Source organism: Vibrio paucivorans (assembly GCF_054053395.1).
The window spans coordinates 804,867-862,221 of the sequence record NZ_CM133230.1; the positions used below are offsets into that span (position 1 = coordinate 804,867).

At 44.4% G+C, this 57,355-nt stretch carries 58 protein-coding genes (2 of these 58 only partly in view); 25 read left to right on the forward strand and 33 right to left on the reverse strand.

Translation table 11 applies throughout. The features are described from left to right. Positions 1–263 carry the end of a DUF2057 family protein gene (locus tag ACXABW_RS03850; protein WP_457524089.1) on the forward strand. Its footprint begins 565 nt before the window's first position, so the window shows 263 of its 828 coding nt (coding positions 566–828); the start codon falls outside the window, past its left edge; its stop codon occupies positions 261–263. Positions 264–306: 43 nt separating this feature from the next. Here the strand turns inward: ACXABW_RS03850 and ACXABW_RS03855 are convergent, their stop codons facing one another. The 6 genes from ACXABW_RS03855 to ACXABW_RS03880 all read right to left on the reverse strand — a co-directional run bounded on the left by ACXABW_RS03855 (position 307) and on the right by ACXABW_RS03880 (position 5,331). After that, complete coding sequence (locus tag ACXABW_RS03855) at positions 307–483, reverse strand: hypothetical protein (protein WP_252029802.1); 177 nt, start codon at positions 481–483, stop codon at positions 307–309. 288 nt (positions 484–771) lie between these two features. Beyond that, entirely contained in the window at positions 772–1,224 is a 453-nt protein-coding gene (locus ACXABW_RS03860; RefSeq protein WP_457524091.1) for an NfeD family protein, read from the reverse strand. A gap of 8 nt (positions 1,225–1,232) precedes the next feature. After that, positions 1,233–2,156 (reverse strand): SPFH domain-containing protein, encoded by a 924-nt coding sequence (locus ACXABW_RS03865; protein ID WP_265686401.1) that lies wholly within the window; start codon positions 2,154–2,156, stop codon positions 1,233–1,235. Between the two features lie 181 nt (positions 2,157–2,337). Further along, entirely contained in the window at positions 2,338–3,192 is an 855-nt protein-coding gene (locus ACXABW_RS03870; protein ID WP_457524093.1) for a co-chaperone YbbN, read from the reverse strand. A 383-nt stretch (positions 3,193–3,575) separates the two neighbouring features. Next, the gene (locus tag ACXABW_RS03875; RefSeq protein ID WP_252029811.1) at positions 3,576–4,403 is read right to left on the reverse strand and encodes an SDR family oxidoreductase; all 828 of its coding nucleotides are present in this window, start codon (positions 4,401–4,403) and stop codon (positions 3,576–3,578) included. Positions 4,404–4,416: 13 nt separating this feature from the next. After that, a complete protein-coding gene (locus tag ACXABW_RS03880) occupies positions 4,417–5,331 on the reverse strand; it encodes a TIGR01777 family oxidoreductase (protein WP_457524095.1) in 915 nt (304 codons plus the stop codon). 218 nt (positions 5,332–5,549) lie between these two features. Here ACXABW_RS03880 and ACXABW_RS03885 point away from each other — a divergent pair, with 218 nt between their 5' ends. From ACXABW_RS03885 to yfcE, 5 genes are read left to right on the forward strand one after another with little or no spacing between them, the layout of a single operon-like run. Next, positions 5,550–6,284 carry a DUF1538 domain-containing protein gene (locus tag ACXABW_RS03885; protein WP_265686406.1) on the forward strand — a complete coding sequence of 245 codons (735 nt, stop codon included), beginning with the start codon at positions 5,550–5,552 and terminating at the stop codon, positions 6,282–6,284. Next, a complete protein-coding gene (locus ACXABW_RS03890) occupies positions 6,281–7,075 on the forward strand; it encodes a DUF1538 domain-containing protein (protein ID WP_457524096.1) in 795 nt (264 codons plus the stop codon). The genes ACXABW_RS03885 and ACXABW_RS03890 overlap by 4 nt, the downstream gene beginning before the upstream one ends. Then, positions 7,065–7,415: a P-II family nitrogen regulator gene (locus ACXABW_RS03895; RefSeq protein ID WP_252029819.1), complete on the forward strand. Its 351-nt coding sequence runs from the start codon at positions 7,065–7,067 to the stop codon at positions 7,413–7,415. Before ACXABW_RS03890 ends, ACXABW_RS03895 begins: the two co-directional genes overlap by 11 nt. Then, complete coding sequence (locus ACXABW_RS03900) at positions 7,412–7,819, forward strand: CBS domain-containing protein (protein WP_252029821.1); 408 nt, start codon at positions 7,412–7,414, stop codon at positions 7,817–7,819. Before ACXABW_RS03895 ends, ACXABW_RS03900 begins: the two co-directional genes overlap by 4 nt. A 47-nt stretch (positions 7,820–7,866) precedes the next feature. Continuing rightward, positions 7,867–8,412 (forward strand): phosphodiesterase, encoded by a 546-nt coding sequence (yfcE, locus tag ACXABW_RS03905; protein WP_457524099.1) that lies wholly within the window; start codon positions 7,867–7,869, stop codon positions 8,410–8,412. A gap of 283 nt (positions 8,413–8,695) precedes the next feature. Here yfcE and ACXABW_RS03910 read toward each other — a convergent pair whose 3' ends face one another. The 4 genes from ACXABW_RS03910 to ACXABW_RS03925 form a co-directional block, all read right to left on the reverse strand. Next, entirely contained in the window at positions 8,696–8,974 is a 279-nt protein-coding gene (locus tag ACXABW_RS03910; RefSeq protein ID WP_457524100.1) for a SelT/SelW/SelH family protein, read from the reverse strand. Between the two features lie 18 nt (positions 8,975–8,992). Next, a complete protein-coding gene (locus tag ACXABW_RS03915; RefSeq protein WP_457524102.1) occupies positions 8,993–9,748 on the reverse strand; it encodes a sulfite exporter TauE/SafE family protein in 756 nt (251 codons plus the stop codon). A 72-nt stretch (positions 9,749–9,820) separates the two neighbouring features. After that, positions 9,821–10,336, reverse strand: coding sequence for a regulatory protein ToxS (locus ACXABW_RS03920; RefSeq protein WP_252029829.1), 516 nt, complete (start codon positions 10,334–10,336; stop codon positions 9,821–9,823). 11 nt (positions 10,337–10,347) lie between these two features. Continuing rightward, positions 10,348–11,196, reverse strand: coding sequence for a winged helix-turn-helix domain-containing protein (locus tag ACXABW_RS03925; protein ID WP_457524104.1), 849 nt, complete (start codon positions 11,194–11,196; stop codon positions 10,348–10,350). A 263-nt stretch (positions 11,197–11,459) separates the two neighbouring features. Here ACXABW_RS03925 and htpG point away from each other — a divergent pair, with 263 nt between their 5' ends. The 3 genes from htpG (at position 11,460) to hemH (ending at position 15,474) form a co-directional block, all read left to right on the forward strand. After that, positions 11,460–13,364 carry a molecular chaperone HtpG gene (gene htpG, locus ACXABW_RS03930; protein WP_457524106.1) on the forward strand — a complete coding sequence of 635 codons (1,905 nt, stop codon included), beginning with the start codon at positions 11,460–11,462 and terminating at the stop codon, positions 13,362–13,364. A gap of 341 nt (positions 13,365–13,705) precedes the next feature. Continuing rightward, on the forward strand, positions 13,706–14,350 hold the full coding sequence (gene adk / locus ACXABW_RS03935) for an adenylate kinase (protein WP_252029835.1): 645 nt from the start codon (positions 13,706–13,708) through the stop codon (positions 14,348–14,350). Between the two features lie 167 nt (positions 14,351–14,517). Continuing rightward, positions 14,518–15,474 (forward strand): ferrochelatase, encoded by a 957-nt coding sequence (gene hemH / locus ACXABW_RS03940; protein WP_457524108.1) that lies wholly within the window; start codon positions 14,518–14,520, stop codon positions 15,472–15,474. 67 nt (positions 15,475–15,541) lie between these two features. Here the strand turns inward: hemH and ACXABW_RS03945 are convergent, their stop codons facing one another. Next, positions 15,542–16,930 (reverse strand): peptide MFS transporter, encoded by a 1,389-nt coding sequence (locus ACXABW_RS03945; protein WP_457524110.1) that lies wholly within the window; start codon positions 16,928–16,930, stop codon positions 15,542–15,544. A gap of 295 nt (positions 16,931–17,225) precedes the next feature. Here ACXABW_RS03945 and rfaH point away from each other — a divergent pair, with 295 nt between their 5' ends. Continuing rightward, on the forward strand, positions 17,226–17,723 hold the full coding sequence (gene rfaH / locus ACXABW_RS03950; protein WP_252029841.1) for a transcription/translation regulatory transformer protein RfaH: 498 nt from the start codon (positions 17,226–17,228) through the stop codon (positions 17,721–17,723). A 38-nt stretch (positions 17,724–17,761) separates the two neighbouring features. On the opposite strand, the gene asnB is transcribed toward rfaH, so the two are convergent. The 4 genes from asnB to nagA all read right to left on the reverse strand — a co-directional run bounded on the left by asnB (position 17,762) and on the right by nagA (position 23,716). Next, positions 17,762–19,426, reverse strand: a complete 1,665-nt coding sequence (asnB, locus tag ACXABW_RS03955; RefSeq protein ID WP_457524112.1) for an asparagine synthase B — start codon at positions 19,424–19,426, stop codon at positions 17,762–17,764. Positions 19,427–19,691: 265 nt separating this feature from the next. Beyond that, the gene (locus ACXABW_RS03960) at positions 19,692–21,281 is read right to left on the reverse strand and encodes a cation:proton antiporter domain-containing protein (protein WP_457524114.1); all 1,590 of its coding nucleotides are present in this window, start codon (positions 21,279–21,281) and stop codon (positions 19,692–19,694) included. Between the two features lie 81 nt (positions 21,282–21,362). Then, positions 21,363–22,577 carry a DNA-binding transcriptional regulator NagC gene (nagC, locus tag ACXABW_RS03965; RefSeq protein WP_457524115.1) on the reverse strand — a complete coding sequence of 405 codons (1,215 nt, stop codon included), beginning with the start codon at positions 22,575–22,577 and terminating at the stop codon, positions 21,363–21,365. Positions 22,578–22,579: 2 nt separating this feature from the next. Beyond that, a complete protein-coding gene (gene nagA / locus ACXABW_RS03970) occupies positions 22,580–23,716 on the reverse strand; it encodes an N-acetylglucosamine-6-phosphate deacetylase (RefSeq protein WP_457524116.1) in 1,137 nt (378 codons plus the stop codon). Between the two features lie 478 nt (positions 23,717–24,194). On the opposite strand from nagA, the gene nagE reads away from it, so the two are divergent. Both nagE and glnS read left to right on the forward strand, forming a co-directional pair. After that, entirely contained in the window at positions 24,195–25,772 is a 1,578-nt protein-coding gene (nagE, locus tag ACXABW_RS03975) for an N-acetylglucosamine-specific PTS transporter subunit IIBC (RefSeq protein ID WP_457524117.1), read from the forward strand. Between the two features lie 205 nt (positions 25,773–25,977). Then, positions 25,978–27,648, forward strand: coding sequence for a glutamine--tRNA ligase (gene glnS / locus ACXABW_RS03980; RefSeq protein WP_457524119.1), 1,671 nt, complete (start codon positions 25,978–25,980; stop codon positions 27,646–27,648). Between the two features lie 59 nt (positions 27,649–27,707). Here glnS and ACXABW_RS03985 read toward each other — a convergent pair whose 3' ends face one another. Next, entirely contained in the window at positions 27,708–28,307 is a 600-nt protein-coding gene (locus tag ACXABW_RS03985) for a prepilin-type N-terminal cleavage/methylation domain-containing protein (protein WP_457524121.1), read from the reverse strand. Positions 28,308–28,366: 59 nt separating this feature from the next. Next, entirely contained in the window at positions 28,367–28,816 is a 450-nt protein-coding gene (gene fcrX / locus ACXABW_RS03990; RefSeq protein ID WP_457524123.1) for a ferric iron uptake transcriptional regulator FcrX, read from the reverse strand. Positions 28,817–29,022: 206 nt separating this feature from the next. On the opposite strand from fcrX, the gene ACXABW_RS03995 reads away from it, so the two are divergent. Then, positions 29,023–29,520 carry a DUF4442 domain-containing protein gene (locus ACXABW_RS03995; protein ID WP_457524948.1) on the forward strand — a complete coding sequence of 166 codons (498 nt, stop codon included), beginning with the start codon at positions 29,023–29,025 and terminating at the stop codon, positions 29,518–29,520. A gap of 51 nt (positions 29,521–29,571) precedes the next feature. On the opposite strand, the gene fldA is transcribed toward ACXABW_RS03995, so the two are convergent. The 3 genes from fldA to ACXABW_RS04010 form a co-directional block, all read right to left on the reverse strand. Continuing rightward, positions 29,572–30,105: a flavodoxin FldA gene (gene fldA, locus ACXABW_RS04000; protein ID WP_457524125.1), complete on the reverse strand. Its 534-nt coding sequence runs from the start codon at positions 30,103–30,105 to the stop codon at positions 29,572–29,574. Positions 30,106–30,155: 50 nt separating this feature from the next. Beyond that, positions 30,156–30,377 carry a DUF2788 domain-containing protein gene (locus tag ACXABW_RS04005; protein ID WP_252029860.1) on the reverse strand — a complete coding sequence of 74 codons (222 nt, stop codon included), beginning with the start codon at positions 30,375–30,377 and terminating at the stop codon, positions 30,156–30,158. A gap of 104 nt (positions 30,378–30,481) precedes the next feature. Continuing rightward, positions 30,482–31,246, reverse strand: a complete 765-nt coding sequence (locus ACXABW_RS04010; RefSeq protein ID WP_457524127.1) for an alpha/beta fold hydrolase — start codon at positions 31,244–31,246, stop codon at positions 30,482–30,484. Between the two features lie 92 nt (positions 31,247–31,338). On the opposite strand from ACXABW_RS04010, the gene seqA reads away from it, so the two are divergent. Both seqA and pgm read left to right on the forward strand, forming a co-directional pair. Further along, positions 31,339–31,881: a replication initiation negative regulator SeqA gene (seqA, locus tag ACXABW_RS04015; protein WP_252029865.1), complete on the forward strand. Its 543-nt coding sequence runs from the start codon at positions 31,339–31,341 to the stop codon at positions 31,879–31,881. Positions 31,882–31,984: 103 nt separating this feature from the next. After that, on the forward strand, positions 31,985–33,631 hold the full coding sequence (pgm, locus tag ACXABW_RS04020; protein ID WP_457524129.1) for a phosphoglucomutase (alpha-D-glucose-1,6-bisphosphate-dependent): 1,647 nt from the start codon (positions 31,985–31,987) through the stop codon (positions 33,629–33,631). A gap of 86 nt (positions 33,632–33,717) precedes the next feature. Here the strand turns inward: pgm and ACXABW_RS04025 are convergent, their stop codons facing one another. Next, positions 33,718–34,470 carry a DUF1853 family protein gene (locus ACXABW_RS04025; protein ID WP_457524131.1) on the reverse strand — a complete coding sequence of 251 codons (753 nt, stop codon included), beginning with the start codon at positions 34,468–34,470 and terminating at the stop codon, positions 33,718–33,720. 119 nt (positions 34,471–34,589) lie between these two features. Between ACXABW_RS04025 and ACXABW_RS04030 the strand changes: the two genes are divergently transcribed. Further along, on the forward strand, positions 34,590–35,348 hold the full coding sequence (locus ACXABW_RS04030; protein WP_457524132.1) for a Nif3-like dinuclear metal center hexameric protein: 759 nt from the start codon (positions 34,590–34,592) through the stop codon (positions 35,346–35,348). An 85-nt stretch (positions 35,349–35,433) separates the two neighbouring features. Here ACXABW_RS04030 and ACXABW_RS04035 read toward each other — a convergent pair whose 3' ends face one another. Beyond that, entirely contained in the window at positions 35,434–36,723 is a 1,290-nt protein-coding gene (locus ACXABW_RS04035) for a citrate synthase (RefSeq protein WP_252029873.1), read from the reverse strand. A 394-nt stretch (positions 36,724–37,117) separates the two neighbouring features. Between ACXABW_RS04035 and sdhC the strand changes: the two genes are divergently transcribed. The 8 genes from sdhC to sucD all read left to right on the forward strand — a co-directional run bounded on the left by sdhC (position 37,118) and on the right by sucD (position 46,752). Then, positions 37,118–37,510 carry a succinate dehydrogenase cytochrome b556 subunit gene (gene sdhC, locus ACXABW_RS04040; RefSeq protein WP_252029875.1) on the forward strand — a complete coding sequence of 131 codons (393 nt, stop codon included), beginning with the start codon at positions 37,118–37,120 and terminating at the stop codon, positions 37,508–37,510. Beyond that, entirely contained in the window at positions 37,504–37,851 is a 348-nt protein-coding gene (gene sdhD / locus ACXABW_RS04045; RefSeq protein ID WP_457524135.1) for a succinate dehydrogenase, hydrophobic membrane anchor protein, read from the forward strand. Before sdhC ends, sdhD begins: the two co-directional genes overlap by 7 nt. Continuing rightward, entirely contained in the window at positions 37,852–39,618 is a 1,767-nt protein-coding gene (gene sdhA, locus ACXABW_RS04050) for a succinate dehydrogenase flavoprotein subunit (protein WP_252029879.1), read from the forward strand. Positions 39,619–39,633: 15 nt separating this feature from the next. Further along, a complete protein-coding gene (locus ACXABW_RS04055; protein ID WP_252029880.1) occupies positions 39,634–40,347 on the forward strand; it encodes a succinate dehydrogenase iron-sulfur subunit in 714 nt (237 codons plus the stop codon). Between the two features lie 100 nt (positions 40,348–40,447). Then, positions 40,448–43,273: a 2-oxoglutarate dehydrogenase E1 component gene (sucA, locus tag ACXABW_RS04060; protein ID WP_457524137.1), complete on the forward strand. Its 2,826-nt coding sequence runs from the start codon at positions 40,448–40,450 to the stop codon at positions 43,271–43,273. 28 nt (positions 43,274–43,301) lie between these two features. Next, positions 43,302–44,507 (forward strand): 2-oxoglutarate dehydrogenase complex dihydrolipoyllysine-residue succinyltransferase, encoded by a 1,206-nt coding sequence (odhB, locus tag ACXABW_RS04065; RefSeq protein WP_457524139.1) that lies wholly within the window; start codon positions 43,302–43,304, stop codon positions 44,505–44,507. 206 nt (positions 44,508–44,713) lie between these two features. Then, positions 44,714–45,880 carry an ADP-forming succinate--CoA ligase subunit beta gene (gene sucC, locus ACXABW_RS04070; protein ID WP_252029886.1) on the forward strand — a complete coding sequence of 389 codons (1,167 nt, stop codon included), beginning with the start codon at positions 44,714–44,716 and terminating at the stop codon, positions 45,878–45,880. Next, positions 45,880–46,752 (forward strand): succinate--CoA ligase subunit alpha, encoded by an 873-nt coding sequence (gene sucD, locus ACXABW_RS04075; RefSeq protein ID WP_005476019.1) that lies wholly within the window; start codon positions 45,880–45,882, stop codon positions 46,750–46,752. Before sucC ends, sucD begins: the two co-directional genes overlap by 1 nt. A gap of 150 nt (positions 46,753–46,902) precedes the next feature. Here the strand turns inward: sucD and ACXABW_RS04080 are convergent, their stop codons facing one another. Next, positions 46,903–48,228, reverse strand: a complete 1,326-nt coding sequence (locus tag ACXABW_RS04080; RefSeq protein WP_252029888.1) for a Na+/H+ antiporter family protein — start codon at positions 48,226–48,228, stop codon at positions 46,903–46,905. An 18-nt stretch (positions 48,229–48,246) separates the two neighbouring features. Next, the gene (gene rnt / locus ACXABW_RS04085) at positions 48,247–48,906 is read right to left on the reverse strand and encodes a ribonuclease T (RefSeq protein ID WP_252029891.1); all 660 of its coding nucleotides are present in this window, start codon (positions 48,904–48,906) and stop codon (positions 48,247–48,249) included. Positions 48,907–49,085: 179 nt separating this feature from the next. Between rnt and motY the strand changes: the two genes are divergently transcribed. After that, on the forward strand, positions 49,086–49,967 hold the full coding sequence (gene motY, locus ACXABW_RS04090) for a flagellar protein MotY (protein ID WP_265686477.1): 882 nt from the start codon (positions 49,086–49,088) through the stop codon (positions 49,965–49,967). On the opposite strand, the gene ACXABW_RS04095 is transcribed toward motY, so the two are convergent. The 9 genes from ACXABW_RS04095 to rsxA all read right to left on the reverse strand — a co-directional run. Next, entirely contained in the window at positions 49,964–50,398 is a 435-nt protein-coding gene (locus tag ACXABW_RS04095; RefSeq protein ID WP_252029895.1) for a DUF2753 domain-containing protein, read from the reverse strand. The two genes, motY and ACXABW_RS04095, sit on opposite strands and share 4 nt — an antisense overlap. 105 nt (positions 50,399–50,503) lie before the next feature. Further along, the gene (gene gloA, locus ACXABW_RS04100; protein WP_457524141.1) at positions 50,504–50,920 is read right to left on the reverse strand and encodes a lactoylglutathione lyase; all 417 of its coding nucleotides are present in this window, start codon (positions 50,918–50,920) and stop codon (positions 50,504–50,506) included. A gap of 44 nt (positions 50,921–50,964) precedes the next feature. Next, positions 50,965–51,600: an endonuclease III gene (nth, locus tag ACXABW_RS04105; RefSeq protein WP_252029899.1), complete on the reverse strand. Its 636-nt coding sequence runs from the start codon at positions 51,598–51,600 to the stop codon at positions 50,965–50,967. A gap of 24 nt (positions 51,601–51,624) precedes the next feature. Further along, a complete protein-coding gene (locus ACXABW_RS04110; RefSeq protein ID WP_457524143.1) occupies positions 51,625–52,317 on the reverse strand; it encodes an electron transport complex subunit E in 693 nt (230 codons plus the stop codon). Beyond that, positions 52,310–52,945, reverse strand: a complete 636-nt coding sequence (gene rsxG / locus ACXABW_RS04115) for an electron transport complex subunit RsxG (protein ID WP_265686480.1) — start codon at positions 52,943–52,945, stop codon at positions 52,310–52,312. The genes ACXABW_RS04110 and rsxG overlap by 8 nt, the downstream gene beginning before the upstream one ends. A 3-nt stretch (positions 52,946–52,948) precedes the next feature. Next, positions 52,949–53,995: an electron transport complex subunit RsxD gene (gene rsxD / locus ACXABW_RS04120; RefSeq protein ID WP_457524145.1), complete on the reverse strand. Its 1,047-nt coding sequence runs from the start codon at positions 53,993–53,995 to the stop codon at positions 52,949–52,951. Continuing rightward, positions 53,995–56,589, reverse strand: a complete 2,595-nt coding sequence (gene rsxC / locus ACXABW_RS04125; RefSeq protein ID WP_457524147.1) for an electron transport complex subunit RsxC — start codon at positions 56,587–56,589, stop codon at positions 53,995–53,997. The genes rsxD and rsxC overlap by 1 nt, the downstream gene beginning before the upstream one ends. Positions 56,590–56,597: 8 nt before the next feature. Further along, positions 56,598–57,188 (reverse strand): electron transport complex subunit RsxB, encoded by a 591-nt coding sequence (gene rsxB / locus ACXABW_RS04130; protein WP_265686486.1) that lies wholly within the window; start codon positions 57,186–57,188, stop codon positions 56,598–56,600. Continuing rightward, positions 57,188–57,355: the final stretch of an electron transport complex subunit RsxA gene (gene rsxA / locus ACXABW_RS04135; protein WP_265686488.1), read on the reverse strand. It continues 414 nt past the right edge of the window; the window shows 168 of its 582 coding nt (coding positions 415–582); the start codon falls outside the window, past its right edge; its stop codon occupies positions 57,188–57,190. Before rsxA ends, rsxB begins: the two co-directional genes overlap by 1 nt.

The following is a 57,355-nucleotide window of genomic DNA, read 5'->3' on the forward strand; positions in this document are numbered from 1 at the left end:
CAGTCGCTGCACCAGCAGTAGTGAAAGAAGCAAAACCTGCCCCCGCTGCTGTAAGTAAACCACAAGAGATGGTTGAATACTGGTACCAAGAAGCATCCGATGCAGAAAAGCAGCAGTTCACAGATTGGGCATTCCAAAATCGTAAAGGCGATGTTGCGAAACTTTCGACTGATAGCCAAAGTGCACAAATGATGAGCTACTGGTTTGGTAAAGCGGGTGATAATGAACGCAAACAAATTCTGACTTGGTTATTGAGCCAGTAACTGGTCGCTAATTGCAAGGGAGCACATAGTGCTCCCTTTTTTATTACTGCTTACTATGCTGGCAGATGACAATCGGCAAATACTTCATTGTGCCATCAGGTAACTCACACATAACCAAAGGACCTGTTGCACTGTTTCCATCTTGTGGATCAGCTAGTGCGCTACTGCTAAAAATACTAAAGCTTAGACAGGTAGCGAGGATAAGTATTTTTCTGAACATAACGGACTCCTTGACGAGCATACCTCAACCGCGAGGTTTGCTGTTAAGTATGGACAAAAAAACAACTCTTTCAAAAAAAAATACAAAATTTCAATTAATTACGTAAAAAATGTAACTTTGTTAAGGTGAGTAATTCTAAAGGGTTATTACGCGATAAGATAAAATCCTGAGCTATCCCAAATTCGCAGCACCAAAATAGAGTTAAGAGCGAGGAGTTCGCTCGCTTTATTTTCAGTGCGTATATTTATAACTGATTGTAAATATTGGTTTTGTTACTGGTCAGTTGAGTTATTCCTGCTTGGATACAGTCAGAATGATCCCTTGAACATCAGTAATGACCACTTTATCGCCCGCTTTTATAGGAGTATCAACTTGGGCAGTCCAGGTTGTGTCACCAAGTTGCATTCTATTTTTACCAGGTTCTAGGTCTTTATCGGCTATCAGTGTTTGACCAATAAGTTGTTTATGCTTGTCATTAAGATCTCGGTTATTGTCCGAGTGACGATCTGATTTAAATTGTCTTCGCCACCATAACCAAGTTGCGACTAACGAAAATACCGCAAATGAGATCCATTGAAGTTGCCAGCTCATTGGGATGATACTGAGAAGTGCCCCTACTAGCAGGGCAGAAAGGCCTATCCAAAGAAAATATCCAGCGGTTCCCAATAATTCGGCACCGAGTAACACTAACCCAAGAGCAAGCCAGTGCCAATGATTGAGAGATTCGAGTAATTCAAACAAGTGCGTACCTACTTACCATTTGGTTCTTTATGCTTAAACATCTCTGCGATACCCGCTACAGAACCCATTAACCCTGATGCTTCTAATGGTAGCATAATAATTTTTCCGTTTTCTGCTTGACCAATACTCTTCAGTGCATCGGTATAGCCTTGAGCAATAAAGTAATTTACAGCTTGCATGTCGCCCTGAGCGATTGCGGTTGAAACCATTTCTGTTGCCTTTGCTTCAGCTTCTGCTGCGCGTTCTCGAGCTTCGGCTTGAAGTATAGCCGCTTGCTTTTCGCCTTCGGCTTTTAGAATCTCAGACTGTTTGTGACCTTCGGCTTTCAGTATCTCGGCTTGGCGAACACCTTCAGCTTCTAAAATATCGGCTCGCTTATTTCGTTCTGCTTTCATTTGCGCATTCATAGCAGCCGTTAAATCTGATGGTGGTTGAACATCTTTAATTTCGATACGTGTTACTTTGACACCCCACGGGTTGGTCGCTTCATCGACGATGGCCAGTAATTTCGTGTTGATCATATCGCGCTGGCTGAGCATCTCGTCAAGCTCCATAGAGCCTAGTACGGTACGAATATTGGTAAGGGTTAAGTTACGAATAGCGTGTTCTAAGTCGTTGACTTCGTATGCTGCTCTAGCCGCATCAACCACTTGAACAAAGCAAACCGCGTCGATGACTACATTAGCGTTATCTTTAGAAATAACTTCTTGTGCTGGAATGTCGAGTACACGTTCCATCATGTTGATTCGCTGTCCAATACGGTCAATGAAAGGAATGATGATATTTAAGCCCGGTTTTAGGGTATGCGTATAGCGACCGAAGCGCTCGACTGTCCAGTTATTGCCTTGAGGAACTGTTTTTACTGCGGCAAATATCACTGCGAGTGCAACGAATGTAAATACGCCAATGGTGACTAGTGATTCGATAGCCATGGTGATGTTCCTTATCGTATTGAAATGTTTGCCTTCCGCTCAACAGGCTGGGAGGAAGATGAATCGAGTTGAATATGACTATGATACAGGGGAGTGTGGGTTCAGAAATGAGATGTTAGTTGGTTTTTTACAATAAGAAAGGCCGGTTAAACCGACCTTAAACTTCTGAATTTACGTGTAATTAATAGAGTAGGGAATATAGCTGTCTACGGTACTTCGCGGCGATAGCATTGCCTTGGCCAAGTGCACTCAGAATATCCATAAAGGCTTTCTTCAGGTCACCGTCTAATGCATTAAGATCTGTTTTTAGATATCCCCATAATAATTCTAGCGCTTCGTCATCGCGGTTTACCTGATGGTATTGCAACGCTAAATCGGCGGCCAACTTTACGTCCTGTGGCGAAGCCTTTAGCGCTGTTTCTAATGCTTGAATTTCTGGGCTGTCGGCAGCTTGCTTATGAAGCTCTAATTTCGCGACCAATCCTTTGTAATAATTATCTTGGTATTCCAGAGGGATGGTTTGAAGTTGTGATTCTGCTTGATCAAACTGTTGCGTTTCGAGCAAACAATCTGCGATCGCCAGTTTCACCTCACCTTTAGATTTTAGTTCTTCATTCAAGTCATTCAATAGACCTAGCGCTTGAGAGTGCAGGCCTTGCTGCATAAATTCTAACGCTTTGTTCAGTGATAATTCGTCTTGGCTTGGCAGGTGTTTGGTCAACATAGTTTGAATCGCTTCGATGGTTTGTGGGCCGCCCAACCCATCTACTGCCTGACCATTAATAAATAAAGCGATAGTTGGTAAAGCTTGAACCCCGAACTGCGCAGCGATGGCTTGTTCTTGTTCGCAGTTTAGTAGTGCTAATGTGAATGCACCATTGTATTGCTGGGCTAAGCCTTGAAGCTGAGGAATGATATCGGCGCTTTCTTGACTCACCGATGCCCAAAAGTGGATTAAGACGGGAGTCTGCATTGAGCCTTCTAATACTTGACGAAAGTTCTGCTCATTTAGTTCCACAATAAATGGTGATTGCATTGGTATACCTTGAGTTGAATTATGTGTTACCTAAGAAATAAGGTTAAGTAGTGGATTTATCAAGGGCAAAAATAAAAAACGCCGCGTGAGCGACGTTGATTATTTCCTCGAGTGTGAGGAAGGCAAGCAAAGGTGTTTACAACATGATAAACAAAGTTAGCGCAACACCCACACTTAACCAGTTTAGTTGGTTTAATGTCATTTGTGTCCACCGAATGTAACGCTGATATACAGGTGAGCAGCATGGGGTTTCAGCCATTTGTTTTAGTGCTAGGTGCTCTTAACAATGACACTGTGCCCACTTCATGGAGCGGTTTAGCCACGCTACGAGACTTATACTGCCTTCTCATTATTACGAAATAATTACAGTGGCAAATATTTTTTTATGCAGCCTTTCGCAAAATTTTATCTAACCAAGCGCCTGGTAATAGCCTTTTGAGTATTGCGAAAACTTTGGTCGGCGTTGTTACTCGGTAGCGGAGCTTAGGCTTGTTGCTTTCCAACGCATGAATCAGTGGTGGAATACAGGACTCTGGTGGCAACACGAAAGCATTTTTGGATTGAGTATCACTAAGTCGGTCCATTTGCTGTTGATAGTGATGCTGGTGAACACTTCCCTCAATTGATACCCATTTTTTAAAAGCAGTTAGCGCGTTGGCTCGAAACGCGGTTTCTATCGGCCCTGGTTCTATTAAAGCGATATGGACACCACTGCCGATAAGCTCTAAGCGCACAGTATCGGTCCAACCCTCCAGTGCAAATTTAGAGGCATTGTAAGCGCCGCGGTATTTCATTGCTGCAAATCCTAACACCGAACTATTTTGTATAATCCGACCCTGATTATTACTGCGCATTAAAGGAATCAGCTGGGTAGTTAAATGATGCCAACCAAAAAAGTTAGCTTCAAATTGCTCGCGTAGTCCTTCTGTGGGTAAGTCTTCTAGCGCACCGGGTTGTCCGTAAGCACCGTTGTTGAATAGTGCGTATAAGTTTCCCTGAGTGATTTCAATCACTTCGTTGACAGCTCTATCGATGGAGCCCTGATCTGCTAAGTCGAGAACCAAACTAGTAAAACCTTGTTCAATCAATCTATCAACGTCTTTTTGTTGACGGCAAGAGGCAATGACCTTATAGCCTCTATTTTTAAGTGCATGTGCGGCGGTATAGCCAATCCCGGTAGAGCAACCGGTGATTAAAATCCATTTGTTCATATAAGTAGGAGTTCTATTCTTGATGTTGAAGTAGGTTTCTTAAAGCTGGCTCGATTCTAGAGTAGCTAAATCGAAAACCTAACTCGGTCAGTTTTTTCGGTTTTGCTCTAACGCTGTCTAATAGCAGTGATGAGCTTTCACCCATGATAAGTTTGATACCCCATTTAGGCACAATTCCGAAGTGAGGTCGGCGAAGGGATTTCGCGAGTGTTTGGCTAAATTCTTTATTTGTCACAGGATGGGGAGCGCTCAGGTTGAACTCTCCATTGGCGTGTGAGGTATTAAGCAAGAAGGTGATGGCTTTGACTGCATCTAGTATGTGAATCCAAGGGATGTATTGTTTTCCACTCCCAATCGGCCCACCTAGGCCAAACTTATAGGGAGGTAGCATTTTCACCAGCGCTCCACCCTCTAGTGATAGCACAACGCCGGTACGTAATAGACAAACCCGAGTATTTTCGGAGCGAGCTCGTTTAGCAATAGTCTCCCATTGATCGCATACCTCATGGGCAAATCCTGTGCTACTAGAGTGTAGGCTTTCGTCAAAGGGATGAGCTTGTTGATCGCCGTAATAGCCTACGGCTGAACCGCTAATAAACACGGAAGGCGGCTCAGTACTTGCGTGAATGAGCTCTACCAGCTTTTCAGTAAGATTCCAGCGGCTATTGCAGATTTGTTTTTTTTGGGTGGCGTTCCACCGTTTATCAGCGATCGGCTCTCCTGCTAAATTGATCACTGCGTCGAAGTCATTGAAGTCATGCAATTCATCTAAACTGGATAGGTAGGATATATTGCCAAGGTCCACATGGGCGAGCTTGCGTTTGGCATTTGAAATATTTCTACTGAGTACGACAACTTGGTATGTTGTAAGATGTTTAAGCAGTTCCCGACCGATAAGCCCTGAACCTCCTGTTAACAGTATCTTCATTTACCCCTCCTTTTGTCGTAATTATAGCAACTTAGCTCAGTTTTGCTGGTAACAGTATAATCTCAGTATGTGGCAAATTTATTAGTTGGAAACAGATTGGCTAGAAGTGTTCACACTTTAAAGCATTGTTTTGATTTTATTCTTGAGCCGTAACGGTTATCACATCGGCACGCCTTTCTATTTGCCATGATAAAAATAGGCAATCAAGAGGGGCAAGTATGGATACGCTGCGAGCGCTGTTAAGGGCGATGTTGAGTAGTGCGAGGGATCTACTCCCGATCGTAGCGGTTATTGCGTTTTTCCAACTTGTAGTGCTGCAAGAACCCCTTCCCAACATTGTATCCATTGCATTTGGTCTATTGCTGGTGGTACTAGGCTTAACTTTTTTCATCTTTGGATTGGAGATGGGGCTATTTCCTATTGGGGAAGCAATGGCACAAGCTTTTGCTCGCAAAGGTAGTGTAGTTTGGCTACTTATTTTTGCTTTTTGTTTAGGATTTGGCACAACGGTTGCTGAGCCTGCTTTAACCGCGGTTGCTGATGAAGCCGCGGATGTGGCGGCTGAAGGTGGGATGATCGAAAGCAGTGAACTTGGTAAAGAAGAGTATGCTAATGGTTTGAGATACACCGTTGCGCTATCGGTCGGTATTGCAATCATGGTGGGCGTGCTTCGAATCCTAAAAGGCTGGCCAATTCACTACATGATTATTGGTGGTTATATTGGTGTCGTTATTCTCACAGGGTTTGCACCAGATAACATAATCGGTATCGCCTATGATTCTGGTGGTGTTACGACGTCTACTATCACTGTTCCTTTGGTTACTGCGTTAGGTGTTGGGCTTGCATCGTCAATTAAGGGAAGAAATCCGATGATCGATGGCTTTGGCCTTATTGCTTTCGCGTCGCTATTACCGATGATGTTTGTAATGATCTATGGGATGGTGCTGGCATGATTGCGTTGACCACATTCACTAACACCCTGTTTGATACCATTATGGATGTGATACCTATTGCATCGACTCTTTTCGGTTTCCAATTCGCAATTTTACGCCGCCCAATTAACAACCTTTCTAGTGTTCTGTTGGGCTTTGTCTATGTCATCTTGGGGTTGTCCCTGTTTCTAATAGGTTTAGAGCTCGCTTTGTTTCCGTTAGGCGAGACTATGGCAAAGCAGCTTACCGCTCCCCATTTCTTAGCGAATTTCAAAGTCACGTTACAAGGTGCCTTGAGCTGGGTGGATTACTACTGGGTTTACTTGTTTGCTTTTTGTATTGGCTTTAGTACCACAATCGCAGAGCCTTCTCTTATTGCAGTCGCAATGAAAGCAAGTGAAGTATCAGGAGGTAGCATTAGCGTTAACGGGTTACGGGTTGCTGTTGCGATTGGTGTGGCGGTCGGTATTTCATTGGGCTGCTACCGTATCGTAGTCGGCGATCCTATTCACTATTACATCATCGCTGGGTATGTTGTTGTAGTGATACAAACTTTCTACGCACCCAAACTCATTGTGCCGCTGGCTTATGATTCGGGGGGAGTGACAACCTCAACGGTGACGGTGCCATTGGTTGCTGCATTGGGCTTGGGGTTAGCTTCTACTGTTCCTGGGCGAAATCCAATGATCGACGGTTTTGGCTTAATTGCTTTTGCCAGTTTATTTCCAATCATCTCGGTGATGGCGTATGCCCAAATCACGCAGTGGCTGAACCGAGGTGCCAATTCTAAGGAGAGCAACAGTGCGCTTTAAATTGATTTTAGCCTTTGTCGAAGAAGCTAAAACTGACATCGTTCTTGATGCTGCGCGAAGTGCTGGAGCGACTGGGGCAACAGTCATTAATCACGCAAGAGGTCAGGGCCTAAACAAAAAGCGAACCTTTTTTGGGCTCACGCTAGAGGTGCAAAAAGACGTTCTGTTGTTTGTTGTAGAAGAGCATCTAGCACGGCACATATTGGAAACTATTAGTGAAGTAGGGGAGTTTGATCAGGAATCAGGGCAGGGGATTGCGGTTCAGATTGATGTTGAAGATGCGGTTGGTGTTGCCCACCAAGTTGAGACATTGACTAAAGTGGTTGAGGATGAGTTATGAACAATCGAGATACAGTCAAAGTACAAGATGTAATGGCCAATACATATGTCATTGTGGATGGTTTAACTACGGTACATGAAGGCATCGAGTTGGCGAGAAAGCATAGCGTGAAAGCGCTTATTGTAAAGAAACGTCACGATGATGATGAATTCGGCATTGTATTGATGAATGACATCGCGAAAAAGGTGTTGGCGAAAAACCGCTCCCCGAAACGAACCAATATTTATGAGATTATGACTAAACCAGCGTTGTCGGTAGACCCAGACATGAACGTCAAGTACTGTGCTCGTTTGTTTGAACGTTTTGGTATTAGTAGAGCGCCTGTGATTCGGCAAGGCGAAGTCCTTGGTATGGTCAGTTACAACAATATTGTCGTGAATGGCATGGCAAGGGATGACGAATAGGAATGAACGCCGTAGAATGCCCTCAATTAATTTGAGGAGATAGTGGCGTGAAACTCTTTTTTGCCTCTGACCTACATGGTTGTTTAGTTGCAACTGAACGTGTGCTTGAGAAGTTCGAACAATCGGGTGCACAAACGTTAGTATTATTAGGTGATACGCTCAATCACGGGCCACGAAACCCTGTTCCTGAAGGGTATAACCCACCTAAAGTGGCCGAACGTCTTAATCAATATGCCGACTCCATCATCTCGGTACGCGGAAACTGTGACAGCGAAGTGGATCAAATGTTACTCGAATTTCCAATGATGACTGATTACTCATGGATACTGCTCGAAGAGCACAAACGGATCTTTCTTACTCACGGGCATTTATACAACCAAGATAAACGTCCAAATCTCAAATCTGGAGATGCCATTGCACATGGACATACACACATTCCATGTGCTGAGTGGGTTGATGATATTGTAGTGTTTAACCCTGGTTCAGTGACGTTTCCTCGGCAAGAGTTCCCGGCTAGTTATGGTCTTTATGATAATGGTCAGTTTCAGGTAGTAAGCTTTGAAGGTGATATCATCGCAGAAACTGATTTTTAAAATTGAGCAACTAGGGTCTGTTGACCTTTCGAGCTGATTTTTGCAGCACTTTGTGGGAAATTTCTATTTCTTTACAAACAAGAGCAGGCAGAGGCTTTGATGTGTAGCTAGCCTACATGAGAAGCTGATAACGCAGTAGAAATGAACCACAAAGGCTGCCCAAGGGTTCGGCTACGCGCCCCGGACTAAAATCGTTTTATACTTTGTTGAAGACTATTTGCTTAGAATGACTAGGCGTCCCCATCCGAACAAAATTTAACCGCGAAAGATCAACAGACCCTAATTATTTAGTGTCGACATGCCCTAGGTCTAGATCTGGGGCAATAATATTCCGGACTCTTTGTTTTAGAACTTTTGCTTCTGGAAATCCGCCATCCTTTTTCCGTTCCCACACTTGGATCCCGTTACACACAATTTCAAAGCGCCCACCGGTATCTGGATGTAGAGAGACAGAGTCAATTTCTTCACTAAAGGTGTGTAAGAGCTCTTGGGTTAACCATGTTGAGCGGAGCATCCAATTACATTGTCGACAATAGTGTATTTCAATTTTGGCTTTTATCATGGTATGACTTTCCTTGTTTTAGACCAGTAGCTTGATACCGACGGCAAAAGTGAGCACTTCAAAGCAGATTTTAATCGTTTTATTGCTTTGTTTGGTGGCGATGGCTGCACCAAGTGAACCACCTAAAAATGAGCTAACAAGCAGAATTGGAACCCATGGCCAGTAGATGGGGGCGCCTGCTTGCGCGACTGCAATCCCACCCATGCCATTCCAGAAAATACCAACACAAACCATAGTGTAAGCGACTGCTTGCTTGTAGCTATACCCAAACCAACGTACTAGGAAGAGCGTGACCAATAGCCCAGAACCTGCGGTTAACGAACCATTAATTATTCCTATTACAACCAGCACAATAGCGCCGACAACCCATCCAGATAAGGTTCTATTGATCGGAGATTCAGTTTGCCCGAGCTGCTTTTTAAAACGAGAGTATATCCCAAGAGCTAATATCATGGTGCCAAGTAGCTTTTCTGCAATAAATTCAGGAATGGCCAGTACTATATTCGCACCGACAATTACGCCAATACAGCCAATAACTATGATGGCTAATGCGCTAGGGTAGTGGAGGGTACGTTGCTTGATATGGGTGTAAGCTGCACCAACACCAAGTGCGACACTGGCCACTTTGTGCGTGCCTAGGGCAATAGAAAAGGGCAGACCAAGAAAAATCAGTAGTGGGAATTGAAGTAGGCCAGCTCCACCGCCTGACATCGCTGCTAATATATTTGCAATGAGTGAGCCGAAAAATAATGTGAGTGATTGTAGCCATTCCATGCTGAGCAATATTCCTATAAACAAAAGGGAGCATTAAGCTCCCTATTGGTATGTCATTAAACTTCACAAAGACTAGTTTGTGAATAGCACCGTTGAACCATGACTTAAGCTGGTAAGTAGAAGCGCTTTTTCGTTGATCACATCGATGCGACGGCTTTGCTGTGCATCCATTTTAAACAACTGTGTAATCAAGTTAAGCTGCTCTTCAGTAAAGTCTTTAGATTGTGCTGAAGAGACATCTTTAAATTCTTTTGGTGACACGAGCAAGTAGTTGTCGCTGATATCCCATTCTCCCGACTCTGAGATATTAATTAAAACTTCATTGTCGGTGTTTTCTGCAAACAAACGAACGGTAGAGACTCGAATGTAAGTACCGTTTGGCAGGTATTTTACATTCGAATTCACGTCTGCTTTGCGTAAAGGGCCAACTGACTCTTCTTGAGCGGCTTCAGTTAGTACTGTTACCATACGTGATTGCCATTCGTTAGAAGTCAGGACTTGCTCTACTTTAAGGTCGCTGCCCCAGTATAACCATCCGCTAAAAATCGCAGAAAGTAGCAAAATAATAGATGCAATTTTTTGAGTCATTTCTACGTTTCCTATTTACACACTTTGCCAAGGTCTTCTTGTTCAGCAACCATTCTTACTGTCACGTTCTCACCCGAGTAGTCTATGCCGTGTATATAGTTGAGGATCAGTTGGTTGTTTTGACCACCAGTTGCAATGACTTCAACTGGAGCGAGCTCGTTAGTATGCGTTTCTTTGTAACGAAGAATACATTGCTCAATTGAAGGCAACCAAGACTTGATTTCAGGGTGGTTGGTTGGGGTCATAACCGGTACGTTATGGTAAACCGCCACTTCTCTGAACTTGGATTCAGCTGGGTTCGTAAACAGTACAACACACAAAGGTAGCAATACAGCAAGCGCTAGCAGAATACGAGTAGGCATGCTCATTTTTGCTTTCGCAACGGGCGCTGCTTGAGTTGGAGCTTGCACTTTAGGTGCTTCTACTGCCTCAGTTGCTTCTTCTACAACAGTAGCTGTCGTAGTTGCGATAGGCTCTTCAACTGGCTGTGGCGCATTTTCGCCACCTGAAAGTGGTGAAGATTGCTCAACTGAACAGATTAACTGGTAGCCACGTTTAGGCACAGTTTTGACAAACTGAGGAGATTTAGTGGAGTCTTTCAGCATTTTGCGCAAAGTCGAGATGGCTTGAGTCAAGCTTGAATCATCAACCTCAAAGCCTTGATCACGCCAAACAAACTCATGAAGATCATTACGCGTTACGACTTCATTCGGACGTTCTGAAAGCAACAGGAGAATTCTGCTTTCATTACTTCCTAAACGAACTATTTCTGAGTCATTCTCTTGATCAACCAGCGAGTTACTGTTGGGATCAAAAGTGAACCGACTTGCAAGAATAAATTTAGTGCCTATGTTGCTCATTGATTTCTTCTTTATATATCACGTTGCAGGCTGCTAACCCCATAGTTTGAGATTGATCACGGTAAATCTCAATCGAATGGTTTTAGCTTCTTTGATAAATTTTGCGCATAGCATAAACAAAATTGATCAAAAAAACAGTGTTTTTATGATTTTTGACCTTGAATTTACATTTGTCATCCTCATGTTAACTAGCAAATCTTAAGTAATCGCGTTTGGGCAATTTTTGAACCGACGCCATCATTATTGATTGTTATGGAGCTAACATGAGCGAAACAGCAACAACAAATAAAGAAACTCGCGGCTTTCAATCTGAAGTAAAACAGTTACTTCACTTGATGATTCACTCTTTGTACTCGAATAAAGAGATTTTCCTACGTGAGTTGATTTCAAACTCATCTGATGCCTCTGACAAGTTGCGATTTCAAGCACTTTCTAATCCAGATTTATACCAGGGCGATGCTGATCTTGGCGTAAAACTGTCGTTTGACGAATCGACAAATACTCTAACGGTCTCAGATAACGGTATTGGTATGAGCCGTGATGATGTCATTGAACACCTAGGTACCATTGCGAAATCAGGTACTGCTGAGTTTTTCTCAAAGTTATCTGAAGAGCAATCTAAAGACTCGCAACTGATCGGTCAGTTTGGTGTTGGTTTCTATTCTGCGTTTATTGTGGCTGATGCAGTAACAGTTCGTACTCGCGCTGCAGGCTTGAGCGCTGATGAAGCGGTTCAATGGCACTCTGAAGGTGAGGGTGAGTACACCATCGAGAGCATTTCTAAGGAAACTCGTGGTACCGATATCGTTTTGCATATGCGTGAAGACGGTAAAGAGTTCTTGAATGAGTGGCGCTTAAGTGAAGTGATCGGCAAATACTCAGATCATATTGGAATTCCTGTATCTATCTTAACCAAAGTAAAAGATGAAGAAGGTAAAGATACAGACGAGACTACATGGGAACAGATCAACAAAGCTCAAGCGCTATGGACTCGTAACAAGTCTGATGTTAGCGACGAAGAATACCAAGAGTTTTATAAGCACGTGTCTCACGACTTTGCCGATCCTCTACTTTGGAGCCACAACCGTGTAGAAGGTAAGAATGACTACACGAGCTTGCTGTACATTCCAGCTAAAGCACCTTGGGATATGATGAATCGTGATCATAAGTCAGGTCTTAAATTGTATGTGCAACGTGTATTCATCATGGATGACGCCGAGCAGTTCATGCCGTCATACTTACGTTTCGTTCGCGGCTTAATTGATTCAAATGATCTTCCTTTAAACGTCTCACGTGAAATTCTGCAAGACAACAAAGTAACTCAATCACTACGTGGTGCGTGTACTAAGCGTGTTCTGTCAATGCTTGAGAAATTGGCTAAGAAAGACGAAGAGAAATACCAAAGCTTTTGGAAAGAGTTTGGCCTTGTAATGAAAGAAGGCCCAGCAGAAGATATGGCGAACAAAGAAAAGGTCGCTGGTCTACTACGTTTCGCTTCTACAGAAGTGGACTCTTCAGAGCAAACTGTGTCTTTGGCTTCCTATGTTGAACGTATGAAAGAAGGCCAAGATACTATTTACTACCTAACTGCTGATAGTTACGCAGCGGCGAAAAACAGCCCTCACCTTGAGCAGTTCAAAGCAAAAGGTATTGAAGTTGTTCTGATGTTTGATCGCATCGATGAGTGGTTGATGAACTACTTAACTGAGTTTGATGGTAAGCAATTCCAGTCGATCACCAAAGCGGGCCTAGATCTGAGTAAATTCGAAGACGAAGCTGAAAAAGAGAAACAGAAAGAAACAGAAGAAGAGTTCAAATCGGTTGTAGAACGCACAAAAGAGTACTTGGGCGACCGTGTTAAAGAAGTACGTACTACCTTTAAACTGGCTTCAACACCGGCAGTGGTGGTAACGGATGATTTCGAAATGGGTACTCAGATGGCTAAGTTGCTAGAAGCGGCGGGCCAAGAAGTACCTCAAGTGAAATACATCTTTGAGATTAACCCTGAGCATGAGCTTGTTAAACGTATGGCTGATGAAGCCGACGAACAAGCGTTTGGTCGCTGGGTTGAAGTATTGCTTGGCCAAGCGATGTTAGCGGAACGTGGAGCGATGGAAGATCCGTCACAGTTCTTAGGCGCTATTAACACGCTTTTGACTAAGGTGTAATTGCCAACGGACCCCAAAAGCTCGCATTTTTGCGAGCTTTTGGGTTTAAATGTCGCAAACATCGCTGAAATGAAGGCAACATTCAGGTCTATGTGGTGATTTGCAACAACCGATAGCATTCTTTAGTCGTAAGGCAAGCCCATACCGTGAAATGTATGGTAGAATGCCGCACTTGAATACTGTTGATCTTGAATACAACAGGTAACGCGTGTATTTTTGCCCGCAGTTATCGAATCCATAAATTAAAAACCTTATACCGAAACTTATCGTCGCAAACTGTTATTAGTAAGTGCTTACTGTGAGCTTCGGTATAAATCATTATTGTCTAAAGAGGATTAAACATGCGCATCATTCTTCTAGGTGCTCCAGGTGCAGGTAAAGGCACACAAGCTAATTTCATCATGGAAAAATACGGTGTTCCGCAAATCTCTACTGGTGATATGCTGCGTGCTGCTATCAAAGCCGGTACTGAGCTTGGTAAGCAAGCTAAAGCAGTAATCGACGCTGGTCAGCTAGTTTCTGATGAAATCATTCTTGGTCTAATCAAAGAGCGTATTGCTCAAGATGACTGCGAAAAAGGTTTCCTACTTGATGGTTTCCCGCGCACAATCCCTCAAGCTGATGGCCTAAAAGAAATGGGCGTTAACGTTGACTACGTTATCGAGTTTGACGTAGCTGACGATGTAATTGTTGAGCGTATGGCTGGCCGTCGTGCTCACCTAGCATCTGGTCGTACATACCACGTTGTGTACAACCCACCTAAAGTTGAAGGTAAGGATGACGTGACAGGTGAAGACCTAGTTGTTCGTGACGACGACAAAGAAGAAACTGTACGCGCTCGTCTAGGTGTGTACCATGATCAAACTGCACCGCTAATCTCTTACTACGGTAAAGAAGCAGAAGCAGGTAACACTAAGTACCTTAAGTTTGATGGTACTAAGCAAGTTGCTGAAGTTAGTGCAGATATTGAGAAAGCACTAGCATAATTTGCTTCATAGCGAATTTATTATTTTGATATATTAAAGCGACCTCTTTGAGGTCGTTTTTTTATGCTCAATCTTCTCAATATTGATTGCTGATTACCGCAATTCGCAGAGTGATCTGAGAATGCCTTTTTTACGTATCAACGGCTTTACTAAAGCAATAGAGAACTATGAATAACAATAAAAAACAGGGTGTGTTGTTAGTAAATCTGGGCACGCCTGATGCAGCTACACCGGCTGCTGTGAAACGATTTTTGGGTGAATTCCTACACGATAAGCGCGTAGTTGATATGAATCGTTTTCTTTGGTGCCCACTTTTACATGGTGCTATTTTGCCGATTCGTGCTCCTAAAGTCGCCAAGCTCTATCAGAGTGTCTGGATGGATGAGGGCTCACCACTGCTGGTTTATTCAAAACGACAAGCAAAGAAACTCGAAGCAACACTGACGATCCCAGTAGAGTTGGGGATGACGTATGGCTCACCAAGTTTACGAAGTGGCGTTGATGCATTGCTCGCTAAAGGTGTAGAAGACATTATAGTGCTTCCTTTATACCCGCAATACTCTGGAACGACGACGGCAGCAGTGGTTGATGGGTTGGCAAAAGTGTTTAAGCAAGTATCAGTAGTACCAGGCCATCGTGTCGTTCGTGATTACCATAACCACCCTTTGTATATTAAGGCATTGGCAGCGACGGTAAGGCATTCATGGGAGAATAATGGCAAGGGGGATTATTTATTGTGTTCCTACCATGGTATTCCTAAACGTTTTGCTGACAACGGTGATATTTATCCGAGGCACTGCCAAGTTACGACAGAGCTGCTCGCAAAAGAGCTAGGCTTGGAAGAGCACCAGATTGGGATGACTTATCAGTCTCGTTTTGGCCGAGAAGAATGGCTTCAACCGTATACTGACAAAACGCTAGAAACCTTGCCTTCTGCCGGTGTTAAGAAGCTTGATATTATGACTCCAGCATTTTCATCCGACTGCTTGGAAACGCTAGAAGAGATCTCTGATCAATGTAAAGAAACCTTTATTGAAGCGGGAGGAGAGTCGTTCAATTATATCCCGTGTTTGAATGACTCTGACGATCACATAGCGATGATGGTTTCACTTATCGAAGGCTGAAAATAGCCAAAAAGGGCACCTAGAGTGCCCTTTTTAATTCTCGTTGTTAACGTACTTGGTTAAGACATTAAGCGATTTGAGTTTGTTGCTCCTCAACTTCCTGTGCAGAGCTAATTGTTGATTCGGCACCATGCATCCAACGGACAAGGGTATTTGAGAATAACAGCAGGATCACACCGCTTATCAGCGCTGTTACTGCAATACCACTGAATATAGCAAGTGCTCCTAGCTCGCCAACGTGCGAGCCTACATACCCAGCAACATAGTTAGCGATAGCATTACAACCAAACCATGCCCCCATCATAAGTGATGCCAAACGAAGTGGCGCTAATTTGGTTACCAGTGATAAACCAATTGGCGATAAGCATAGCTCACCCAGAGTGTGGAAGAAGAAAGCGCCGACTAACCACAGCATTGAAGTTTTTACGCTAGTGTCACCACCTTGCTCCATTACTGCACCCACCATGCACAAGAAACCTAAAGCGAGGAAGAACATTGCTAGCGCAAATTTAACGGGAGAGTTTGGCTCGCGCTTGCCCAGTTTAACCCATAGAACAGCTAATACCGGCGCAAGAGTAATAATGAAGAATGGGTTGAGTGATTGGAACCAAGCCGCAGGAACTTCAAAGCCTCCGATCATTCGATCCGTATATTGTTGAGTGTAGATATTCATCAATCCACCGGCTTGCTCAAAACCTGCCCAGAATACAATAGTGAACAAGCTCATAACGAGAATGACTTTGATGCGGTCTACTTCTTCTTTGGTCAACGGCTCTTTCTTGGCTGCTTTTTTTATCGCAAGTTCGCGTTTAGCAGCAGGAACTTTACCGATATCGCCTAACCATGATTGAGCGAATGTCATTTGCATCACTAAGCTGATCAACATACCTGTACCAGCAGCAATGAAACCAGCTTTCCATCCGAATGAATTTGTAACTGAGCCAGAAACTACGCCGGCAAGAAGAGCCCCCAAGTTTATGCCCATATAGAAGATAGTAAACGCACCATCGCGTCGATTATCACCTTCTTGGTACAAATCACCCACCATAGTCGAAATGTTAGGTTTGAATAAACCATTACCGGCAATCAGTAGCGCCAAACCAAGATAAAAGGTATGAAGAGATCCTAGTCCTAGAGCATCTGCTGGTAGAGCAAGAGTGAATTGGCCAATGGCCATTAGCGCACCACCAATCAAAATCGAACGGCGCTGGCCAAGGTAGTTATCAGCTAGGTATCCCCCAATCAATGGGGTGATATATACTAAGCCTGTGTAAATCCCGTAGAGGTCGAGAGCATCTTTGGTGGACCAACCGAGTCCGCCATGCATTGTGGCATCAGTAAGGTATAGAACCAAAATGGCACGCATTGCATAGTATGAGAATCGCTCCCAAAGTTCAGTGCCAAACAGTAAAAACAGCCCCCGTGGGTGACCTAATATTTGATGTTGGTTTGTCATAAATATTGCTTATTTTAGTTATTAGAGAATTTAATGTGGTGTTACGTATACAATGTGGTGGACTAATCTGCAATGAGGGGAATTGATAGGCTGCATCAATGCTGTGTTGTAAGTTATTAATAAATAGGCGTTTCTATCTCAAATAGAGGCAAAAAATTCGTGTTACAAACTTATTTTTCAGTTTTGAATGTGATTAGTGGTTGAATTGGCAATAAACTGCTCGACGGTAAGGGAATGACTGCATTGCGTAGCATGATGGTGTTAGGATTAAGCAAAAGGATAAAATGGCTTAACGATGAAGCGTTGGTACCTCTTATATTGTAAGCGTGGAGAGCAACTTCGCGCCAAGTTACACCTAGAAAATCAAGGAGTAGAGTGCTACTACCCTGAAATAGAGGTAGAGAAAATCGTGCGAGGGAAAAGGCAAACTAAGACAGAGCCTTTGTTCCCTTGCTATGTATTCGTCCGGTTTGATTTTGAAATTGGCCCAACTTTTACCACTGTTCGCTCAACGCGAGGTGTTGTTGATTTTGTGCGTCAGGGCCCTCAGCCACAAGAGCTTCAGGGGGATCTGGTATATGGGCTTAAGCAAATTGAAAGAGAAGCGGTTGAACCGAATACCGAAGCATTACCTGAAAAGGGGCAGACGGTGCGGGTTAAAGGCGGTCAGTTCGCTGGTATAGAAGCTATTTACCAAGAAGCTGATGGTGAAGCTCGTTCTATTATGTTGGTTAAGATGATCAGTCAGGTCGTCCCAATGAGTATAAAAAACAGTGATTTAGACTTAAATTAAAAAGGCACCGAAAGGTGCCTTTTTTTTCTTAGCTATTTTTAGTAAGAGTCGTTGTGAACGCTCTGTACCGCGCGGCCAGAAGGGTCAGCCATGTTCTTAAATGACTCATCCCACTCAATGGCTTTTGCAGATGAACAAGCGACAGATGGCCCACCAGGCACACACTGTGCCGCTGACTCTAGCGGGAATAGCTCCTCGAAGATTTCGCGATATACATAGCCTTCTTTGGTTGTTGGCGTGTTGTATGGGAAGCGGTAAGCCGCAGTCTCCATTTGCTGATCAGTAATCTTCGATTCAGCAACTTCTTTTAACGTATCAATCCAGCTGTAGCCAACGCCATCAGAGAACTGTTCTTTCTGGCGCCAAGCGATTGACTCAGGCAGATAATGCTCGAAACACTCACGTAGGATGTGTTTCTCCATTTTGCCATTACCACACATTTTATCTTCTGGGTTTAGGCGCATAGCAACGTCGATGAATTCTTTATCCAAAAATGGTACACGACCTTCGACACCCCATGCCGCAAGTGATTTATTCGCTCGCGCACAGTCAAACATGTTTAGAGCGAGTAGTTTACGAACGGTTTCTTCGTGGAACTCTTTCGCGTTTGGCGCTTTATGGAAGTACAGGTAGCCACCAAAGATTTCATCTGCACCTTCACCTGAAAGCACCATCTTAATGCCCATAGCTTTGATCTTACGACCCATTAGGAACATAGGAGTCGATGCGCGAATCGTAGTGACATCGTAGGTTTCGATGTGGTAGATAACATCGCGAATGGCATCAAGGCCTTCTTGAATGGTGTAAGTCATTTCATGGTGAACAGTACCGATTTGATCAGCCACTTCACGAGCGGCTTTTAAATCTGGTGCACCTTCAAGGCCAACTGCGAATGAGTGTAGCTGTGGCCACCAGGCTTCGGATTGTTCATCATCTTCGATACGCATCGCCGCGAATCGTTTAGCAACGGCTGAAGTGATAGATGAGTCTAGGCCACCGGATAGTAATACACCGTATGGTACGTCTGTCATTAGCTGACGTTTTACTGCAGCTTCGAGAGCTTCAGTAAGATCTTCTTTACTTGTGCTGTTGCCTTGAACTGCAGCGTATTCGTTCCAATCACGTTTGTAGTATCGTTGCGGTTCACTGTCTTCAGAACCGTAGTAACAGCCTGGAGGGAACTCGCTAACCGTTTTACATACTGGAACGAGTGCTTTCATCTCAGAAGCAACGTAGTAGTTACCGTGCTCATCGTAGCCTTGGTAAAGAGGAATAATACCAATATGATCGCGCCCAACTAGGTACTGATCTTTTTCTTCATCGTAAAGAACAAACGCAAAGATTCCGTTTAGTTCTTCCAGTAGATCTGCACCCATTTCTTGATACAAGGCTAGGATGACTTCACAGTCAGAGTCTGTTTGGAACTCATATTTACCTTCGTAACGAGCACGAATTTCTTTGTGGTTATAGATTTCGCCATTTACGGCAAGGATGTGCTTTTTATCTTGGCTATAAAGTGGTTGTGCGCCACTGTTTAGGCCAACGATAGCTAAGCGTTCGTGTGCGAGAATTGCTTTCTCAGATGAGTAGATTCCAGACCAGTCCGGACCACGGTGACGTAGCTTTTTTGACATTTCTAGTGCGATTGGTCGCAGTGCAGATGCATCACTTTTTATATCTAAGATGCCAAATACTGAACACATAAAACTTCCTTTTAAAAATTCTTTAACCTGTTGCCTTCAATTTGCCAGTTTGGTTAAGAAAAGCAACAGCAAAGGAGAAAAAAAATGGCATTAAAAGCTTGGTGGTGAATTTTATCTAATTAAAAGTATTGTTTGGTATATGAAATCTAAATTGTGTCGTGATAATAACCAGTTTAGTGGTTCAGATTGACAGATTTGACGGGGAAGTGATGATGGCATTTAGCAAAACGGGTAAACCAATTCTGGTTTACCCGTTGATTTTTATCTAGTTAGGTTTGGTAAAGCTGGGGTTAAGCTGCTCGCACACGTGTCTAGCAAAACCACTACCGGCTTCACTGTATATGTTGAATGCGGCATCGACACCATTTTCTAGCAAACCTTCCAATTGATCGGGGTATTCGGCAATCGCTGCAATTTGCCCTTGGAAATTACGCCTTCTCAATTGTTCTAACGCTATCTGGTTTCCTTGGTGGTGAGGCATCGCTAAAAGAACTAGTTTAACATTAGCTGTATCTAATATACGTTCCCAAAAGTCTGGGTCGGTTGCATCGCCTGCAATGACATTCCGTCCTTCAGAACGATGTTGGTGAGCAGCGTCTTCTCGAACCTCTACACCTAAACTGATTTTTCCGTATCGAGTGCGAAGTTCATCATAGGCACCACTACCAATCCGGCCCATACCTAAGATCAAAATTTGGGCATGACCTGGGTTGATTAACTGGTCTTTGGTATGCAACTTCTCGGCGGCATGTTCTTTGAGCCATCGACTTGAACGTTGGTATAGCTGGTGGCCTTTACGGTTGATAGGCGCTGCGATAACAAAAGAGATAGAAACGGCGATGGCAAGTGCGACTAGTATATCGCCTGACATCCAGCCCATTTTGAAGGCTAATCCACCGACAATCAGTCCAAATTCACTGAAGTTAAACAGTGTTAAAGATGCGAGGAGCGAAGTGCGTACACGAAATTTGAAGTGATTAAGTACTAAGAAGTAAAGCACACCTTTGATTGGAAGCAGAGTTAAAAACAGAATAGCGAGCGCAAGGCCGGATAGAGTCGGTTGTTCTGATAAACCTATGTTTAAGAAGAAACAGACTAAGAATAGCTCTTTAAGGTTGAATAATGATTTTGAAAGTTCTGAAGCTTTTTTATGCCCAGCTAGCATCATCCCAAGGATCAGCGCGCCTAAGTCTGGCTTCATACCCACAAACTCGAACAGGCCAGCACCAACCACTAAGGCAAAAAATACGCCCAGCAAAACTAACATTTCACCATGGCCTACTTTATCGAGGAGTTTGAAGAATAGAGGCCTCAGTAAAGGTAAAGCAAATAGGGCGATGGCATACCATTCGGGAACCTTTCCGGTAGAAGCGGTTAAGAACAGCACGGCGAAGATATCTTGCATAACCAAGATACCAATTGCGAGTGTACCGTACGTCGCATTCATTTCACCTTTTTCTTGTAATGCTTTAACGGCAAATACGGTACTTGAAAATGACAAGGCAAATGCCAGTAGAACGATTTGTTCAATGGCCATTGCACCAAGGCTAGACACGCCTAAAAGCTTGAAAAACAGTAGCGCGGCGACAAAAAATAAGGTGGAGACTAAATTGTGTATGGTGGCGCCGGCCCAAATCTCTCTGGAGAGAAGCGTCTTGATATCGAGTTTAAGTCCAATCGTAAAGAGAAGCAGAGTTACACCCAAATCAGCGAGTGTGATGATGGCTTCACTGGATTGATAGCCGTAAGCACTTAAACCAAACCCTGCTAAAAGAAAACCGACTAAAGGTGGCAAGTTGCATTTCAAGGCGATGAGGCCAGCCACAAAGGCTGCGGAAATTAAAATGATATCCATAACGTAAAACTGAATCCAAGCTAACAAAAAGGCTGTGTAATACACAGCCCGGAATTGTACATCAAATTGTAACTAAGCTGCTCAGTCTTCGAGCAATTTTTGTAACAAAACGCCATTCAGCATAGCGCGTTTTATCATTGCAAAGGCACCCATAGTTGGCTGGTGATCGATTTGGGAAACGACAATTGGCAGATCTTTGTGGAAAGTAGTTAGAGACTGGTTTTCAACGTTTCTATGGATAGCAGGGAAGACAATATCTTCACATTCCGTAATGTCACCAGCGATAACAACTTTTTGAGGATTAAATAAGTTGATGGTGATGGCGATAGCTTTGCCAAGTTGGTTTCCGACTCGAACTAAGCTTTGTTTCGCCAGTTCATCACCATTATTGGCATGTTGACAAACATCTTGAATCGAGATGCTTTCAAGGCTCGATAGCGAAGATTCATACCCTTGCGCGATGAGTTTTTTAACACGCTCAATGATCGCTGGGTTAGCTGCAACGGTTTCTAGACAACCAAAATTACCGCACTGGCATTGTTCGCCGAGTGGGTCGATCTGAATATGTCCAATTTCGCCTACGTTTCGGTTGTAACCGAGGAACACTTGCCCATTTACTATGATACCTGAACCAGTACCACGGTGGACACTGACTAAGATGGAATCTTGGCAGTCTTGAGTAGCGCCGAAGTAGTGCTCTGCTAACGCCATCCCGCGAACGTCATTACCAACGAAACATTCTACGTGGAACGTATCTTTAATGAGATCGCTCAATGCTAGGTTATCGATATCCGTATTCGGCATGTATTCAACCACACCGGTCTCTGGATTAACTAGGCCAGGCAGGGCAATACCGATTGCCACCAGTTGGTTTATGGTCGATTGGTGGCTGGATATGAACTGTTTAAGGTGGCTAATAAGCCCATCAGACAACTCATTTTGGTTGGTGTAGTAAAGCTCGTGATGAGTGGAGACAAGTTCACGACCGCCTAGATCGTATAGGCTGATTTGAAGGTAGTCGCGGCCCAAACGAACCGCGACAGAGTGGAATGGTTGCACTTCGGTAGTCAGAGAAATCGCTCTTCGACCACCAGTTGAAGCTTGTTGGGCGACCTCTTTAATCAGGCCGCGCTCTAACAATTGGCGGGTTATTTTTGTAACACTAGCCGGTGCAAGTTGGCTCACATCAGCGACTTGGATCCTTGAAATAGGACCTTGCTGGTCGATAAGGCGATAAACCGCTGCACTGTTTAGTTGTTTAACTAGATCTACGTTACCTATTTGTCCGCCATTCATTCTCAACTTTGCTCGTATTGTCCGTTTACAACAGTCGCTTGAACATTGAAGTCACGGTCAAATACAGTTAGGTTCGCAACCATGCCTTTCTTAATTCGGCCTAGTTGGTCTTCGACACCCATTGCAGTTGCTGGATACAAAGTAGCCATTCGTAGAGCTTCGTCCAAAGCGATACCGACGTGCTCAACAGTATTTTGTACTGCCTCAATCATTGTGAGTGCTGAGCCGCCCAGTGTGCCGTTTTCATCAACACACTTACCATCTCGGTAATATACTTTCTTGCCAACAAAAATAAAGTAATCCATGTCAGCACCTGCAGGAGCTGTGGCATCGGTCACTAATACGAGCTTTTCGCCCTTGATTTTGTGGGCAATTCGGATGTTCGCATAATCGACATGGAATCCATCAGCAATGATGCCAGCGTAGACTTCTGGCGTGTCATAAATAGCGCCAACCACACCAGGTTCACGACCGACCATTGGCGTCATAGCGTTGAACAGGTGAGTTGCAAATGAAATGCCTGCTTCGAAGCCTTTACGAGCTTCAGTGTAAGTCGCATTTGTGTGGCCGATTGATACCACAATACCTGCTTTCTTTAGGCGCTCAATATGTGCTGGGTCGTTGTGCTCTGGCGCAAGTGTCACTTTGGCCACCAGGTCTGCATTTTCGCAGATTAAATCAATCATACTGTCGTCAGAAGGACGAATGTAGTCAACGCTATGAATACCTTTCTTCATAACATTTAGGTAAGGACCTTCGAGGTGTAGACCTAGAGATTGGTTTTGATACTTGTTGTGGTATTCGCGAGCTGCAGTAATTGCCTGGCGCATGTCTTCGTCTGAAGAGGTAATCAGAGTGGGTAAGAAGCTAGTACAGCCAGATTTAAGGTTGGCTTCATGCATAACTTGCATGGTTTCTGCAGTAATTTCATCGTTCAGCATTACGCCACCACAACCGTTAAGTTGAAGGTCGATAAAACCAGGACTTAGGTTTGCGCCATCAAGGTCGCGTAACTCGATATCTTGTGGTAATTCAGCTGCAGGGCAAACTGATTCGATCAGCCCATCTTTTACAATAACAGCGTGCTCCGTTAGAACGTCGCTGCCAGTGAAGATTTTACAGTTAGTTAGCGCGTACATAGTCAGCTAATCCTTATGAAATTGAGTAATTATTAAATACTGAACGGCTTATATTTGAGTGAGATCCTAACTTTATTCGTATAGTTCAATTAGGTTGCAAAAAATCTTCTATTCGTCTCTCAAAATGTAGAGCAGTTCTTTCCTCTCTGGCGAAATCGTCACCACTGTTAATGCAGTGAAAATATCTATCGGAATTCGGTATGAACCCTTTATACCTATACTCTCAACTAAGATTGTTAGAGCAATGAAATAACCAAATATTATCGCCAATTAGTCATTTTTTTGAATTGTAAAATAAGTTTTATGATCTAGCTAGCAAAAACCTTGGGATTTGCCTGTTTCTGGTGATTAGGATCACAAATGGTAAGGTTTTAATTTGCGGAGCAAAATTAATATCATAAACTGATGAGGACTAAATTGAGGGACTAAAAAAAGTGTCTCGAGCAAAATACAAAAAATCCTATAGGGGGAACTTAAGGTGAATATTCTTGGATATGCGCAGAAGTTAGGTAAAGCTCTTATGCTACCTATCGCAACGCTTCCTGTTGCGGCGCTTTTACTACGCTTGGGTCAGCCAGACCTACTTGATATTGCGTTCATGGCTTCGGCTGGTAATGCAATTTTTAGCCAATTACCTTTGCTATTTGGTTTAGGTATTGCAATCGGCCTTGCTAAAGATGGCTCTGGTGCAGCTGGCTTAGCGGGTGCTGTTGCGTACTTTGTATTGACTGCAACTGCTACAAACATCGATGCGAGCGTTAATATGTCGTTCTTCGGTGGTATCTTTGCGGGTATTATCGCAGGTCACGCATACAATGCATTCCATGCAACTCGCCTTCCTGAGTGGTTAGCTTTCTTCTCTGGTAAACGCCTAGTGCCAATTATGGCTGGTCTGTTTGCTTTAGTTGCGGGTGCTATCTCTGGTGTTGTATGGCCAGCTATCCAAGGTGGCTTAGACGCACTAGCTCACGCGGTATCTTCTTCAGGCGCAATTGGTCAGTTTGTTTACGGTACTCTTAACCGCGCTCTTATCCCTGTAGGTCTGCACCACGTTCTGAACTCTTACTTCTGGTTTGGTATGGGTACATGTCAAGAGATCGCGATTACTGGTGCACAGGCTGCTGGTCAAGCTCTTCCTGCTCTACAGCAACTTTGTGTAGACCCTGCACTAGCGAAAACTTTAGTGGCTGGTCAAGAGCACACGTTCACATTTGCAAACTCTGTGACTCCTGAAATCACAGCGACAGTGAAAGAAGTGACTGAAACAGTTAAATCTGGTGACCTGCACCGCTTCTTCGGCGGCGACAAAGGCGCTGGCGTATTCATGAACGGTTTCTTCCCTGTAATGATGTTTGGTCTACCTGGTGCTGCATTAGCAATGTACCTAGCTGCTCCAGCTGAAAAACGTAGCCAAGTGGGTGGTGCACTATTCTCAGTAGCATTCTGTTCATTCCTAACTGGTATCACTGAGCCGCTAGAATTCATGTTCGTATTCCTAGCTCCAGCACTATACGCAATGCATGCTGTATTTACTGGTCTATCTCTAGTTGTTGCAAACATGTTTGGTACGCTACACGGCTTTGGCTTCTCTGCTGGTCTAATCGACTTCGTATTGAACTGGGGTCTAGCAACTAAGCCGTTCGTTCTACTACTAATCGGTCTAGCTTTTGGTGCTCTATACTTCTTCACTTTCAGCTTCGCTATCCGCGCATTCAACCTGAAATCGCCTGGTCGTGAAGACGATGACGAAGAGCAAGCTGCAGCACCAGCAGCAGGTGATGCTGCTAAAGGTGACCTAGCTCGCCAATACCTAAAAGCACTAGGTGGTCACGAAAACCTAACCGCTATCGATGCTTGTATCACTCGTCTACGTCTAACTCTTAAAGACCGCTCAATCGCAGATGAAGCAGTTCTTAAGAAGCTAGGTGCGAAGGGTGTTGTGAAACTAGGTGAGAACAACCTTCAAGTTATCCTTGGCCCACTAGCTGAAATCGTTGCTGGCGAAATGAAAGCAATCGTTGCTGGTGAAGACCTATCGGATGTGAAACTTCCATAATCACTACGCTGATTAGTAAGTTCTTCTTAAAAGCCTCCCAATGGGAGGCTTTTTCTTTATCTATTTCTACAGTTCGGTGTATTCTTCAGCGAACAGCATAAAAGATTACGATTTTGGCTATGGTTCTAGTTGTGCTAGGGCAAAGAATTGTGGATCATTAGCTGCTATATATTCTGACAATACTAAATACATTGAGGTGCTATAGATGAGTGAAGCTGAGGCTCGTCCATCGAATTTCATCCGTCAAATTATCGATAAAGATCTTGCGGATGGTACACACACAAGCGTGCATACTCGTTTCCCGCCGGAGCCAAATGGTTACCTGCATATCGGACACGCTAAATCAATTTGCCTAAATTTTGGTATTGCTCAGGACTATCAGGGACAGTGTAATCTTCGCTTCGACGATACAAACCCTGAAAAAGAAGACGTTGAATACGTTGAGTCAATTAAGAATGATGTAAGCTGGTTAGGCTTCGAATGGTCGGGTGACATTTGTTACTCATCAAACTACTTCGATACGCTTTACGCTTATGCTGTGGAATTAATTAATAAAGGCTTAGCGTACGTTGACGAGCTAAGTCCTGAGCAGATCCGCGAATACCGTGGCACGCTTAAAGAGCCTGGTAAAGCAAGCCCATACCGCGACCGCAGCCCTGAAGAGAACCTTGCGCTATTTGAAAAAATGCGTGACGGCGGCTTCGAAGAAGGGAAAGCGTGTCTACGTGCTAAGATCGACATGTCTTCTTCATTCATGGTGATGCGCGATCCTGTGCTATATCGTGTTCGTTTTGCTACCCACCACCAGACAGGCGACAAATGGTGCATTTACCCGATGTACGATTTCACTCACTGTATTTCTGATGCGCTGGAAGGAATTACTCACTCAATCTGTACATTAGAATTCCAAGACAACCGCCGTTTGTATGACTGGGTTTTGGACAACATCACTATTGATTGCCAACCACGTCAGTACGAATTCAGCCGTCTAAACCTAGAATATACAGTGATGTCTAAGCGTAAGCTGAACCAGCTTGTCGTTGAAAACCTAGTTAACGGTTGGGATGATCCACGTATGCCGACAATCTCTGGTTTGCGTCGCCGCGGTTTCACGCCGGCGTCAATTCGTGAGTTTTGTAAGCGCATTGGTGTCACCAAGCAAGAGAACATGATCGAGTTTGGTTCATTAGAGTCTTGTATTCGCGATGACCTAAACGAAAACGCACCTCGTGCGATGGCTGTGCTCGATCCTGTTAAGATTGTTATTGAAAATTACGACGCAGACAAAGTGGAAACGCTTACGGTTGCTAACCACCCGAACAAACCTGAAATGGGTACTCGTGAAGTACCATTTACTCGCGACGTTTGGATTGAACGTGATGACTTCCGCGAAGAAGCTAACAAGAAGTACAAGCGCTTGGTGCTAGGTAAAGAAGTCCGCTTACGTGGTGCGTATGTAATCAAAGCTGAGCGTATTGAAAAAGATGCAGAAGGTAATATCACGACGATCTTCTGTTCATACGATGCTGAAACGCTGGGTAAGAACCCTGCTGATGGCCGCAAAGTGAAAGGTGTTATTCACTGGGTGTCAGCGGATAAAGGTCTTCCAGCGGAAATTCGCTTGTATGACCGCTTGTTCACGGTAGCTAACCCTGCCGCGGCTGACAACTTCGCTGATACAATTAACTCAGAATCACTTGTTAAGGTTCAAGGTTACGTTGAGCCTAGCTTAGCAGTAGCATCTGCAGAGCAGGGCTTCCAGTTTGAGCGTACCGGATATTTCTGTGTTGACTCTAAAGACTCAAGTACGGATTCACTCGTGTTCAACCGTACTGTTGGACTACGTGATACGTGGGCTAAGATAGAAACTAAGTAATTGGTTTGATAGTACGAAAATGCCAGTCTCACGACTGGCATTTTCGTTTGTATTTTTGGTTATTGAGCTCGTTCGGGGATTTGGGTAGTGACGGTTCCATCAACGGAGTCATACCAAATGACATAGCCAGATTCATCAGCATCGGATGTATTGAAGCCTGATAACGTGTAGGCGTAGTAACAAATTGACTGGTTACCATCTATATCCCTTGCTCGCCGCGTAATGAAATCGACATCTTCATAATCACCAGCATTAGTGGAGAAGGTGAAGTCAGTAATCATTATGGCTTCCCAAATTGAAATACAACCTTGATGCCCACGGCCAATGTTTCTCGGGGCTGTCATTTCACCTTGCGCATTGCCCTTGTCGATACCGATTGGATAACCCACATCATTAATATCTAGCTGAGGGTCACCATTCTCATCTAGCCCGTATCCTGGTAGGTTGACAAAAGACTCATCACCGCCACCTTCGACAGCCCATTGGGCATGAACAAAATCGATAGCCTGTTGGAATTGGGCAGCAGTCCCTTCTATGACTGAATCATGCGCATCATCTTGATAGCTGAGAAACCTAGGCAGAACTGTCACGGCTAATATTCCCAGAACTACGATAACAACAACTAACTCAATGAGCGTGAAACCATGTTGTTTTTTCATAACTTGCAATAGGCTGTTGTACGTTAAAACAAAAACGTCAGCCGAAGCTGACGTTTTTATTATTTCTTAGGTTTGTGTGCATCAGGGTTGTCTTTACAACTTCCATCACTGCATTTGCCATAAAGATACAAGCTGTGGTTAGTTAAAATCACATTGTATTGAGAAGCGATCTCTTTTTGGCGTTCTTCGATAATGTCGTCTGAAAATTCAATAACTTCACCACAGTCGAGGCACACTAAGTGGTCATGGTGGTGCTGTGTAGAAAGCTCAAATACAGACTTACCGCCTTCAAAGTGGTGACGAGTGACAATGCCTGCGTCATCAAATTGGTTCAATACACGGTATACCGTTGCTAAACCGATCTCTTCGCCTAGATCAATCAGCTTTTTGTAGAGATCTTCCGCACTGATATGCTGGCATTCAGGTTGCTGTAATACTTCTAAAATCTTGAGTCTTGGTAAGGTAACTTTAAGACCAGCATCCTTGAGTGCTTGGTTATTATCTGACATATACTTTCCTGTTGATGATCTGCAGCGATAACAGAATTCATAATTACCCTCATTATAGGGTAGACATACGGAACAATAAACCACGAACTTCAAAGGGTTACTATGATTTTTTTGTAAATTCGTTTTAAGTCACTTTATAAACTGATTAGACCAGTTACAATTATGTAACAAATATGGATAATTACAAAAATCAGGCCCAAGCTAAGATGAACAAATCTCTCGCTAAAGTATATAAACCCGGCATCGTTAAGTTTGCACTCAACATCTGGCCACCCTTTTGGGGAGCAGGTATTAGAATACTGTCGATCAGTGATGATTTTCGTGAAGTTCGCATGAAGTTGAAACTACGTTGGTGGAACAAAAATGCGAATAGGACCCAATATGGCGGCAGCATCTTCTCACTAACTGACCCAGTTTATTCATTAATGCTAATGGGTATTTTGGGTGAGCAATATTACGTATGGGATAAAGAAGCCAGCATTAACTTTATCAAACCGGGACAAAGTGACTTGTTCGCTGAATTTCAGGTGTCTCAGCAACAATTGGAAGAGATATTATCGATTACTGCAAGTGGTGAAAAGTGCTTCCCGGAGTTTATAATTTATGTCAAAGACGCTCAGGGGAACGTTGTGTCGGAAGTGCAACGCATGTTGTACGTGAGGAAGAAACCGCAGTATAGAGAAACCGAAGCCCTACAAAGCTAGCGCGAATAAAAAAGCCTCCCAATGGGAGGCTTTTTTGCGAATACGTACTATTTAGTCTTCTAATTCAGACAAGCACATTTCTTCGTGGATTTGGCTAACCCATGCATTTACACGTTGCTCAGTTAGTTCTGGTTGGCGATCTTCATCGATACATAAACCAACGAACTGGCTGTCATCGCCTTCAACTAGCGCTTTGGAAGCTTCGAACTCATAGCCGTCTGTCGAAGTGTATCCAAGGATTGTACCGCCTTTTGCTTCTACGATATCGCGAATAGTACCCATCGCATCACAGAAGTATTCTGCGTAATCTTCTTGGTCTCCACAACCAAATAGCGCAACTAGCTTGGTCGAAAAGTCGATCGCTTCCAGCTCAGGGAAGAAATCATCCCAGTCACACTGTGCTTCGCCGTAATACCAAGTTGGAATGCCAAGCAGCAACAAATCGAAGTTATCGATATCTTCTTTGCTACTTTTTGCAATGTCTTGAACGTGAACTAGCTTTTTACCTAGTTGCTTTTGAATCATCTTAGCAACAGCTTCAGTGTTGCCTGTGTCGCTACCAAAGAAGATACCTACACTTGCCATAGAATCATTACCTTTAATATTGTCTGTTGTCAGCAGTTATGGAGAGGTGCTCAACCGAGACCTGAGCCTTCCATTGTGATTTGGATAATACCTTTTGAGATAAATCCAAAACAACCTAGGAATAGCACTAACCATACAATACGACGGCCAAAAGGAGGAACATTACCCTGTTTCAGCACATCTTTTATCGCCATACCAATTAGAAAAAAGATAGACGCAAAAAGTAAATCGAGCCCGACGGATTCGAGTATGTTCATGTAGTCGTAAAGCATGGGTTTCCTTTATGCCAATTTGCTTGCGCGCACTATACCACTGTTATCTATCAATGTTAATGCGAGAGTATTTACGAAGTTCTCATTAACCAAGCTCAACACGTTTAAGCGATGAAGTTTCGAATTACTCGAAGTACTTCTTTGGGCTTTTCGGCGTGTAACCAGTGGCCTGTATTCGCGATAATGTGTGCTTTTGATTGTGACATTTGTTTTTGGACATCAGCTTGATGTTCTGGGAGGAGGCAATCTGAGTCTGCTCCCTTAACAAACAAAGTAGGGGTATCGATGGATTCAATAGCTTCCCAACCTAGGATGGACTCATAGTTTTCAACGATAGACTTTACGTTGAATCGCCACTGCATGATGTCATCTTGTTTATAAAGAGACTTACTCAGAAACTGCCTAACACCGTCGATTTCGATGTGCTGTGCGAGAATGTCTAATGCTTGAGAGCGAGAGCTTGGATTCTGTTCATTGACGGCAACCAACCCTGAAATAACGTTATCATGTCGGCGCGCAGTGTAATGGACAGGGGCCATATCGAGGACAATGAGTTTGCGAACTTGTTGTTTGAGTCTCTCGGCTACTTTGATTGCCACTTTACCGCCCATAGAGTGGCCTACCAGAGTAAAGTCGCTAATTTGTAAATGGGCTAATAAACGCACGACGTCGTCTGCCATGAGTTGGTAGTTATGCTCGTCACTATGGAAAGAGATACCATGATTACGAAGGTCGACACTAAGCACTTGATGATCGGCTTTCAAATCGCGGGCAAGTACACCAAGATTGTCCAAATTACCAAACAATCCGTGGATCAGTATAATGGTGTGACCCTCACCTTCGAGTTTGTAGTTGAGCAGTTCTGACATTTTATCTTATTCGTGATTGGTTTAACGTAGAGTATCAGCAAAGATCTCGCTATAATCCCCGAGAGTTTAAACATAGAGATTGTGAAAAGCGAATGAAAACAATTGAGGTTGATGAGGATCTATACCGTTACATTGCTGGCCAGACCGAACATATTGGTGAAAGTGCTTCAGACATTCTTCGTCGTTTACTAAACGTAGATGGAAAAGTGTCGGCAAACGCACAGCCTAAGCCTATGTCGGAGCCGAAAGGCATTGTAGTCAGTAAAGATGCAGTAAAAGATGTCCAAGTAGATAGCGTGAAAGAGATGCGCGCTCTATTGATATCGGATGAATTTGCAGGCCTGAAGAAGGCGATTGACCGCTTTATGCTAGTGCTTTCAACGTTACATCGAATCAACCCAGAGAGTTTTTCTGAAGCGACTCAAGTAAAAGGCAGAAAGCGCGTTTACTTCGCGGATAATGAGCAAACTCTATTGGCTAGCGGTAATACAACTAAACCGAAAGCGATCCCCAATACACGCTTTTGGGTAATAACGAATAACAATACGAGCCGCAAGCGCCAAATGGTTGAGCAATTGATGGTCAGGATGAACTTCCCTGCTGATTCCATCGAGAAAGTGACCAACTCAATTTAAGAATCTAAATTCAAACCTCATGATGCGTAACAAATGCCAAGTATTATGAGGTTTTTTCATTTTCGTAAGACAAGAATTCTGTAATTTTTATAAGGATGTCAAAATGGCTATGCACCCTAGAGCGGGACAAAAAGCTCGACAAGAAGATCTACATAATATTCCAGCGTTAGTGGCAAACTACTTTTTGCTTCAACCTCAAGTAGGTAACCCAGACCATAAAGTGGCATTTGGGACTTCAGGTCACCGTGGGAGCGCGGATAAATCAACCTTCAATGAAAATCATATTCTGGCTATTGCACAAGCTGTTGCAGAAGTACGAGCGGAGCAAGGGACGACAGGACCACTTTTTGTCGGCAAAGACACCCATGCGCTGTCAGAGCCTGCATTTTCTACAGTCGTTGAAGTATTGATTGCTAATGGCGTGCGTGTTGTCGTGCAAGAAAACAACGGCTACACGCCAACACCGGGTGTATCTCACGCTATTCTCACTTACAACTTAGTCAATGATGAGAAAGCAGATGGCATCGTCATCACGCCTTCTCATAATCCGCCACAAGATGGCGGCATTAAGTACAACCCTGTGCACGGTGGTCCAGCAGAAGCTGAGCTTACCCAGGCGATTGAAGACCGTGCTAACGCTTTAATTGCAAAAGAGCTACAGGGAGTGAAGAGACTTCCTCTGGCGCAAGCGAAGTCTTCAGATCTGTTTGTTGAGATGGATTTAGTTAAGCCTTACATCGACGACCTAGTGAATGTTGTTGATATGGACGCCATCCAAAAAGCAAATCTTAAGATTGGAGTTGATCCATTAGGTGGCAGCGGTATTGATTACTGGCGTCAGATTGGTCAAGCCTACGATCTTGACTTAACCTTGGTCAGCGAAGCCATAGACCCATCGTTCCAGTTTATGTCCTTAGATAAGGACGGGGTCGTTCGTATGGACTGTTCGTCTCCTTATGCAATGGCAGGGCTGCTTGAACTTAAAGATGAGTATGATTTAGCGTTCGGTAATGATCCTGATTATGATCGCCACGGCATAGTGACACCAAAAGGTTTGATGAACCCTAACCACTTCTTAGCGGTATGTATCGATTACTTATATCGTCATCGTGAAGGGTGGGGCAAAGAAGTCGCTGTTGGTAAAACGCTCGTATCAAGTGCAATGATTGATCGCGTTGTTGCCGACTTAGGTAGAGAACTATGTGAAGTGCCAGTTGGCTTTAAGTGGTTTGTCGATGGATTGTACGAAGGTAAGTTTGGCTTTGGTGGTGAAGAGAGTGCTGGTGCTTCTTTCTTACGTAAAGATGGCACTCCATGGTCGACGGATAAAGATGGCATTATCTTGTGTTTGCTCGCTGCTGAAATCACTGCGGTAACCGGCAAGAATCCACAAGACTACTATGAAGAATTGGCCTCTAAGCATGGTGAGTCACAGTATAATCGCATTCAAGCGGTTGCGAATGGGCCACAAAAAGAAGTACTGAAGAAGTTGTCTCCAGAAATGGTATCTGCTGAGATGCTGGCGGGTGATGCAATTACCGCTCGTTTAACTCATGCACCAGGTAATGGAGCAGCAATTGGCGGATTGAAAGTGACGACTGACAATGGCTGGTTTGCCGCGCGTCCATCGGGTACGGAAGACATTTATAAGATTTACTGTGAAAGCTTTAAAGGTGCTGAGCATCTTAAGCAAATCGAGTCTGAAGCTCAGGACATTGTAAACCAAGTTTTTGCTGAGGCAGGGCTGTAAGCCTGAAACGTAGTTCTCGGTATATAAAAGAGCTGATGTTTTTACATCAGCTCTTTTTGTTTCGCCTCAATAAACTGCGTTGATACCTAATTGTTCGGCCAGCTATCAGGCACGATAAACCAAAATTGGCCATCTTCGGCTTGAGCATGGACAAATCGCCCATTTGGTTTTCCGATGGGGTTGCTATATTTAGCCAAACCAGTTGCCCATAAAGGTTTACTCAATTCATATAATGGTGTGTTCACCTGCTCCCACTGACTTTGATAACACCAAAAACCAGAGATCTGCTGCTTGTTAATCCGAAAGCCAAGGCAGTCAGTTGGCACAGGCTCTGGAGAGAAAGGATTGATATACAACCTTCCCTGCATAAGTAGGTGCTCTGATAGGTTATCAAACTGAGGGTACTGAGACAGGAAGTGTGTATTGGTACTCATTTTTAGCTGATGGTTCAGCATTCTATTCAGTTTTTTATCGAGTTGGTCGTGAGCATTCGGTCCATACCAAATTCCTTGGTGCAACAAGTAAAACTTAATCGCGACTTCCCAATGTTCGTTTTGCCCGGTGAATTGATTGTTCAAAATAAGATCAATTGCACCTAGGGTTTGTCCGTTATCACGATTGATTTGAATCTCTTCCAGTTCCAAAGTGTACTGGTTACTTGATGTTAGCAATTGTGTACAGAGGTGTTGATATAGAAACCCTAACCTAGGATTGCCATCGTAGCTGAGATCTTGAGGAGGCAAGGTGTTCAGGTACTGCAAAGACTCAAACGGTGGTGTGATTTCAAATAATGGTTCGGTATTCGCTATCCAATGGTAGAAGCGCTGTTGAGAGTTCATCCATAGACCTCAATGAAAGCAATTGTTTGTATTGTACCTGCGCGCTATCATCACTGCCATGTTAGGGAGCACTTAGTTTCGACCTAAACTAAGTTGGAACAATGTAACTGGAAATTAGAATGAACAATTTGCAGCTAGAACAAATTCTAAATGAAAAGCTTTCTCCGCAGTTAATTAAAGATTATGCGCCCAATGGGTTGCAGGTAGAAGGCACGCAGACAATCAAGAAAATCGTTACCGGTGTAACAGCTTCACAAGCTTTGATCGACAGAGCTATCGAGCTCAATGCTGATGCATTATTGGTACATCATGGTTATTTTTGGAAAGGAGAGCCTGAGCCTATTAGAGGTATGAAAGGCAATCGCATCCGCTCATTAATCAAAAATGACATTAACTTGTTTGGTTACCACCTTCCTCTTGATATTCACGCCGAGCTTGGTAATAACGCTGAGTTAGCGCGCCTGTTAGATATTCAAGTCGAGGGAGGAATGGAAGGTCACCCCCAGTCAGTTGCTATGTACGGTCGGCTCAAAACTCCTCTATCGGGTGCCGAGTTTGCGAGCAAGATCAATACAGCCCTGAATAGGCAACCGCTTCATATCGCTCCAGAGTCAGAAGATAAACTGATCGAGACAGTTGGCTGGTGTACCGGTGGTGGACAAGATTATATAGAGCTTGCGGTTAAGCTTGGCTTAGATGCGTTTATTTCGGGAGAGATCTCAGAGCGAACCACATATACAGCTAGAGAAATGGGTGTGCATTATTTTGCTGCAGGTCATCATGCAACAGAAAGGTATGGGGTCAAAGCCTTAGGTGAGTGGTTAGCCAAAGAGCATGGACTCGATGTTGAGTTTGTCGATATTGATAATCCTGTCTAGCAGGATAGGGCTTTTCAAAAAAATGAAGTAAAAAAGGGGTTGATGTCTTACATCAACCCCTTTTTAGATTTCGATTGTTCAACCGTTATTCACGTTCGTGAAGTGGCTGAAAATCACGGATTTCTTCACCAGTGTAAAGCTGACGAGGACGACCGATACGGTTTGCTGGGTCACTGTGCATTTCGTTCCAGTGTGCAATCCAACCGATAGTACGAGACATCGCGAAGATTACAGTAAACATTGATACTGGGATACCAATTGCTTTCAAGATGATGCCTGAGTAGAAGTCAACGTTAGGGTATAGCTTCTTCTCAACGAAGTATTCGTCAGAAAGGGCAATTCGCTCAAGTTCCATCGCTACATCTAGTAGTGGATCTTTGATGTTTAGTTCTTTCAATACTTCATGACAAGCTTCGCGCATTACTGTCGCGCGAGGATCGTAGTTCTTGTAAACGCGGTGACCGAAGCCCATTAAGCGGAATGGGTCATCTTTGTCTTTCGCTTTAGCTACATACTCTTCGATATTATCTACGCTACCGATTTCCTCAAGCATACGTAGACATGCTTCGTTAGCACCACCGTGCGCTGGTCCCCAAAGAGAGGCGATACCCGCTGCGATACATGCAAATGGGTTAGCACCAGAAGAACCGGCTAGACGTACTGTAGACGTTGACGCGTTTTGCTCGTGGTCTGCGTGAAGCGTGAAGATTTTATCCATCGCACGCGCTACAACTGGGTTTACTTCATATTCTTCACATGGGTTTGCAAACATCATGTGTAAGAAGTTTTCCGCGTAGTTAAGGTCGTTGCGTGGGTAAATAAATGGTTGGCCGATAGAGTACTTGTAACACATTGCTGCAAGCGTCGGCATTTTAGAAAGTAGACGATATGCTGCGATTTCACGGTGCGTATCGTTATTGATATCTAATGAATCATGGTAGAAGGCTGCAAGAGCACCAACTACGCCACACATAACCGCCATTGGGTGAGCGTCACGTCGGAAGCCGTGGAAAAAGCTTGCGATTTGCTCGTGTACCATAGTATGGCGAGTTACTGTTGTTTTGAACTGTTCGTATTGCTCACGATTTGGGGCTTCACCGTAAAGAAGTATATAACATACTTCTAAATAGTCAGCATTATTTGCTAACTGATCGATCGGGTAACCACGGTGTAGCAGCACACCTTTACCGCCATCGATATAAGTGATTTGAGATTCACAAGATGCAGTGGCAAGAAAACCAGGGTCAAATGTAAAGTATCCGTTTGCTCCTAGTTTACGAACGTCGATTACTTGAGGGCCAACAGTCCCGTCCATAATCGGCAGCTCGATTGGCGCTTTGCCTTCAATATGAAGGGTAGCTTTCTTATCCGCCATGACAATCTCCTTTGTTTATTATTTAATCCGTCCAGGATGTTTATGTGCCATTTTTGTACGTGTGTTCGTTAATAAAGTCAATTCTTCTCCTCTGATGTGTGCACTTGTTATGATTTTTTAAACATGTAACGTTAAAAATCTGTTCTGTGTAGCAAAAATTGTTACATCAATTGTATTAGAATGTTGCCAGCCGTATAGTGGCGCTGTAATTTTTGGTGGAAACCTTATAAATTCAAGGCTAGAAACAAATGTGAGGTGACGTTTTTAATCTTGTTGTTAACAATTGTTTTACATTTATCTTTTTAAAAATAGCGGATTACTGTTAAATAAATGTTAACTTTTGTAGGTTTGTCGTCAAAATTCGTTCATAACTATAAATGCTCAATGGAGCTGAGTGAGCAAGCCCGTGAAAGAAAGAAAGTCAAGACCTGTTAATTTAGATTTGCAGACTGTTAGCTTTCCGATCACCGCCATCGCATCAATCCTACACCGTGTGTCAGGAGTGATTACGTTTGTCGCGATCGGAATTTTGCTTTGGTTACTATCCATCTCATTAGAATCCCCAGTAGGCTTTATGGAAGCGAGCGACATCGTCGATGGCTTCTTCGTTAAGTTTATTCTGTGGGGGATTTGTACTGCGTTGGCCTACCATATTGTTGGCGGTATTCGTCACCTACTTATGGATTTAGGTCATTTTGAAGAATTAGAATCTGGCGCGTTGAGCGCTAAAGTTGCTTTTGCAGCAACAGCAGTATTATCGCTTCTTGCAGGAGTTTTGGTATGGTAGGCAATGTTTCCTCATTTGGTCGTAATGGTGTTCACGATTTCCTACTGATTCGTGCAACTGCCATCATTATGACTCTATACACTATTTACCTAGTGAGCTTTTTTGCGTTCTCTGGTGATATCTCTTACGTATCTTGGACCCAATTCTTTGGTGGTACCTTCACTAAAGTCTTCACTATGCTGGCCCTAACCTCCGTACTTATCCACGCTTGGATTGGTCTATGGCAGGTACTGACTGACTACATCAAATGTACAAAACTACGTGGCGGTCTTCAGCTAGGTGTTATTGCTGTTCTTATCGGATATTTCTTCTCTGGTCTGTTTATTCTGTGGGGTGCGTAAGTGACTATTCCTGTTCGTGAATTTGATGCCGTTGTTATCGGCGCAGGTGGTGCAGGTATGCGTGCTGCACTACAAATTTCAGAGCAAGGCCTTTCTTGTGCTTTGCTGTCAAAAGTATTTCCAACTCGTTCCCATACTGTATCTGCTCAAGGTGGTATTACCGTTGCTCTTGGTAATGCGCACGAGGATCACTGGGAACAGCATATGTACGATACAGTAAAAGGTTCTGACTACATCGGTGACCAAGATGCTATCGAGTACATGTGTAAAAATGGTCCTGAATCAGTCATCGAATTAGAGAAAATGGGACTACCATTCTCTCGCTTTGATAACGGTACGATCTATCAGCGTCCATTTGGTGGCCAGTCAAAGAACTTTGGTGGTGAGCAAGCTGCGCGTACTGCAGCAGCAGCTGACCGTACTGGTCACGCACTACTACATACTCTTTACCAGCAAAACATTAAGCACAAAACGACGGTATTCTCTGAGTGGTACGCGCTTGATTTAGTGAAAAACGAAGATGGTGCAGTGCTTGGCTGTACAGCTCTTTGTATGGAGACTGGTGAAGTATGCTACTTCAAATCTAAAGCAACCATTCTTGCTACTGGTGGTGCTGGCCGTATTTACGCGTCTACTACCAATGCACACATCAACACGGGCGATGGTGTTGGTATGGCGTTACGTGCTGGTGTACCAATGCAAGATATGGAAATGTGGCAGTTCCACCCAACTGGTATTGCTGGTGCTGGTGTACTCGTTACTGAAGGCTGTCGTGGTGAAGGTGGTTACCTTCTAAATAAAGACGGCGAACGCTTCATGGAGCGTTATGCTCCTAACGCTAAAGACCTTGCTGGTCGTGATGTTGTTGCTCGCTCAATGATGATCGAAATCCGCGAAGGTCGTGGCTGTGACGGCCCATGGGGTCCGCACATCAAACTGAAACTTGATCACCTAGGTAAAGAGACGCTTGAGTCTCGTCTTCCTGGTGTTTGTGAACTTTCGCGCACGTTTGCTCACGTCGATCCTGTTAAAGAGCCAATCCCTGTAATTCCAACATGTCACTACATGATGGGTGGCGTACCAACACAAGTTTCTGGTCAGGCAATTAAGCAAGACGAGAACGGAGCAGATGTTGAAGTACAAGGTTTGTTTGCTTGTGGTGAAATTGCTTCAGTATCGGTTCACGGTGCAAACCGTCTTGGCGGTAACTCACTACTAGACTTGGTGGTATTCGGTCGTGCAACTGGTCTACATCTGGGTGAAACTCTGAAGAAACAAGCGGAAGCGAAGCCTGCAACCGAAGCTGACATCGAGCGTTCACTTGAGCGTTACAATCGTTGGGAAAACAGCACAGGTGGTGAAGACCCTGCACAAATCCGTAAAGACCTTCAGCAATGTATGCAAAACAACTTCTCGGTATTCCGTGAAGGTGATGCTATGGCCAAAGGTTTAGAAGAGCTAAAAGCGATTCGTGAGCGTTTGAAAAACGCGCATTTATCTGACAAGTCTACAGAGTTCAACACACAACGTATTGAGTGTTTAGAGCTAGAAAACTTGATGGAAACAGCTTATGCAACCGCTGTTGCAGCAAACTACCGCACAGAAAGTCGTGGTGCTCATGCTCGTTTTGACTTCCCAGACCGTGATGATTCTCAGTGGCTATGTCACTCGATTTACAACCCTGAAACAGAAGGGATGGCAAAACGTGACGTAAATATGGAACCTGTGCATCGTGAAGCGTTCCCACCTAAAGCACGTACGTACTAAGGAGAGGGCTAGATTATGAAACTGAATTTCTCTTTGTACCGTTACAATCCAGACGTCGACCAAAAGCCATACATGAAAGACTATGTGCTCGAAGTGGAAGAAGGCTCGGATATGATGCTTTTGGATGCTTTGATTTTGTTGAAAGAGCAAGATCCAACGATATCTTTCCGTCGTTCTTGTCGTGAAGGTGTTTGTGGTTCAGATGGCCTAAACATGAACGGTAAAAACGGCCTAGCATGTATTACACCGTTGTCAGCATTGTCTGGTAAAGACAAGATCGTGATCCGTCCACTACCTGGGTTGCCAGTAGTGCGTGATTTAATTGTTGATATGACGCAGTTCTACGATAACTACGCTAAAGTTAAACCGTTCTTAGTGTCGGACGGCAACGTACCACCTGCACGCGAAAACTTGCAGACACCTGATGAGCGAGCTCATTTGGATGGTTTGTATGAATGTATTATGTGTGCATGTTGTACGACTTCTTGTCCTTCATTCTGGTGGAACCCAGACAAATTCATCGGACCAGCAGGCCTATTGGCAGCGTACCGTTGGCTAATTGATAGCCGCGATACAGCAACAGATGAACGTTTATCTAATCTTGATGATGCATTTAGCGTTTTTCGTTGCCATGGCATAATGAATTGTGTAAGTGTTTGTCCTAAGGGATTAAATCCGACGAAAGCTATTGGCCACATCAAGTCGATGTTGGTAAATCGTTCGGTTTAATAAATAACAAAAATTGCCGGTCGCTCCGTATGGAACGACCGGCTCTTAATAGCTCGGCATAGACCGAAGCAAACGTGAAAACTACTGGTTAAGGGAAAATATGCACAACGGCGTGATGAAGGCATGGCTCGAGTCTTCACACTTGGCTGGCGCCAATGCAACTTATGTAGAAGAACTCTACGAACTGTATCTAAGTGACCCCGATCAGGTAAGTGAGGAGTGGAGACGTGTATTTGATGGTTTGCCTGTGCAAGCCTCTGAAGTGGTAGAACAACCACATTCACGTGTCCGTGATTACTTCCGACGACTCGCTCAAGAAACAAAGCATTACAATGTCCAAGTTAGTGATCCTGATGTCGATGCTAAACAAGTAAAAGTTCTACAGCTTATCAATGCTTACCGTTTCCGTGGGCACCAAGCTGCAAACCTAGACCCTCTAGGTCTATGGAAAAGAGATGCAGTACAAGATCTCGATCCTTCCTTTCATACTCTCACCGAAGACGACTTCCAAGAAACCTTCAACGTAGGCTCTTTCGCTATTGGTCAAGAAACCATGGTGCTAAAAGATCTATACGATGCACTGAAGAAGACTTACTGTGGCTCTATCGGTGCTGAATATATGCACATGACAAACACAGAGCAAAAACGTTGGATTCAACAGCGTTTAGAGTCTGTAGTCGGTCAACCATCATTTAACGACGAAGAAAAGCGTTCATTCCTTGAAGAGCTAACAGCTGCAGAAGGTTTGGAACGATACCTAGGTGCAAAATTCCCAGGTGCTAAGCGTTTCTCGTTGGAAGGTGGTGATGCATTGATCCCAATGACGAAAGAAATTATTCGTCATGCTGGTGGTCAGGGTATGCGTGAAGTCGTGATTGGTATGGCTCACCGCGGACGTTTGAACATGCTTGTCAACGTTCTAGGTAAAAAGCCACAAGATCTATTCGATGAATTTGCGGGTAAGCATGACGATACATGGGGAACGGGTGATGTTAAATACCACCAAGGTTTCTCTGCTGATTTTGCTACTCCTGGCGGCGATGTGCACTTGGCATTGGCGTTTAACCCATCACACCTTGAGATCGTTAACCCTGTAGTTATTGGATCTGTACGTGCTCGTCAAGACAGACTAGACGATAAGAACGGCGATGCTGTTCTACCAATTACTATTCATGGTGATTCGGCAATAGCTGGACAGGGCGTTGTTCAAGAGACATTTAATATGTCTCAAGCTCGTGGCTTCTGTGTAGGTGGTACTGTTCGTATCGTAGTAAATAACCAAGTTGGTTTCACTACTTCGAACCCTCGTGATACGCGTTCAACAATGTACTGTACCGATATCGCGAAAATGGTTCAGGCGCCTATTTTCCACGTCAATGCTGACGATCCGGAAGCAGTAGCATTTGTTGCACGACTTGCTCTAGATTATCGTAATACGTTTAAACGTGATGTTGTAATTGACCTTGTCTGTTACCGCCGTCATGGCCATAACGAAGCGGATGAGCCAAATGCAACTCAGCCGTTGATGTATCAAAAAATTAAGAAGCATCCGACTCCGCGCAAACTGTACGCAGACGTGTTGATCGACCGTGGTGAATTCGATATTGAAACGGCTACTCAGTTAGTTAACGAATATCGTGATGCTTTAGACCATGGTGAAGTTGTTGTAAAAGAATGGCGTCCAATGGCACTACACTCAGTTGATTGGTCCCCTTATCTAGGGCATGACTGGAATATCGACTGGGATAGTAAAGTAGACGCGGAACGCTTGAAAGAGCTTGGCAACAAAGTATGTCAGTTCCCAGAAAGTCACAAGCTGCAAAGCCGAGTGAACAAGCTTTACAACGATCGTTTGTCTATGATGAACGGCGAGAAGCAGATCGACTGGGGTATGGCAGAAACACTTGCGTATGCAACGCTGATGGATGATGGAAAACGCATTCGTATCTCAGGTCAGGATTCTGGTCGTGGTACTTTCTTCCACCGTCACTCGGTGCTTCACAATCAGTCGGATGCAAGTACCTTTATCCCTCTTGCTAATATTCACGACAAGCAGGGGCCATTCCAAGTGTTTGACTCGGTGCTGTCCGAAGAGGCAGTACTCGCATTCGAATATGGCTACGCAACAGCAGAGCCAAGTGGCTTAACCCTTTGGGAAGCTCAGTTCGGTGACTTCGCGAATGGTGCACAAGTTGTGATTGACCAATTCATTTCATCTGGTGAGCAGAAGTGGGCACGTCTATGTGGCCTAACTATGCTTCTGCCTCATGGTTATGAAGGTCAAGGTCCAGAGCACTCATCAGCTCGTCTGGAGCGATACCTACAATTATGTGCAGAGCAAAATATGCAGGTTGTTGTGCCTTCAACGCCAGCTCAGGTTTATCACATGATTCGTCGTCAAGTTGTTCGCCCAATGCGCCGACCTTTGATTGTTATGTCTCCTAAGTCGTTGTTGCGTCACCCGCTATGTACCTCTTCGATTGAAGAGTTAGCTGATGGTACGTTCCAAGCTGCAATCGGTGAGATTGACAACATTGAAGCAAGCAAAGTGAAACGCGTTGTGTTCTGTTCGGGTAAGGTTTATTTCGATCTGCTTGAACAACGCCGAAACAATGAACAAGACGATGTAGCTATCGTTCGTATTGAGCAGCTTTACCCATTCCCACTTGAGGAAGTACAAGCAACAATCGCTCAGTACAAGAATGTTACAGACTTTGTTTGGTGCCAAGAAGAACCACAAAACCAAGGTGCTTGGTACAGCAGTCAACATAACTTCCGCGCAGCTATTCCAGCGGGAGCAGACCTTAAATATGCAGGCCGCCCGGCTTCTGCTTCGCCAGCAGTAGGCTACATGTCGGTACACTTGAAACAACAAAAAGCGTTAATTGAAGACGCTCTTAACTTAGATCCAAAAGTCTCAGCTTAAGAACTAGAAGCGAAAGGATGAAATAGATATGACAATTGAAATTCTGGTTCCAGATTTACCTGAATCAGTTGCTGATGCAACCGTAGCAACTTGGCACAAGAAACCGGGTGAAGCGGTTGCTCGTGACGAAGTTATTGTTGATATTGAAACTGATAAAGTTGTTCTAGAGGTACCTGCTCCAGAAGCTGGTGTACTAGAAGCGATTATTGAAGAAGAGGGTGCAACAGTACTGTCTAAGCAGCTGATTGCTAAGCTTAAGCCTGGTGCTGTTGCGGGTGAACCTACATCTGACACAACAGAAGAGACAGAAGCTTCTCCAGACAAACGCCATAAGGCTGCTTTGACGGAAGAAAGCAATGATGCGCTAAGTCCAGCTGTTCGTCGACTACTTGCAGAGCATGGCCTAGAAGCTAGCCAAGTTAAAGGCACCGGTGTTGGTGGTCGAATCACACGCGAAGACATTGAAGCTCACCTAGCTAACGCTAAAGAAGCGCCCAAAACTGATGCTCCAGCTGTTGATGCTCCAGCAGCAGCACGTAGCCAGAAGCGCGTACCAATGACTCGCCTACGTAAGACGGTAGCAAACCGTCTTCTAGAAGCGAAGAATAGCACAGCAATGCTGACGACTTTCAACGAAGTAAACATGAAGCCAATCATGGACCTTCGTAAGCAGTACAAAGACCAATTCGAGAAGCGTCACGACACGCGTCTTGGTTTCATGTCTTTTTACGTGAAAGCGGTAACTGAAGCGCTTAAGCGTTACCCAGAAGTAAACGCCTCTATCGACGGTGATGATATCGTTTACCACAACTACTTCGACATCAGCATGGCGGTATCTACGCCACGAGGTCTAGTGACTCCAGTACTAAAAGACTGTGACACACTAGGTTTTGCTGACATCGAAAAAGGCATCAAAGAGCTAGCGATCAAAGGCCGTGACGGCAAGCTAACTGTTGATGAGCTAATGGGTGGTAACTTCACTATCACAAACGGTGGTGTATTTGGCTCTCTAATGTCTACGCCAATCATCAACCCGCCTCAAGCGGCAATTCTTGGTATGCACAAGATCCAAGAGCGCCCAATGGCAGTGGATGGCAAGGTTGAAATCTTGCCGATGATGTACTTAGCGTTGTCTTACGACCACCGTTTAATCGATGGCCGCGAGTCAGTAGGCTTCCTAGTAACAATTAAAGAGCTACTAGAAGATCCTGCACGTCTGCTATTAGACGTTTAATATCGCTAAAACGTCTAGTTGCTATAGTCGGCTAGACGTTTGATATTTTTCAAGGCTAGACTGGCTCAACTGTCTGGCCTTCACTTGAGCCATATTTGTATACGATGCACGTATGGTTGAATTGAGAAGACCCTACAGACGTTTCGCAGTGTATGCGGCGTCATGGAAATAATAATCCCTTAAGGGATAACAAACGGAATATCAAAATGAATTTGCATGAATACCAAGCCAAACAGCTGTTTGCAGAATTCGGTTTGCCTGTACCAGAAGGCTACGCGTGTGACACGCCACAAGAAGCGTTCGAAGCTGCAGGTCGTATTAGTACTGACAAAAAAGTAGTGAAATGTCAGGTTCACGCTGGTGGCCGCGGTAAAGCGGGCGGCGTAGAACTACACGATACTAAAGACGGTGTAAAAGAGTTCGCTCAGAAATGGCTAGGTAAAAACCTAGTAACTTACCAAACAGATGCAAATGGTCAGCCTGTTACAAAAATCCTAGTTGAAGAAGCATCGAACATTGCTAACGAGCTTTACTTAGGCGCAGTTGTAGACCGTGCTACTCGTAAAGTTGTCTTCATGGCTTCAACTGAAGGTGGTGTTGAAATCGAGAAAGTTGCAGAAGAAACGCCAGAGTTGATTCACAAAGCAGCTATCGATCCACTAGTAGGCCCTCAAGCGTACCAAGGCCGTGAACTTGCGTTCAAACTGGGTCTCGAAGGCGACCAAATCAAACAATTTGTTAAGATCTTCATGGGTCTTGGCAACATGTTCTCTCAGTACGACCTAGCTCTACTAGAGATCAACCCTCTTGTAATCACTGGCGAAGGCAACCTTCTATGTCTTGATGGTAAGATCAACATCGACTCAAACGCGATGTACCGTCAGCCAAAACTTCGTGAAATGCATGATCCTTCACAAGAAGATGAGCGCGAAGCGCACGCTGCACAGTGGGAACTAAACTACGTAGCACTAGACGGTAATGTTGGCTGTATGGTTAACGGTGCTGGTCTGGCAATGGGTACGATGGATATCGTAAACCTACACGGCGGCAAGCCAGCTAACTTCCTAGATGTAGGTGGCGGCGCAACCAAAGAGCGTGTAGCAGAAGCATTCAAGATCATCCTATCTGATGACAATGTAAAAGCAGTACTAGTAAACATCTTCGGTGGTATCGTTCGTTGTGACATGATCGCTGAAGGTATTATCGGTGCAGTTAAAGAGGTAGGCGTGAGCGTACCTGTAGTTGTTCGTCTAGAAGGTACTAACGCGGACCTAGGTCGCGAAGTTCTTGCTAATTCTGATGTTGATATCATTGCAGCTGAGTCGCTAACTGACGCTGCTCAGAAAGTTGTTGCTGCTGCGGAGGGCAAATAATGTCTGTACTAATTAATAAAGACACTAAAGTAATCTGTCAGGGTTTCACTGGTGGTCAAGGTACTTTCCACTCTGAGCAAGCTATTGCATACGGTACACAGATGGTTGGTGGTGTTTCTCCAGGTAAAGGTGGTCAAACTCACCTAGGTCTACCTGTATTTAACACAGTACGTGAAGCAGTAGAAGCAACTGGCGCAACGGCAACAGTTATCTACGTACCTGCACCTTTCTGTAAAGATGCAATCCTGGAAGCGATTGATGCAGGCATCGAGCTAATCGTAACAATCACTGAAGGTATCCCTACAACAGATATGATCGACGTTAAAGTGAAGCTAGAAGAGACTGGCGTTCGCATGATCGGTCCTAACTGTCCGGGTCTAATCACTCCAGACGAGTGTAAGATTGGTATCATGCCTGGACATATCCACAAGAAAGGTAAAGTGGGTATCGTATCGCGTTCAGGTACACTAACTTACGAAGCAGTTAAGCAGACAACAGACGAAGGTTTCGGTCAGTCTACTTGTGTTGGTATCGGCGGTGACCCAATCCCTGGTTCAAACTTCATTGATATCCTAAAACTGTTCCAAGAAGATCCAGAGACTGAAGCAATCGTAATGATTGGTGAAATCGGTGGTACAGCTGAAGAAGAAGCTGCAGCGTTCATTAAAGAGAACGTCACAAAACCAGTTGTTTCTTACATTGCTGGTGTAACGGCTCCTCCTGGTAAGCGTATGGGGCACGCAGGTGCAATCATCTCTGGTGGTAAAGGTACTGCGGAAGATAAGTTTGCTGCATTAGAAGCTGCAGGCGTTAAGACAGTGAAGTCTCTTGCAGACATCGGTAAAGGTCTACGCGAAATCACTGGTTGGTAATAACCAATGTGATCAAACAAAGGCTTGATGAGAGATCATCAAGCCTTTTTCTTTTTTGGCTGACAACGGTCAATCAGATGTTTTTTGCGCCCAAAATAAAAGGCTGCCATTAGGCAGCCTTTCGTTACTCAAGCTTCTAACTGCGCTTTGCTAAAGAACCATTGCAGCTAACCAACCAAAAGCGATCAACGGAATATTGTAGTGAATAAAGGTTGGAACTACTGTTTCCCAAATGTGTTCGTGTTGTCCATCTGCATTTAGGCCAGATGTTGGACCTAGGGTTGAATCAGAAGCTGGCGAGCCTGCATCACCAAGTGCAGCTGCAGTGCCTACTAACGCGATAGTTGCCATTGGCGAGAAACCGAAAGCGGCTGCTAGCGGAACATAAATGGTCGCGATGATAGGGATGGTTGAGAACGAAGAACCAATCCCCATGGTTACTAGTAGACCAACAACAAGCATAAGAAGTGCTGCTAGAGGTTTGTTGTCTCCAATGCTGGTAGATAGTGCTTCAACCAGTGATTCAACGCCACCCGTTTGTTTCATTACTGCAGCGAAGCCGGCCGCTGAAATCATAATAAAACCAATCATTGCCATCATGTGAACACCTTTGGTGAACACATCATGTGTTTCTTTCCACGCAATGACACCACCAAAAGTGAACACCATAAAGCCAGCAAGTGCACCAATGATCATTGACCCGGTGCTTAGTTGAACTGCGAGTGCTGCTACAATACCAGCTGCTGCGACTAGGATATTTTTCTTGTTGATGGCTGTAGGCTCTGTATCAACATGAGTAAGTTCAGTTTCTTTGTATTCGCGAGGCTTGCGGTAACTAAAGAAGATTGCTGTTAGTAGACCGAACAGCATACCTGCAGCAGGAAGAAGCATCGCTGTAGGGACTTGGCTAGCGACCACGTCTTCTAAGCCGTTATCGTGTAAGTTCTTAAGCAGGATATTGTTTAAGAAAATTCCACCAAAGCCAATTGGAAGTACCATATAAGGAGTAATTAAGCCAAAAGTCAGCACACAAGCGACTAAACGGCGATCCAATTTAAGTTTAGCGAACACGCCCAATAGAGGTGGAATCAAAATTGGGATAAAGGCGATATGGACAGGAATAACGTTCTGAGAAGACATAGTGACGAGTACAAGTGCGATAAGTACCGCGTACTTAAGTCCTGTGCTTGCAGTACCGTTTTCCTTGCCATGAATTCGTTTGATAACTGACTGTGCCAGTAAATCAGTGATCCCGGAGCGTGATATGGCAACGGCGAATGTCCCTAACATAGCGTAGCTTAGCGCGATGGTTGCACCACCACCTAGGCCACTTTCAAAAGCAGAAACGGCGTCATTTAAACTCATTCCTGATACTAGACCACCAACGATAGCGGCGAATGTCAGTGCTACGACGACATTCACCCTCATTAGTGCAAGTACCAGCATGATACAAACAGAAATAACAACAGGGTTCATAATAATCTCGATGTGTGTTTACTTATTATCGTTGTCGCTCTCGTCAACTAATGGCCAGCCGCCTAAGGCTTTCCATTTATTGACGATGCCACAGAATAGCTCAGCGGTTTTTTGAGTATCGTAAAGTGCTGAGTGGGCTTCTTTGTTGTCGAATTCCATCCCGGCTGTTTTACACGCTTTAGCTAAGACGGTTTGTCCATAGGCCAACCCGCTAAGCGCAGCTGTATCAAATGTTGCAAAAGGATGGAAAGGGACTCTTTTGAGCTTGCAGCGTTCACTTGCTTCCATAACGAAGCTCAGATCAAAAGTGGCGTTGTGTGCGACCATAATGGCCCGGCTACAATCGGCATTCTTTTGTTCCTTACGAACAAGCTTATAAATTTCTTTTAGGGCTTCAGATTCTGTCACAGCACCACGAAGAGGGCTAAAGGGATCACGAATACCATTGAACTCAAGCGCAGCTGGCTCAAGGTTTGCACCTTCAAATGGTTCAACGTGAAAATGTAGAGTGGATGCAGGGTGAAGGTCGCCATTATCATCCATCTTTAAGGTGATAGCGCAAATTTCTAATAGAGCATCTGTTTTGGCATTGAATCCAGCGGTTTCGACATCAATTACGACGGGGAAATAACCGCGAAAGCGTTTTTTGAGCGTCAATGCTTCATTTTCTACAGTCATGGTGGTCCAAGGTTTTGTGACAGGGCGTGCATTATTGCAGATTCTCTAAGTGATCAAAAGCAAGCTCTGGGATTTAATCCCCCATCTTATTGGCTAGCTTTTTGCATCAGTACCGAGGGTAAGATAAAGCGGCAATCAATCACCGCTCGATAGCAGTATTAAACGAGATGAAATTGACTATGAATAAGTGGCTAGTGACAACAATATGTTTGACCAGCGCAACCGTATCTATGGCCGTGAGTGCTATGGAAAAGCGCTACGTTGCTACGCCTATGCAGTCAACTTGGCAGATGGTTGCAAACACTCCTCTAGAGTGCCGTTTAGTTCACCCTATTCCTAATTATGGCGATGCGGTGTTCTCTTCTATTGCAAGTAAAAAAATCAACCTCGATTTTGAGTTAAAAATGCGTAGGCCAATGGGTGAAACTCGTAATGTAAGTTTAGTTTCAATGCCGCCGCATTGGCGTCCAGGCGAGAGCGCTGAACGCATAAGTAATATTAAGTTCTTTAAGCAGTTTGATGGTTATATTGGTGGTCAAACCGCTTGGGGTATATTGAGTGAGTTAGAGAAAGGGCGTTATCCAACTTTTAGTTACCAGGACTGGCAGAGCCGTGATCAGCGAATTGAAGTTGCGTTATCATCAGTATTGTTTCAGCAAAAATATAACGCGTTTAGTGACTGTGTTGCTAATCTGCTGCCGTATTCATTCGAAGATATCTCGTTTACGATTCTTCACTACGACCGCAGTAGTGTTCAACTCAACAAAGCTTCACAAAAGCGCTTAGCTCAAATCGCAGAGTATATTCGCCACAATCAAGATATTGACCTCGTACTGGTATCGACCTACACCGATTCAGTTGAGAGCAAAAGTGTTAGTCAAAATTTATCAGAGCAGCGCGCAGAAGTGCTAAGAGATTATTTTGAATCTCTCGGATTGCCAGAAGACAGAATTCAAGTTCAAGGTTATGGCAAACGTCGCCCTGTAGCGGATAATTCGTCACCAATTGGAAAGAACAAAAACCGACGAGTCGTTATTTCACTGGGTAGAACACAAGTCTAGTGCAGTGAAAAACGCGCGATAATATTGCAGTTAGTAAATGAATCGATGTCCTGAACCTGCTTTGCAATTTTAGGGTTAGGGTGTCGCTTCATGAACTCCACCAAGGCTTTTTTGCAGCAGCCTAGAGAATCCACGAATGCATCGCAATCGGTATTTGGGCATTGAGGCACTAAAGTGAGCACTTTTTCGGAAGCCAACTGAAGATATTTGAGCTCATACTTCACCTCGCCAACCTGACGCCAGAAAGACGCCATGTTATGGCAAGAAATGACCGAGACTACTAAACGATCTTCTAACGCCAGATCTTGTTCGTGAGATAGCTCCTCACTAAGAGTGAGGGCCTGTTGGTAGTGAAGAATACTACGCAGATGGTCGTCTTTTTGCATCGCGATATCAGCGAGTAGTGTGTGCTTTTCCCATTCTTCCATCATTTGCTATTCCTCACTTTAGATAAAGTAAGTGGATATTAAATGATAATTATTATCATGTAAAGATTGAAATAAAGGCCACTGTTGCGTGGCCTTTATTCGATTAAATTAGCCTTCTAAACCCGAAGAAGCCTGCTTGTTTTGAATGAGCTCTATCATGTACCCATCTGGATCTTTCACGAAAGCAATATGAGTGCTGCCACCTTTCACTGGGCCAGGCTCTCGCGTGACATTGCCGCCCGCAGCCTTAATGGCATCACAGGTAGAGTAAATGTCTTCGACACCGATAGCGATATGGCCAAACGCAGTCCCCATGTCGTACTCGGATTTACCCCAGTTATAGGTAAGTTCGATCACTGCACCTTGGGATTCGTCACCGTAACCTAGAAAAGCGAGAGTGTACTCATACTCCTTGTTTTCATTGGTACGTAGTAGGTTCATACCCATCACTTCGGTGTAAAATGAAATCGATTTATCAAGATCTCCAACTCGTAACATGGTGTGGAGAATACGGCCGTTAGACATTTCTTGCTCCTAGCTTTCTAGTATTAGTAATAAAACTGAAAGTACTACACTTCAGTCTTTTCTTTAAACTCACATAAGTCCTCGATGATACAACTACCGCACCTAGGCTTACGAGCGACACAGGTGTAGCGCCCGTGTAAGATCAGCCAATGGTGTACATCGAGTTTGAACTCTTTAGGCACAACCTTGAGTAGCTTTTTTTCGACGTCGTCGACGGTTTTGCCCATCGCAAACTTGGTTCGATTTGAAACTCTGTAAATATGAGTGTCGACAGCAATAGTAGGCCAGCCAAAAGCGGTATTGAGTACAACGTTAGCTGTTTTGCGTCCTACTCCAGGTAGGGCTTCTAGTGCTTCTCGGTTTTCTGGTACTTCACCACCATGTTGGTCGAGCAGGATTCGGCAAGTTTTTATGACGTTTTCAGCTTTAGAGTTAAATAGGCCAATCGTCTTGATGTATTCCTTAACCCCATCGACACCTAAGTCAAACATTGACTGGGGAGTGTTCGCAACTGGGTAAAGCTTATCCGTAGCTTTGTTAACGCTCACATCGGTAGCCTGTGCCGATAAAAGTACGGCGATTAACAGTTCAAATGGTGAATTCCAGTTCAACTCGGTTTGAGGGTTCGGGTTGTCGTCTCTCAATCGAGTGAGTATCTCGACTCTCTTGGTATTGTTCATGTTGAGGCTTGCTTCCAGTTTTTATTATTGATTGGTCACTCGAGCGCGTTCAATAGACGGCTTTTCTTGTTTTGGTTGGCGAGCTTCCAACTGATTATCGATAATATTTTTTAACGCGATAAGTAGTCCAACACCGATGAATGCTCCTGGTGGGAGCAGTGCCAGTAAGAAACTGTTATCAAATTGGAATACTTCGATTTTTAGTGATGTTGCCCACTCACCTAGTAGTAGGTCGGCACCATCAAATAATGTCCCATTACCTATCAGTTCTCGCATTCCACCCAGTACGACTAAAACGCTGGTCATTCCTAGTCCCATCCAAAATCCATCTTGAGCCGACGGGATCACATCGTTTTTAGATGCGAAAGCTTCAGCACGGCCTATGATGATACAGTTGGTGACAATAAGCGGAATGAAAATACCGAGAGAGAGATAAAGCCCGTAAGCATAAGCATTCATCAAGAGTTGAACGCAGGTTACGAGTGAGGCGATGATCATAACGAACACTGGAATACGCACTTCCTTTGGTACATAGTCGCGGACCAAGGATACCGTTACATTGGATCCTACAAGAACCAATAGTGTCGCTAAACCAAGACCTAGCGCATTAGTGACAGTCGATGAAACGGCAAGGAGTGGACACAAGCCTAGTAGCTGAACCAGAGCTGGGTTATTGTCCCACAAGCCATTTTTTATTAGTGTCTTATGTTCAGTCATTTGAGCCTCCACAGTTACGTGGCTGAGCCAATATCGACTCTTTATTTTGATTAACGTATGTTACGGCTTGTTTTACCGCTTTTACTACTGCTCTTGGTGTAATGGTCGCACCGGTAAATTGATCAAATTGACCACCGTCCTTGCGAACCTTCCAAGCCGAGATATTCTCATCATTCACCGACTTTCCGGTAAAGCTTAGAATCCAGTCGGTTACACGTAAGTCAATTTTATCACCTAGCCCAGGGGTTTCCTGATGAGAAAGGACGCGGGTACCAGTGATCGTGCCGTTATCTTGAATACCGACAATAATCTTAATAGCACCATTATAGCCGTCTGGCGCGATCGCCTCGATGGCAATTGCGCTTGGTTTTCCATCTATAGTGGCGATATAAGCAGGCATTGATGCGTCCGTACCTAATTCAGGAGAAGACACTAACGTACAGGCTCGATACAGTTCATTATCATGTAGGTCGTGCGGAATTACTTGATTCAACACTGATAGTAGTTGAGCTTGTTCCTGTTGCTTGATCTGATCTTTAGTTAAGTATTGAGTCAGGGCGACCAGACCTGTAGAAGCACAAGCAAAAAGAGCGAGTGTAAGGCCGTTTTTCTTTATTGCGTTTAACATACCTTAGTGCCCGTAAGTTCTTGGTTTAGTGTAATAATCAATCAGTGGGACGCACATGTTAGCAAGTAACACTGCGAACGCCACACCATCAGGGAAACCACCCCAACTACGGATAATAAACACCATAACGCCGATAAACGCGCCGAAGATAAGTCGGCCTTTAACCGTAGTGGATGCTGATACTGGGTCAGTAGAAATAAAGAAAGCACCTAACATAGTAGCACCAGAAAGTAGATGAATAAGCGGTGATGCTGTCTCCCCAGGAGTGAACAGCATAAATAGTCCACTAGAGACGATAAGTCCAACTAGAAAGCTAACTGGAATATGCCAGTTGATGACACGTAATTTGATCAGCAGCAGGCCACCAGTTAAGTATGCAAGATTAACCCACTCCCAACCGATACCGGCAATGCCATTAAATTGAGGTTGTGCTAAAGCTTCCTGTACGGTGCTACCGGAATGCAGAGCTGTTTTAAATGAATCTAGAGGGGTAGCCATGGTGACACCATCGATACCGGTACGAATTTGTTGCAATGATAAGCCTTCACTATTGAATCCAGTAAAGATCATTGAAAACGCATCAACAAAAGAAATTGGGTCATTTGAAAGTTGAACAGGCTCTATCCAGCTGGTCATTTGCACTGGAAAGGATATGAGTAGTACTACATAAGCGACCATCGCTGGGTTAAATAGGTTTTGGCCAATTCCCCCATATAAATGCTTTGCGATGATGATAGCAAAGATAAGACCGATGACGATTACCCACCATGGTGAGAGTGGAGGGATAGCAACCGCTAGTAGCCATGCGGTTACAATTGCACTGTTATCTCTAAGAGCAAATAGCGGGTGGCGTTTGCGTGAGACCATCACCAGTGCTTCTAATGCCATGGCGACCATAACGGCAAAAATTAACTGAATAATTGTGCCCCAACCAAAGAAATAAGTTTGTGCCACGAGCCCCGGAAGGGCACAAATTGCAACCCATTTCATTAGGTCTGGTGTACTGCGCTTACTATGGGCGTGCGGTGAGCTGGCAATGAAAAAGGCCACTACTCTTTCTCCTCAAAACTTTGCTCTTGTTTTTCGAGCTGTTCTTTTTCAGCTTTACGCGCTTTGGCTCTTGCAATAGCAGCAGCGACAGCGGCCTTCTTTGGATCTTCTGATTCTTCAGCTTGCACATCAGTCGCGTCGGCTTCAGCAGCTTGCGCTTTACGCGCTTTAGCTCGTGCAATAGCAGCAGCGACAGCGGCCTTCTTTGGATCTTCCGATTCTTCAGCTTGCACATCAGTCGCCTCGGCTTCAGCAGCTTGTGCTTTACGCGCTTTAGCTCGTGCAATAGCAGCAGCGACAGCGGCCTTCTTTGGATCTTCAGATTCTTCTGCTTGCACTTCAGTCGCGTCGGCTTCAGCAGCTTGTGCTTTACGCGCTTTAGCTCGTGCAATAGCAGCAGCAACTGCAGCTTTCTTCGGATCTTCCGATTCCTCAGTTTGTTCTTCAGTCGATTCTGGCTCTGCCGCTTGGGCTTTACGCGCTTTAGCTCGTGCAATAGCTGCAGCGACAGCGGCTTTCTTTGGATCTTCTGATTCCTCAGTTTTCACTTCAGTCGAATCTGGCTCAGTAGCTTGGGCTTTACGTGCCTTAGCTCTTGTTATAGCTGCGGCGACAGCAGCTTTCTTTGGATCTTCCGATTCGTCAGTTTGCACTTCAGTCGACTCTGGCTCTGCCGCTTGCGCTTTACGCGCTTTAGCTCGTGCAATAGCAGCAGCGACAGCGGCTTTCTTTGGATCTTCCGATTCCTCAGTTTTCACTTCAGTCGACTCTGGCTCAGCAGCTTGGGCTTTACGCGCCTTAGCTCGTGCTATAGCAGCAGCCACTGCATCTTTTTTGCTGTCTCCTGATTCTGACGTGTCAGGAGCTGAATCTGACTCTTGTGCTTTTTCTGCTTTACGTGCTCTAGCTTGCTGCTTTCTTTCTTCGCGCAGTTTTGCCATTTCTGAATTGTCGAGCTCGGTTTTCCCTGTCTCCATCGCTGCAGCTTGCTTGGCTTTAGCTTTGGCGATCGCAGCGGCTACAGCTGGTTTTAAAGTTGGCTTTTCTTCTGCTTGGGTTTGCTCTTTTTGAGCTTTAACTCTTGCGATGGCGGCAGCAATAGCATCATCACCACTAGGCTGCTTCATGTCCTTACGACGATTTTCTGCGGCTTTCTTAAATCGGTTTTCCCGTTCGGCTTTATCACGCTCCATACGAGCATTTTTTTCTTCAAATCGTTGTTTCGCTCGCTCGGCTGATTCGGCTTCAAGCTTGCGTGTACGAATTTCTGCTTTTGCTTGGCGATAGTATTGAACAAGTGGAATTTCACTTGGACATACATACGCGCAGGCACCACACTCGATACAGTCTTTTAGGTTCAGCTCTTCACATTTATCTAACTCTTGAGCTTTTGCGTGCCATTGAAGCTGCTGAGGAAGCAGTGATGCAGGACAGACCTCTGCACATTGACTACAACGGATACATGCCATTTCAAAGCGATCCGGCGCAATCTCTTTTCGTGTGGGCGCAAGAATACAGTTGGTCGTCTTGGTAATCGGAACGTTGGAGTGGGGCAGAGTAAAGCCCATCATTGGACCACCAAGAATCAGTCTTTGGTTCTTCTTCTCGGCCTTATGGTTAAACTCAGCAAGTAGTGATTGTACCGGAGTTCCTATTGGAGCCCAGACATTACGTGGCTGCTTAAACGTACTACCGGTTAAGGTAACAATTCTTTCGATAAGCGGCTCGCCATCACAGACTGCACGTTTGGTTGCGTATAGAGACCCTACGTTTTGCACTAAAATACCGATGTCTGCAGGAATACCGCCATTTGGCACTTCTTTATTGGTCAGTATCTTAATTAACTGCTTCTCACCACCGGATGGGTATTTGGTTGGGATCACGCGGACAACAATTTGGCTGTCATGTGCCGCTTGAGTCAGGGCTTCAACGGCTTCTGGCTTGTTATCCTCAATACCTATAATCGTCAGCTTAGGTTTGAGGATGTGTTCAACAATCTCAATACCTTTAATGATCTCTTCTGCATAATGACGCATTAATGTGTCATCAGCAGTAATGTATGGCTCACATTCGGCCGCATTGATGATCAGAATTTCGGTACGGGCCAAGCCTGATTGAATTTTTTTAGCCGTCGGAAAGCCTGCGCCGCCCATGCCGGAAATCCCTGCTTGTCGAATATGCTCGATTAGCTCCTCAGGGGACTCCTGAGTGAAATCTGGTGATGGTTTAAGTTCGCACCATGTGTCTTGCATATCTGGGCGAATGACGACACACAATTCTGATAGGCCAGAAGGGTGAGCGGTGGTGCGTTGTTCAATTGCACTAATGGTACCAGAAGTTGGTGCATGAACTGGCAGCATAAAACTTGTGTCGTATTTGGTTAAAGGCTGACCTTTCAGCACTTTTTCACCGACAGCGACGATGAGGTCTCCTGGCTTACCAATGTGTTGCTTGATTGGCAAAACAATTTCATCCGCAATAGATGCGCGTTCAATCGGTTGGCTCAGAGATTGTTGTTTGTTCTCTGGCGGGTGTACGCCACCAGGGAAGTCCCATAGTGCACCCGATTTTATTTGTTCAATTAGTGACAACATACCAGTCCTTAACTCCCGCTATTCTGCGACTGCGATACGGCAGAATCGGTGATATCAACAACAGGAATGGCGTCCAATTGCCACTTCCAATTATCAGTAGTGGTGGCTACTGGAATCATTTCAATACAATCTGTTGGGCATGGGGCCACACATAAGTCACAGCCCGTACACTCATCTTTAATGACGGTGTGCAGCGCTTTTGTACCACCAACAATTGCGTCAACAGGGCAAGCCTGAATGCATTTGGTACAGCCAATACACATATCTTCATGGATATAAGCAACAGTCTTAACAGCATTGTCTAGGTCATGTGCAGACTCTTCGGCTTCTACTCCCATCAGATCAGCCAGTTTTTCGATAGTCGCCTGACCACCTGGAGGGCATTTATTGATCTTATCGCCATTTGCAATGGCTTCAGCGTATGGACGACAACCTGGGTAGCCACATTGTCCACACTGTGTTTGAGGCAAAATGTCGTCGATTTGGTCGACGATAGGGTCTGCTTCAACTTTAAATCGGATAGAAGCAAAGCCAAGTACAGCACCGAAAATGGCTGCGAGTACCGCAATGGCAATAACCGCAATTAATATAGAGCTCATTACAACTTCACCAACCCAGTAAAGCCCATAAAGGCAAGAGACATAAGGCCTGCAGTGATCATGGCAATCGATGCGCCTTTAAATGGAGTCGGGACATCAGCCGCGGCGATACGTTCGCGCATCGAGGCGAATAAGATAAGCACTAGTGAGAACCCCACTGCAGCACC

Bases quoted from the DNA above. Each gene is read 5' to 3' on its own strand.
- ACXABW_RS03870 (WP_457524093.1), bottom strand. From the start codon at position 3,192: ATGCAATCACCATTTATTGTGGAACTAAATGAGCAGAACTTTCGTCAA.
- ACXABW_RS03880 (WP_457524095.1), bottom strand. From the start codon at position 5,331: ATGAAGATACTGTTAACAGGAGGTTCAGGGCTTATCGGTCGGGAACTG.
- sucA (WP_457524137.1), top strand. From the start codon at position 40,448: ATGCACAACGGCGTGATGAAGGCATGGCTCGAGTCTTCACACTTGGCT.
- rsxB (WP_265686486.1), bottom strand. From the start codon at position 57,188: ATGAGCTCTATATTAATTGCGGTTATTGCCATTGCGGTACTCGCAGCC.
- gloA (WP_457524141.1), bottom strand. From the start codon at position 50,920: ATGTCTAACGGCCGTATTCTCCACACCATGTTACGAGTTGGAGATCTT.
- ACXABW_RS03925 (WP_457524104.1), bottom strand. From the start codon at position 11,196: ATGAGCAACATAGGCACTAAATTTATTCTTGCAAGTCGGTTCACTTTT.
- ACXABW_RS04035 (WP_252029873.1), bottom strand. From the start codon at position 36,723: ATGGCGGATAAGAAAGCTACCCTTCATATTGAAGGCAAAGCGCCAATC.
- ACXABW_RS03875 (WP_252029811.1), bottom strand. From the start codon at position 4,403: ATGAACAAATGGATTTTAATCACCGGTTGCTCTACCGGGATTGGCTAT.
- ACXABW_RS04095 (WP_252029895.1), bottom strand. From the start codon at position 50,398: ATGATGGAAGAATGGGAAAAGCACACACTACTCGCTGATATCGCGATG.
- pgm (WP_457524129.1), top strand. From the start codon at position 31,985: ATGGCTATGCACCCTAGAGCGGGACAAAAAGCTCGACAAGAAGATCTA.
- ACXABW_RS03885 (WP_265686406.1), top strand. From the start codon at position 5,550: ATGGATACGCTGCGAGCGCTGTTAAGGGCGATGTTGAGTAGTGCGAGG.
- asnB (WP_457524112.1), bottom strand. From the start codon at position 19,426: ATGTGTTCAGTATTTGGCATCTTAGATATAAAAAGTGATGCATCTGCA.
- rsxG (WP_265686480.1), bottom strand. From the start codon at position 52,945: ATGTTAAACGCAATAAAGAAAAACGGCCTTACACTCGCTCTTTTTGCT.
- htpG (WP_457524106.1), top strand. From the start codon at position 11,460: ATGAGCGAAACAGCAACAACAAATAAAGAAACTCGCGGCTTTCAATCT.
- nagC (WP_457524115.1), bottom strand. From the start codon at position 22,577: ATGAATGGCGGACAAATAGGTAACGTAGATCTAGTTAAACAACTAAAC.
- rsxC (WP_457524147.1), bottom strand. From the start codon at position 56,589: ATGTTGTCACTAATTGAACAAATAAAATCGGGTGCACTATGGGACTTC.
- hemH (WP_457524108.1), top strand. From the start codon at position 14,518: ATGAATAACAATAAAAAACAGGGTGTGTTGTTAGTAAATCTGGGCACG.
- sucD (WP_005476019.1), top strand. From the start codon at position 45,880: ATGTCTGTACTAATTAATAAAGACACTAAAGTAATCTGTCAGGGTTTC.
- ACXABW_RS03995 (WP_457524948.1), top strand. From the start codon at position 29,023: ATGAACAAATCTCTCGCTAAAGTATATAAACCCGGCATCGTTAAGTTT.
- ACXABW_RS04010 (WP_457524127.1), bottom strand. From the start codon at position 31,246: ATGTCAGAACTGCTCAACTACAAACTCGAAGGTGAGGGTCACACCATT.
- ACXABW_RS04025 (WP_457524131.1), bottom strand. From the start codon at position 34,470: ATGAACTCTCAACAGCGCTTCTACCATTGGATAGCGAATACCGAACCA.
- fldA (WP_457524125.1), bottom strand. From the start codon at position 30,105: ATGGCAAGTGTAGGTATCTTCTTTGGTAGCGACACAGGCAACACTGAA.
- adk (WP_252029835.1), top strand. From the start codon at position 13,706: ATGCGCATCATTCTTCTAGGTGCTCCAGGTGCAGGTAAAGGCACACAA.
- ACXABW_RS03960 (WP_457524114.1), bottom strand. From the start codon at position 21,281: ATGGATATCATTTTAATTTCCGCAGCCTTTGTGGCTGGCCTCATCGCC.
- odhB (WP_457524139.1), top strand. From the start codon at position 43,302: ATGACAATTGAAATTCTGGTTCCAGATTTACCTGAATCAGTTGCTGAT.
- seqA (WP_252029865.1), top strand. From the start codon at position 31,339: ATGAAAACAATTGAGGTTGATGAGGATCTATACCGTTACATTGCTGGC.
- ACXABW_RS03915 (WP_457524102.1), bottom strand. From the start codon at position 9,748: ATGGAATGGCTACAATCACTCACATTATTTTTCGGCTCACTCATTGCA.
- ACXABW_RS03890 (WP_457524096.1), top strand. From the start codon at position 6,281: ATGATTGCGTTGACCACATTCACTAACACCCTGTTTGATACCATTATG.
- ACXABW_RS04055 (WP_252029880.1), top strand. From the start codon at position 39,634: ATGAAACTGAATTTCTCTTTGTACCGTTACAATCCAGACGTCGACCAA.
- ACXABW_RS04005 (WP_252029860.1), bottom strand. From the start codon at position 30,377: ATGCTTTACGACTACATGAACATACTCGAATCCGTCGGGCTCGATTTA.
- sdhD (WP_457524135.1), top strand. From the start codon at position 37,504: ATGGTAGGCAATGTTTCCTCATTTGGTCGTAATGGTGTTCACGATTTC.
- glnS (WP_457524119.1), top strand. From the start codon at position 25,978: ATGAGTGAAGCTGAGGCTCGTCCATCGAATTTCATCCGTCAAATTATC.
- ACXABW_RS03985 (WP_457524121.1), bottom strand. From the start codon at position 28,307: ATGAAAAAACAACATGGTTTCACGCTCATTGAGTTAGTTGTTGTTATC.
- rnt (WP_252029891.1), bottom strand. From the start codon at position 48,906: ATGACTGTAGAAAATGAAGCATTGACGCTCAAAAAACGCTTTCGCGGT.
- ACXABW_RS03865 (WP_265686401.1), bottom strand. From the start codon at position 2,156: ATGGCTATCGAATCACTAGTCACCATTGGCGTATTTACATTCGTTGCA.
- rfaH (WP_252029841.1), top strand. From the start codon at position 17,226: ATGAAGCGTTGGTACCTCTTATATTGTAAGCGTGGAGAGCAACTTCGC.
- nagA (WP_457524116.1), bottom strand. From the start codon at position 23,716: ATGTACGCGCTAACTAACTGTAAAATCTTCACTGGCAGCGACGTTCTA.
- fcrX (WP_457524123.1), bottom strand. From the start codon at position 28,816: ATGTCAGATAATAACCAAGCACTCAAGGATGCTGGTCTTAAAGTTACC.
- sucC (WP_252029886.1), top strand. From the start codon at position 44,714: ATGAATTTGCATGAATACCAAGCCAAACAGCTGTTTGCAGAATTCGGT.
- ACXABW_RS03910 (WP_457524100.1), bottom strand. From the start codon at position 8,974: ATGATAAAAGCCAAAATTGAAATACACTATTGTCGACAATGTAATTGG.
- ACXABW_RS03920 (WP_252029829.1), bottom strand. From the start codon at position 10,336: ATGACTCAAAAAATTGCATCTATTATTTTGCTACTTTCTGCGATTTTT.
- ACXABW_RS03945 (WP_457524110.1), bottom strand. From the start codon at position 16,930: ATGACAAACCAACATCAAATATTAGGTCACCCACGGGGGCTGTTTTTA.
- nth (WP_252029899.1), bottom strand. From the start codon at position 51,600: ATGAACAATACCAAGAGAGTCGAGATACTCACTCGATTGAGAGACGAC.
- ACXABW_RS03900 (WP_252029821.1), top strand. From the start codon at position 7,412: ATGAACAATCGAGATACAGTCAAAGTACAAGATGTAATGGCCAATACA.
- ACXABW_RS04110 (WP_457524143.1), bottom strand. From the start codon at position 52,317: ATGACTGAACATAAGACACTAATAAAAAATGGCTTGTGGGACAATAAC.
- ACXABW_RS04030 (WP_457524132.1), top strand. From the start codon at position 34,590: ATGAACAATTTGCAGCTAGAACAAATTCTAAATGAAAAGCTTTCTCCG.
- ACXABW_RS04080 (WP_252029888.1), bottom strand. From the start codon at position 48,228: ATGAACCCTGTTGTTATTTCTGTTTGTATCATGCTGGTACTTGCACTA.
- ACXABW_RS03855 (WP_252029802.1), bottom strand. From the start codon at position 483: ATGTTCAGAAAAATACTTATCCTCGCTACCTGTCTAAGCTTTAGTATT.
- motY (WP_265686477.1), top strand. From the start codon at position 49,086: ATGAATAAGTGGCTAGTGACAACAATATGTTTGACCAGCGCAACCGTA.